Raw genomic sequence first — 50,859 nt, 5'->3', positions numbered from 1 at the left:
GCTGTTGGCGCTGAGCGCAGCGATGCCCAACATCGGCATGTCCGGAGCGGCGAGATGGCGGGGCCGGTGCGTTCGGGTTCCGGTTCGATCAGAATTCACATGGGAAGCGGTCGAAACGCCGAAACCGGGGCGCAGGCTTCGCCAGCCTTCCTCGCGTTGCCGCTTCGCTGTTGGCGCTGAGCGCAGCGATGCCCAACATCGGCATGTCCGGAGCGGCGAGATGGCGGGGCCGGTGCGTTCGGGTTCCGGTTCGATCAGAATTCACATGGGAAGCGGTCGAAACGCCGAAACCTGGGGCTCAGGCTTCGCCAGCCTTCTTCGCGCTGCCGATTCGTTGTTGGTGCTGAGCGCAGCGATGCCCAACATTGGCATGTCCGGAGCGGCGAGATGGCGGGGCCGGTGCGTTTGGGTTCCGGTTCGATCAGAATTCACATGGGAAGCGGTCGAAACGCCGAAACCGGGGGCTCAGGCTTCGCCAGCCTTCCTCGCGTTGCCGCTTCGTTGTTGGCGCTGAGCGCAGCGATGCCCAACATCGCAATGCCAAGCTCAGCGCCGCAAAGCCGCGTTGAGCGAATAGGTTCCGACCATCTCCGCTTCACCCAGCACATGACCTTCCATGGCCCGACGCAGATCGGCAAGGTCGAAACGACCTTCCAGGCCGAGCGTCGCCACGTCGATGGCGGCAACGCGAAAGTGATAGTGATGAATGCGCTGGTCATTCCACGGCGGGCAGGGACCGTCGTAGCCGTAATAGTCGCCGGCCATGTCGGCATCGCCGGCGAACCAGCCGGTGTAGTCATTGATGCCCTGCTTCGAGCCGGCTGGACCGAACGGCGTGCGCACGCCATGCGGTACCACGCCCTCGGCGCAACTGCCGGCAACGAATTCGCGGATTTCGGCAGGAATGTCGACCATCAGCCAGTGCACGAATTCACCGCGCGGCAGGTCCGAACGCACACTGCGGCCCTCCTGGTTGACGTCGTCTCCGACCGTGGGTGCATCGACGTCGATACAGGTCAGCACAAAGGATCGCGTGCCCTCGGGCACATCACTCCAAGTCAGATGCGGATTGCGGTTATCGGCGAAAACGCAGGGTTCACCACCCGGTCCGGGCTTGCCGAAGGCAAACTCGGCCGGTATCGGCTGCATGTCATGGAAACTCTTGCTGCGGATATGCATGGTGTGCTCCGAAGGAGTTCAGGATTCCCTGGCCAGTGGTCCCGGCAAGCTGCCAAACGCATCGGCCAGCGCTTCGGAATACTTCTGCCAATGCCCTTCCTCGAAATGCGTGGGCAAGCCTGCCGCGCCCTGTTCGACGCGACGACTCAATGCGCCGGGTTGCAAGCTGTCGATGCCGAGGAAACGAGCCAGCTCGGCACCAGCGCCGGCCGGGTCGGCCAGCACCGAGTCCGCGTTGACGACCAGATGCGGCAGGCCGCCCTGTTCGGCGACCAGGCGCACATGCGCTATTGCGCGGCCCAGCCAGGCCAGGCAGCTGTCGAAATCATTCAGGCCGGCGAACGGCAGCCAGCCGAATGCCAGCCAGTTGAGCAGGGCATCGCGCGGATCATTGTCGACCACGATGACGCGGGTTCCAGGCAGCACGCTGCGAGCGAAAAGCAGGTGATGCGCATCGAAACGCGGCACCCAGTCGACCAGCGGCCGGCTGAAGTCGGCCTGGCGCTCGCGCAAGGGCGCGAAATAGCCTTCGCGCTGCTCCTCGATGAATGCCGTTGGCAACTCGCCATCGGTGATCATGGCGGCTGCGGTATCGAAGCCATCCTTGCGAACGCCTTGCACGCGGTCACGCAGGACGGTCAGTCCCGGCTGGTCGGAAAGCAGGGCGGCAATACGCTCCACGCCACTTCCGGGTGTGCCGATCAACAGGACGGGAGCATTGTCACAGGGGTTTGCCTCGGGCTTGGCAATCATCGCGGCATAATTTGCCGGCAGCGATTCAAGCTTGGGCAACATGCCGGGCAAGCCGTTTTGCGCTTCACGGAAATCCGTGACCGCGTCGGTCGTATTGCCAGCACGATCATTGAGTTGTCCGGAAAGATTCCTGCAGACGCGGGCAACATCCTTGTTGGCGCTGCCGAGGTTGATCGCATCCAGCAGTTCGCGGGCGCCGGCATTGTCTCCGCGCCGCATGCACGCGCGGACCCGGATGATACCCAGCGTGGCGTCGCCTGGCGCCAGCTTGACCGCCGCTTCGGCGACTTCCGCCGCACGATCAAATTCACCATTGCCTTCCAGCGCACTCGCAAGTTGCACGGCCGCTTCGGGATTCTGCGGATCACGCTCGCTTAGCCATTTCCAGTCGGCTGCCGCATCTGCATGGCGGCCATTGGTGCCGCTGATGCGCGCGCGGGTGGCGCGCCAGCGAAGCTGCTCGGGGAATTCGGCAATGCGCTGGTTGATCAGGCTCATGACTTCCTGCCCACGACCCAGCTTGCCCAAGCACCAGATCATTGCCTCGAAGCCGGCTTCGTGGTCCGGCCTCAATACCAATGCACGCTGGTAGGCAGCGACGGCGTCTTCCAGCTTTTCCTGGATGCGCAGCGTATCCGCCAGACCCAGTTCGGCGACAAGCTCGAATCCGCGCACGCCCTGGAGCGCACGGAAATAGGGTTCTGCTTCGGCCGAACGCTTGTCCTGGATCAGTAACTGACCCAACGCATTGTTGGCATGGGGCAGGCCCGGGCGCAGGCGCAGCGCATTGCGGAAGGCCTGCTCGCCGAACGCCAGCATGCCGCGCTTCGCGAATCCTCGGCCCAGGGCATAGGCGATCGAGGCGTCATTCGGCGCCAGATCGGATGCGCGGGCAAGATACTTGAGTGCCGTTTCGGCGTCGCCTGCGTCCAACGCAAGGGTGCCGAGTCCGCTCAGCGCCTGAGGATCCTCATCGACGCGCAGAGCAGTGCGGAAGTAGTCATTGGCGAGCTTGGGGTCACCTTGCATCATCGCGATATGGCCCAGCGCCGTATGCGCGCCGGCCAGATTCGGATCCAGGGTCAAGGCACGCTCGTAGGCACTCCGGGACGCGTCAATATTGCCGGATTCGAGCTGCACGGATCCCAGCATCAGCAGCAGCTTGGGCTGGTCGGGAGCCTGGTCGTGGGCACGCGAGATCAACTCGGCGCTTTCTGCCAGGTCGCCCCGCGTGCGGCGGATCGCGCCCAGCCCGCGCAGGGCCTCGCTGTTGGTCGGATCGGCTGCGAGGGCCTCGCGATAGCCCTTCTCGGCTTCGTCCAGGCGGCCATGACGATGGTGTTCGATGGTTTCTCTGAGCATTTTCTTCAATGGTTGTGGCGCCTATCGGGGCGCTCGTGAATCCCCCATTATGCCGCATGCCGTCATGTTAGGCTTTCGCGCCTTGCATTTTTGGCCATGTTGCATGGCCGCCGGGGACCGGAGTTCAATGAGCGGCAATCAGGATCTCACCACGCTTCTACGCGCGCGAACGCCGCTTCTGGTCATCGAATCGGCCGAGGAAGGCCGTGTAATCGAAAGCTTTCGCCATGCCATTGCCCAGTCGCTGCGACCCCTGTTCACCTGGAGCATCACCGATGGCCTTCGGCGTATCGACATGGATGACGATGGCGAACAGAACATTCCGGATGCCACCCTGACCCTCACTTCGATCAAGCAGCGCACCGAAGCCGGTGTGTTCCTGTTGCTCGATTTCCAGCCCTATCTGCGCTACCCGATGACCTTGCGCCTGCTGCGCGAGATCGTGCTGCGCCAGGCATCTGCCGAGCACACGCTGGTGCTGGTCGGTTCGAAGATCGAGCTGCCGGATGATCTGGGCGAACACGCCACACGTTTCCAGATGGCTCTGCCCGACGCCCAGGCGATGGCTGCCCTGCTGCGCGAGGAAGCGTTCAGTTATTCGCGCGAAAATAGCGGTCGACGCGTCGAAGTCGATGCCGATGCCGCGCGCACGATCGTTCGCAACCTCGCGGGCCTGACTCATGCAGACGCGCGGCGCATCGTGCGCAAGCTGATCTATGCCGATGGCGCGCTGGGACCCGCCGACCTGCCCGACCTGGCCAAGGCCAAGTTCGAGTTGCTTGATCGGGACAACCTGCTGCACTTCGAGTACGAGACGGCGCGCTTCAGCGAAGTCGCTGGACTGACCCGCCTGAAGCGCTGGATCCAGCAACGGGAACCGGCCTTTGTCGGGCGCAAGCTCAAGGTCAAGCTCGATCCACCCAAGGGCATCCTGCTACTCGGCGTGCAGGGGTGTGGCAAGAGCCTCGCCGCCAAGGCCGTCGCCGGCGGATTCGGTGTGCCGTTGCTACGCCTGGATATCGGTACCCTGTACAACAAGTATCACGGTGAGACAGAGCGCAATCTACGCGCCGCGCTCAAGAATGCCGAGATGTTGTCGCCCTGCGTGCTATGGCTGGACGAAATCGAAAAGGCCTTGTCGACTGAAGGCAGCGACGATGGCGTATCGCGCCGCGTGCTGGGCTACCTGCTGACCTGGATGGCCGAACGCAAGGGCAAGGTATTCCTGGTGGCGACCGCCAATGATGTGTCGGCATTGCCTGCCGAACTGCTGCGCAAGGGTCGCTTCGATGAAATCTTCTTTGTCGACCTTCCCGATCCCGCATCGCGCGCGGAGGTCTTGCGCATCCATCTGGCCAAGCGCGAGATCGATGCCAGCGACATCGAACTGGATGTCGTCGTCGGTGCAAGCGACGGATTCTCGGGAGCCGAGATCGAGCAACTTGTCGTTGCCGCGATGTACTCGGCGGCGGCAGATGATTCCGCACTCGCTACCCGTCATCTGATTGAGGAAGCAAGCCTGACCCGACCCCTGTCGGTGATGATGGCGGATCGAGTTTCCGCCTTGCGCGAATGGGCTCGCGAGCGGACCGTTCCCGCAGACTGAAGCAGGCATCGAATGCCAGCCGGCCATCTTCAGCCGGCAGTCGGTACGGCCAGGTTGCGGTGCATGCGATCGGCGATGTAATCCTCGGTCCAGCTGCTCAACGAAAGATCGTTAATGAATCCGCAGTGGCCTCCGCCGGGTGCGATCTCCAGCTCCACGCAAGCGGGAAGTTCGAGCTTGCGGAAATCGGCGACCGGGATGATCGGATCATCCTCGGAAGTCAGCACGCTGGTCGAAACACGCATTGTCGACAGCCGGTCACCGGCAATGGAATAGCCGTCGAAGTAGTCCTCGACCGTGGCGAAGCCGGTATGGCGAAGTACCAGTGACCGGGTCATTTCACGCAAGTTGCCACGCAAGTCGCCGTCGTCGAACAGTTTTTCGCCAGGGAAGGCGCGCTGCTTGATGTCCAGCGAACGCTTCCACTTGCGCATGAAGTAGGCTTCGTAAAACCATGGCGCCTGCTCGATGGCATCCATGGCATCGCGTGGGCTGATGGCAGGGCAAACAGCCAGCGCATAGGCCAGTGGAATGCCCGCATCAGGCGCGCGCAAGGCCACGCGCAAGGCAAAGTTTCCGCCCAGCGAGAAGCCGGCGATTGCCAGCGGCAGTTGCGGAAACATGCGCGAGACAGCACCCACGGCACCCACGACCTCGTCGAGCCGGCAGGAATGGAACAGCTCGCGATTGAGATGATGGGTATCGCCGTGATCGCGAAAATTCAGGCGAAAGACGTCGTAGCCTTCCGCCAGCAGGCGGGAACCGGTGTGCAGCACGTAGCTTGATTGCACACTGCCCTCCCAGCCATGCAGCAGCACCACCATTCCGCGCGGCTTCTGCAGTGCAGTCTGGGCGGTGTGCAGGCCCTGCAGGCGCACGCCGTCGCCGCATTCGAGCAGGTGTTCGCTGGCATTGCTCTCCAGCACCGAAAGGCGGCGTCGGTTCAGCAACCGCCGCACGCCGCTGGAGGCCAGCAAGGATTGCACGTGCGGATTACGCAACAGGCGCGGTGGGCGATAGTCGGCTGCGTTCATGAGCATGGTGTCGATGTGGGGGACATGGCCGGATCAGGAAGATCAGCGCTCGCCGTAACCGAGTGCATTGACGATGCGGGCCCGACTTTCCTCGGCCATGCGCCGGCGCGCTTCGGGCGTCGCGTCGACGGGCTCGAGGAAGTGCACCTCGGCATCCATCGATCGATTGCCAAGCAGGCGCAGGAAATTGGCGGCGAAACTCTCGCCAGGTCCGAAAGGCACGCACGGATCCTGCTTGCCATCCAGTCCGTAGCGCAGGGCCACCGGTTGCACGGGAGCCTCGGCATCCAGAGCGGCCTGAAAGATGCGCGCGTGGAAGGTGCGCACCTGCTTGCCACTTCCGGTACCCCCTTCGGGGAAAATGCCCACCGGCCCACCGCTGCGAAGACGGGTGACCACGCGTCCCATCACGGTCGCCATGGAATCGGTGCTGCCACGCTGATGGTAGATCGTACCGGCACGCGTCGCCAGCCAGCCGACCAGCGGCCAGCGTGCGATTTCGCTTTTGGCGACAAAATTGATGGCGCGCTGGCTGTGCATCAGCTCGATATCCAGCCACGAGACATGGTTGGCGACATACATGACTGCGCCAGGCAGGGGTGTGCCGAACGAGCGGATACGGAATCCGAACAGGCGCACCAGGGTGCCGGACCACCAACTGATCATGAACTGGTCGAATCGCAGGTTGCCGACCGGAATCTTCGCCAGCAAGGGATTCAACGCAATCACGGCCAGAGGCAGCGCGAATATGACGTGAAGCGTGAGCAATGGCCCGCGCACGAGGTAGCGCAAGGGACGCATGGCATCCCTGAGTGGTGACTCGTCGGTTCTGTCAGCAGCGGAACTCATCGGGGTGCCATCGTACCGGAAGCGACAAGGATACTCGCTGAAATCGGTTGACCGAATGCTCTAAAGGAGAAGATCGGATGTTTGCGGCGCTGCAATGGCACTGCCGATATCCTGACGGCGCCCGCCGGAATCCCTGTCTCACCAGCGGAAAACGCGACGCTGACGCAGCGCTATCGGTTCACCAGGGCAGCAACGCGGTGACTTCGTCGTTGCTTGCGCACCAACAGGAGCTGCATTGGGCGCGCGACACTCATGGTGCCGTCAATAGCGCGCGTTTCCGCCCATCTGATCGATGGCTTCGCCGAGATCGTTGCAATGCTCCTCCCACCAGCGCGCCTCGCCGACATGGGCGAATGCCATGGGAAAGGCGGAATCATGCCAGCGCATTGCGACCCATCCGGCCCAGTGCACCTGGCGCATGATGCGCAGAGGATCGATCAGTGCGAGCTCGGTGGAGTCGAATTCCCGGAATTCGGCATAGCCTTCGAGCAGGATGTCCAGCGATGTCGGCGAGGGCGCGAGCATCCACAGATCCTGTACGGCGGGTCCCATGCGGGCATCATCCAGATCAACGAAATGCGGGCCGGCATCAGTCCACAGTACGTTGCCGCGATGGCAATCGCCATGCAGGCGGATCTGTCGGACCGGGCCGACCGCTTCGAAACGTTCCTCGAGCAAGTCACCGAGTTCCAGGGTCAGTTCGCGGTAGCGTTGGTGCAAGGTCGCGGGTAGCAGCTCCGAATCGAGTACCGCATCCGCAGGTTCGTGCACGAAGGTATCCAGGTCGATGTGCCCGCGTTCGCCGAACGCGCCTCGTGAGCCGACGCCGTGGATGCGCGCAAGCAGGCGTCCCATCCACTCCAGGTTGTCGCGTGATTCCAGCTCGGGCGAGCGGCCGCCCTGGCGCGGGTAGAGACTGAAACGGAACTCCTCGAACTCGAGCAGGGTTCGCCCATCGATGACGAGTGGTGCAACGACGGGCAATTCTGCGGCAAAGAGCTCCAGCGCAAACTGATGCTCCTCGTCGATAGCCGCGTCGCTCCATCGCCCTGGTCGATAGAACTTGACGATGAGCGGTGTCGTGTCCTCGATGCCAACCTGATAGACGCGATTCTCGTAACTGCCCATCGCGAGCATGCGTCCATCGGGTTCGTAGCCGGCATCAGCCACCGCGTCGAGGATCAGGTCGGGGCTGAGGTTGGCATACGGGGCTTCGCTGTCGATCACCGGTTCAAACCGCCTTGGGCGTGCGGCGTGGCACTACGGCCATGGTCAGCCGAGACATGCAGATCAGGTTCTGCTCCTCGTCTTCGATACGGATTTCCCAGACCTGGGTCGAACGACCAAGATGCAGCGGACGCGCAGTGCCGACCACCAGTCCGGAGGTCGCCGCCCTCACATGATTGGCATTGATATCGAGACCGACGGCCATTTCCTTGCCGGCCTCGAGGACCAGATTGGCACCCAGGCTGCCCAGTGATTCGGCCAATGCCACCGAGGCACCGCCATGCAGCAGCCCGAATGGCTGTATGGTTCGACTATCGACCGGCATGGTGCCGCGAACGAAATCCTCGCCAACTTCGGTAACCCGCATGCCCAGATACTCGACCAGGGTGTTGCTGTTCCAGGCGTTGATGCGATCGAGATCGATCGACTGCTTCCATATCGTCACGAGAAATCTCCAACGGATGCGGTGCGCGACTATACCAAGCCGGAGCTGCGACGATTCAGCGATGCCGCACGTCACCTACGGCGCTGTCCCATGACCCTGGCGGAGTTCTTGAGATGATCCGATTCTGCACACTGATTGCCTTGTCGCTGATGCTGGCAAGTCCTGCCGCGTTTGCACTGCGCTGCGGGAATCGTGTCGTCACCGAGGGTGACCGCGATTTCCAGGTGCTTGAACGCTGTGGTGATCCGTACTGGTCGGAAGCCTGGATTGGCGTCGATGTCGTGGGGCGCGACTCTCCGCTGGAAAGCCAGCGTGAGGTGGAGTGGAACGTCTGGTATTACAACTTCGGGCCGCGCGCGCTGATCCAGCGACTGGTCTTTCTGGACGGCAACCTGCAGCGAAGCGAGACGCTGGGCTACGGCGTACGCGAGATCGGCGACAGTTGCCGTGCAAACATGAATTTCACCGGCATGAGCAGTGGTGAGCTGGTCGCCAAATGTGGCCAGCCTGCCCATCGCCGGGCAGCAAGCGACGGTCTCGTCTATCGCCCCGCTCCGGGGCTCGAAAACTGGCGCCAGCAGCGTCGCGAAGAATGGACCTATGACTTTGGCCGCAGCCAGCTGTTGCGAGTCATGCGCCTGGTCAATGGCCAGGTCGAATCCGTGCAGACCCTGCCGCGCTGACGGACTGAGAAGTCGAAATCACGAGGATTTGCAGGGCGGAGCCTGGACTTCCGCGTCCGGCAGCGATTCGAAACCTGATTCTCAGGAACCGGCTTGCGGCAGTCTTGGCATGCCGTGGGCATCGCGCTCTTCGAAAATCAACGCCCGGGTATCCACGCCCGAAGGAACCTGTCCGCTCAATGCCAGCGCAGCTTCGCCACGCATGTTGAGTAGCGCGTTGCGGTAGCAGCGGTTGGCCATGCTTTCGTTGCCTGCTCCCGCATGACAATCGCCGAGGGTCTCCCAGGCGATCGGAGAAGCATTGATCTCGACTGCTCGCTCGAGATACTGGATGCCCTTGCCCCACAGTTTCTGGTCACGACAGAGCCGACCCAGAGTGGTCAACAGCCAGGTGCTGTTTGGTGCGATCTGCAACCAGGATTCTGCATGCCGGGTCCGCGTCGTCATTTCGGCCGGACCCAGATCGCTGTAGCAAAGCGCCAGTTCATCATTCCACTCGCGCCGCTGGGCAGACTCGATTTCGTCCATGGCGGCAAGGGTTTGCCCGAAACTTGCAGCCCGACGCGCAAATGCGGCGATGACCGCAGGCTGCTTTCGACGATTGCGGCCAATCCCGTTCCAGAGGCTGTTCAGGCGAGCCTGCGACGGGGCCGTAGCCAGCGCGGCCATCATCACGCGACTTTCCAGCGCCAGGAATGCATCGGAAGCCAGCGACTGAGACTTCTCCAGTGCCGGCAATGCATCCAGTGCCTGCTGTGCATCCCCTTCCGACAATGATGCTTCGATGTACATCTGCCAGCCGACTGGCGGCAGCGATCCCTTCGTCGCTCGCGGCTGGAGCAGGGCAAGTGCATCGGCATGGCGACCGCGCTCGATCAGAAACTTGGCGCGCTGGGCAAGCGCCGCTGATTCCAGGTCCAGTGCGGCTTCATCCAGGGCTTTTGAGGCTCGCTCGTCTTCGCCACGCGCATGTGCAGCCCGCGCCATGGCCAGCAGGGCCGGACCACGCAAGGCCGGCTGCTTCACTGCCTTGGCCAGGTGGCGTTCGGCCTGCTGGTAGCGACCTTCGGCGAAGGCAGCCAGGCCGTTGGCCAGGTTCTCCCGGGCGCGTCGCTTGCTGGCGCGTATCCAGGCGTGCAGCGGCCAGCGCAGCAGGCGCCAGGCCAGGCTCAGCAGTCCCCAAAGCACCAGAAGCGCAACTGCCGCAAATACGAGCGTGGTTTCGATCGAGGTGCCGCGCAAGCGGACCAGCACGTAACCGGGATCTTCGACCACCCACTGCCAACCGAACGCGGCGGCGGCGGCAATCAGCAGGAGCAGGAAGATTCCGACCCAGACTCTCACTGAAGCTCTCCATCCCGCGGTGTCGGTGCCAGCATTGGCTGGGACAGGGCGCGCGTGGTGCGCAGGTTGCGCAGTTCATTCAGTGCCGTGCCGAGTTCGGGCAGGGCAGGCGCCAACGGTAGCGTGGCAATCTGGTCGAGCCTGGCCAGCGCGTCGCTGACGCCGGGCGCATCGGAATCCAGTGCGGCCAGCATGCCGCTTCGCGCACGTGCGAGCGCTGCATCGAAGCCTTCCTGGTCGCGTGCAAAGAGGTAGGTCTCGGCAGCGCGCAAATCCACCGCGATCAGGGTGCGCAGCAGTGTCTCGTTGCGCAAATCGAAAGCGGGTCCGGCGTCGTCGTGGCTGACGCGCACGAACTGGGCCAGAATTTCGCGCCACCGCGATCGCTCGGGCGCGGCCGCGGTCGGTGTGACTTTGGGAGTGGTCTTGAGTGGCAACGTGGCGATGCTCGCGCGCAGGCCGGCCAGTGCGTCCAGGGTGGAGCGCGTCTGCATGGGTTGAGCGGCTTCCAGCGCCTGCATTTCCGCGCTGATGGTCTGGCGAACTGCCCCGAACAACGGATCCTCCGCGGCGGCCAGGGCACTGTCGGCAAGTCGGTAAGCTGCCACGGCGCCGCTGGCGTCACGGAACAGGGCAAGGCGTTCGCCGGCCAACTGAAGAATGAACTCGGCCTCGTTGAGGGCCATCGCATCGCGATTGCTGAGGCGCTGCTCGGCCAGATTGGCCACGGCATCCTCAAGAGCGCGCGAACGCTCATTGAAAGCGAGCACTTCTTCACGAATGCCGCGATTCATCGATTCGGCATCCGTCGAACGCGCGCGCAACGCATCCAGATCACGTCGCAAATCGTCGTTGGCCTTGGCGAGGGCGGCGATCTGCCCGGTCAGACGGTCTTCACGGATCGAATCCTGCTCGCGGGTTTGACGATCCCATGCCCACCAGCCCAATGCGCCAAGAGCCAGCAGCACGATGAGCAGGACGATGAGCAGGACGATGGCGCCCCCACCTCGGCGTTTGCGCGGAGGCGCGTTTGCGCCACTTTCCCTGGCCGGTTGGTCGGGAGCAGGCAGATTCGCAGCAGATTCGGTTTCCATGGGCGTCCATGCTAGCCGAAGACGCCCGCCCGCGGCAGCGATTTTTTGCGCAACGCAACAATGAGATGCGCGCGGAAAGGCGTCGTTCGGGTCATGCGACTCGACCAGCTTTGGCTTAAAGTCGGTGGCGGCCGAGCACCGAACAGGCAGAGCTCAACAAGTCGCGAGGCAGGGCAGATCCTGCTTCGTGCACATCGGTGAATCCGCGCTCCCTCGCCTGCTCCATCAGCCTTCCGCTACTTACCACCAGCGCCTCCTTGCGCCAGCGAACCGACAGATCAGCCGGAAGGGCATCAAGCAGGTTCGACAGTGCCAGGCTGCTGGAAAGCAAGGTGATCCATGGACGCTCGGCGCTGCGCAATGCGTTCAGGTAGCGCGAGCTGAGGTTTGGCGGCACGCGGCGGTAAACCGCAATGCGCTCGATCCTTGCACCGCGGTTACTCAGGGTATGGTCCAGCAGGTCCCGACCACCCGGCGCTTCGACAAGCACGATGTGTCGACCGTCAACATGCGCCAATGCAGGCTCGTCCAGCAAACCCTGGCTGTTGTGCAGGTGAGCCGGTGCAATTGACTCGATGCCATTGCGAGCGAGTGCACGAGCTGTGCCGGCACCGACCGCGCACATGCGGACATTCTTCGGAATGCCTTCCAGACCCAGCAGCGAAAGGCCGAACAATACGGCTGTCGGGCTCGTGAAGATCCAGGTGTCAGCCTTGCGTGCCTGGTCAAGCCGGGCTTGCGCAACCGCAGGTTCGTCGATCGCGCACAAGCGCATGCCGGGCAGCCGGACTACATGGGCACCGCGCACGCGGGCGCCGCGTACCAGTGCGGCAGCAGTTGCGGCGGGACGCGTGACGATGACGCTGGCGCCTGCCAGCGCGAGCGCATTGCGGGTGCTGCGGTCGGTCATGAGGTTTCACGCCTGGCGAGACTTTCGATCATACCCAAACTCCCTCTTTGCTTGAACGAAACCGCTGCAGTCGCGCACACTCGCCGCCCGTTCTGCCGTTTGAGTCGTGCATGACCCTGATTGACACTGACGCCACGCAGGCGCAGCGCTGCCGCGACACCTTGCGCCTTGCCCTGCAGAAGCAAGTCAGAATCGATATTCCGATCACCGACGCGATGCAAGTCGATATCGCCGCCTGGGACGGTGATTCGCTGCGCATGACTGCACCCCTGATCCCGAACCTGAACGACAAGGGTTGCGCATTCGGTGGCAGTCTCGCCAGCGTCATGACCCTGGCCTGCTGGTGCCTGGTCAGGCTGGCCATGGAACAGCGCGGGCTGTCCTGCGACATCTATGTACAGGACAGCTCGGTGCGCTACCTGGCCCCGGTATGGGAGGATTTTTCCGCCGAGGCGCGGCTGGCATACAGCAACACCTTTGACGAGTTCTTCAGTACGCTGGATTCGCGCGGGAAGGCACGCCTGTCCGCGCATTGCGAAGTGCGGCTTGCCGACGGCAGTATTGCCAGCAGCCTGAACGCACGTTTCGTGGCGCTCAGGCGAAGCGCTACTGTCGACCCGACCGATGGGGCACAATCGGAAACCACCGGCTGACAGTCGAGGAGATGACGGCATGAATCCGAAGAATTGGTTTGCGCATTCCCTGGCGATCAGCCTGATCGCCCTGGCATTGCTCGCGGCCGCGTTCCCGGTGTTGGCGAAATCACGCGACAAGCAACTCACCGAGACGTTGCGAACCTATGCGGCGACGATTCGCTGGGGGTCCATCGAGCAGGCGGAGAGCTTTGTTTCGCCCGAATACCGCGCTGCGCATCCGCTCACCTCGCTGGAGTTGCAGCGCTTCAAGCACGTTCGTATCACCCAGTACACCGATACGGCTCCGGTTCCGGTGAATGACGACGAGGTCCGTCAAACCGTCGAAATCGGCCTGGTCAACGTAAATACGCAGGAAGCACGCACGATTGTTGATCGGCAGATCTGGATATACGACAAGGAGAACAAGGTCTGGCTGCTCAATTCCGGTTTGCCGGACATCACCCGGCGAGACTGATCGGGTTGGGTCGCCCGCAGCGGCGCAAGCGCTGACCTGCCACGATCCGGCCGACTTCGCGGCCATGCAATGGCGGCCCGATTTGCCAGCCAGCCCCTTGCTCGCGGACAATCGGCGCCCATTTACCCACGGCGCGGCTCCTCGCGCGCCGCACCAGGCCAGCCAACGACCGTGTCCGAAATCCTCAATCGTCTTCCCGAATTCATCGGCAACCACCCCTTTCTCTCGCTCGGCTTTATTGGCGTGCTTGCTGCGCTCATTGCCAGCGAAGTGGCGCGGGTCACCCGTGGCTACAAGGCACTGACTCCCGGTGGCCTGACCCAGTTGATCAATAGAAACAACGCCTTGCTGATCGATGTATCAAGCATTCAGGACTACGAGCAAGGCCATGTAGCGGGCGCCAGGCATGTCGCCATGAGCCAGTTCGACCCCGAAAACAAGGATCTGGCCAAGGCTCGCGAACTGCCCGTGGCGATCTATTGCAAGAACGGCCAAACCTCGGCAACCGCCGCCAAGCGCCTGAAAAAGGCCGGCTTTACCGACGTCTACACACTGGACGGCGGGCTGCGCTCGTGGACCGAGGCACAATTGCCGCTGGCCAAGGGTCGAAACAACAGCAAATAGCCCAATGTCACAGTATCCGGCCTGCGTACGCAGTGATCTGGCGTGCGCCACCCCCATCGGCATGGGATAATCCGGGCCCTTTTTCCCCACGTTTTTCTGGAGCAATCGCAACATGGCAGAGAATTCACCCGCAAACGGCGCGGCCAACCCCGCCGCCGACCCGAACCAGCCGCAGCTCAACCTGCAGAAGATCTACACCAAGGACATTTCCTTTGAAGTGCCGGATGCACCCAAGGTATTCCAGCTTCAGGGCCAGCCTGGCGTCGAGCTGAACCTGAGCCAGCGCGTCAACACCCTCAGTGAGACGGTGTTCGAAGTGGTGCTCAGTGTCACCGTAACCTGCAAGATCGAAGAAAAGACTGCCTATCTGGCCGAGGTTCATCAGGCCGGTATCTTTGGCGTGGCCGGTTTCGACCAGGCGTCACAGGAAAACGTGCTGGCGACCTATTGCCCGAACGTGCTGTTCCCCTATGTGCGCCAGATTGTCTCCGACCTGGTCCAGGGCGGCGGCTTTCCACCCCTGTATCTGCAGCCGATCAATTTTGACGCGATCTACGCCGAGCAAATGCGTCGTCGCAGCGAAACGCCGGCCGAAAGTCCGACGCTCAACTCCTGAGCCAACGATCGATGAACACGCCGGTTGCAGTTCTGGGCGCCGGATCGTGGGGCACGGCCCTGGCCGTGCTGCTTGCGCGCAATGGCGTCCCCACCACGCTGTGGGGGCGTTCGCCGCAAGGCGTGGTCGACATGGCCACGGCTCGCGCGAACACGCGTTATCTCCCCGAGATGAGGTTTCCGGATGCCCTGGGCATCAGCGGCGTACTCGAAACCTGCGTGCGCGATGCGTCGGTCATTCTGATCGCCGTACCCAGCCATGCCTTCCGCGAGCTGGTCGACGAGATCGCACCGTGGGTAGCGGCCGACGCCGGAATCACGTGGGCGACCAAGGGTTTCGATCCGGGTTCGGGACGTTTCCTTCATGAGCTGGTCGAAGAGCGCCTGCCCAATCACCCGGCGGCCGTGATCACCGGCCCGTCGTTCGCCAAGGAAGTCGCTCAGGGTCTGCCCACAGCGCTGACCGTGCAGTCCAACGATGCCGGATTCGCGCAACGCATTGCGCGCTTGCTGCACGCGCCGACGTTCCGCGCGTATACCGGCACCGACATCCTCGGTGCCGAGCTCGGTGGCGCGATGAAGAACGTGCTCGCCGTCGCAACCGGCGTTGCCGATGGCATGAATCTGGGACTGAATGCTCGCGCTGCACTGATCACGCGTGGAATGAATGAAATCCTGCGCCTGGGTACCGCGTTGGGGGCCAAGCCCGAGACACTGATGGGTCTGGCAGGGCTCGGTGACCTGGTCCTGACCTGCACCGGCGACCTGTCCCGGAACCGCCGTCTCGGCCTTGCCCTCGGTCAGGGTGTTTCACTGTCCAAGGCGGTCGCCGACATTGGCCAGGTCGTCGAGAGCATCGTCACCGTCGACGAGGTCGTGCGCCTGGCACAACGGGTTGGCATCGAGCTGCCGATCGCCGAACACGTGCAGCATGTACTGCATGAAGACATGACCCCCGAGGAGGGCCTTCGCGCCCTGCTTGCACGCGAGCAGAAGCCGGAATATCCCGAGTAGATTTCGCGGCAACAACCAAGCGGCAACGCGGATGCGGTGATCGAAGCCCGCGCCATTGCTTTCACGCTGTTGCAGGGGCGGGTCTCAGACCCGCCCCTACGCAAGCGCGAACGATTCCTGTCGATCGCATGTCTCGCGCCTCAGTTTCCACCCTCGAACCCGATCTGCCGCCAGGCCTCATAAGCCACCACCGCGACTGCATTGGACAGGTTGAGGCTGCGATTCTGCGGGCGCATCGGCAAGCGTAGGCGTTGCCCGGCGGGCACCGATTCGATCAGCGCCTGCGGCAAACCACTGGTCTCGGATCCGAACACCACGGCATCATCCTCTGCGTAGCACACGCTGTCGTAGCGGGCCGTGCCACGCGTCGAAACCACGAATATCCGTCGCGGATTCACCGATGCCGAAAACGCGGCGAGATCGGCATGCACGGTCAGGCGCGCATATTCGTGGTAGTCGAGGCCGGCCCGCATCAAGCGCGCATCATCAAGCTCGAAACCCAGCGGCCCGATCAAATGAAGATGCGCACCGGTGTTCGCACAGAGACGGATCACGTTGCCGGTATTCGGGGGTATTTCAGGGCGATGCAGGACGATATTCAGCATGGCGGCATTGTGCGGCATGTCGCCATGCCGCGGCAGTCACTGCCCGCAGGTCAAGCACAACGATTAAGATGGTCGGAGCGCCCAGCCTGGCGCCCGGGCAGACATGCTGCAGCTCTCCTGTGCGGGAGCCCGAGGAGAAAACACGCCTGACAACCCAGCCAATCGCCTGACAGCCGGGTCAATCGACGCAGTCCGCTGGCTTGATCGTGATCGTGGGGAGCCGCCAATCGCCAATCTGTTTGATAACCTGCAGACCGTCGAGAATCCCGGCCAGAAACATTCCATGACGAAGGCAGTCAAGACACTACGTCCGCAAACATCCACTACCAGCAAGCTCAAGGCGGGTCTGCTGCTGCTGGTCTCGCTCATGTTCGTGGCCTGTGGCATCTGGATGTTCGCAGACAAGGCCTTGACGGGACTCTTCATCATCGCCTTCTTTGGTCTTTGCGCGCTGGTCTTCGTCATCCAGCTGATACCGGGCAGTTCGTGGTTGCGCCTTGATGATGAGGGCTTCACCTATTGCGCACTCTTCAGGAAACGGCATGTACGATGGTGCGACGTCGAGGCGCTCACGGTCACCCACATTGGCGCAATCCAGCGGATCGGCTGGAACTACGCAGTCGGTTGCAAGGACAACGCGCTTGGTCGCGATTTGAATCGTGCGCTGGCCGGGGTCGATGCGGCACTGCCAGACAACTACGGCAAAAGTGCGAGCGTCCTCGCAGAACTCATGGGCTCATACCTCTGTGAATCCAGATGACCAGCTTGCGGACTCAGCTACCAGCCGCCACCACCACCGCCACCACCACCGCCACCCGAGGAACCCCCCGAACCGCCAGAGCCTGAGCCCGGTGCGGTCGAGGCCGAGGAAATCGAGCTGCCCAGGCTGCTGGTCAGTCCGCTGGTGAACGTAGTGAGTCCCGCCGCACCCAGCGCGCCGCTGCCGTGGTACCAGCGCGGTTGCGCCTTCTCGAGTTGATCGGCGGACAACGCGTCGGCGAAACGCCGGGCCCAGGCCTGTTCCACATCGAGTGCGAACGCGTACGGAAGGAAGGCGCTGAATTGCTCGGGATGGTCCTCAGGGCGATAGCGCGAGTCGAGCTCGTCCTTCTCGGCGACACCGAGATACCAGCGAAAACCTTCAATGCGATCCAGCAGCTTTGCTCCATCCTGGGTCGGTGCCTTCATCCAGTGGTAGAACGCGATGTTGGTGCCAATCACAGCGATGAAGACGAACATCAACCCGAGGCCGCCAATCTGCGCCATTGCGATCAGTCCGAAGATCTCTCCGGCGATGAAAGGCAAGGCGAATACCCAGAGAAAGACCGCGCCGAACCGACCGAAGAAGCCGCGCGCACCTCGCCAACCTGCAACGGCGCGTGACACCAGCGCGTAAACCCCAAAGCTCCAGCCACTCAACCAGACACACATGAACAATACGGCGAACTTGGCTTCGCCTGGCATCGAAATCGCCGCTGCCAAAAGGCAGGCAATCGAAAACAGCACCGCCGGAATCAATTTGTGTCGATGGGTGAGAAAGTATTTCTTCTCGTAGTCCGCAGCCAATGCCGTCTTGTGTGCGTCCTTGGCGGCGCTCATCTTGCCGGCCGTCGAGGCGCTGCTTTTCAGGGTGATCGAACTGGTGCCCGCGAACAGCTTGCTCATCAGCGCAGCTTCGCCGGGGGCGAAATCGACGGTGGACTTGCCCTTGTCCAGAGTCAGTATGCCCTTCTTGTTCTGGATGCTGAGCGCACCCTTTGCGGCCAGTCCGAGCACGGCCGCGGCAAAGCAGGAGCGGTCGTAGCCCATGCGACGAATGTAGCGCAGGGAAGCGGGAGAATAGCCGTTCGGCGGCTCGTACTGTGGAATGACGACACCACGTTCCGGATCGCGACCGTAGCGATGCCACATCAGGCCATAGTAGAGCCAGAGAAGAAGCAGGCCTGCCGTGCCGATCAGCAGTTGCCGGTTGTCTTCTAGTAGCCAGCGAACCTTCTGCTCACGCGTCGGTTCGGTCACGATGCCTTTGGGGAATTCGAGCACGATGCTGAGTCCCTCCTGGGCGCCCAGCGACCGGGTGGTGTGAAAGCGTGCGCCTCCGTCCATGACAGTCGCATCGAGATCGGCCTCGGTCGAGCCCTGCGGCCCGGTGTATCCGAACGCCTTGAGTCGACCCGCGGCGACCGGCTCGGGCAGGCGCACGCTGGCACTGGCCGCCTCGATCGGAAACGCCCAGCCGTTGCCGGTGACGTTCCAGTACAGCTCGTCGTGATCCTCGAAAAATCCCAGCTGCCGCGACGTCCGGTACTCAATGACATAGGTGTATTCGCCGGGCTCCAGAGTCCTGTCCTTGCTGCCAAGATAAACGCGTACGCCATTGCCCTGGGTTTCGCTGTGCCAGGCTTCATTCGCGCCATCGCGCGTGGCACTGATGAATTCGAAACCGGTAACGTAGCGCTGGCCCTGTGGGTCACGGTAGGTTGTTGGAAAATCGCGATAGATGCCGCGATTGATCTTGTTGCCTTCGGCGCGCACCCGAATCGATTCACGCACCACCATCGTCGCATCGGCGGCAATCGTGATATCGCTGTCGTAGCCAAGAATGGTTTCGCTGGCGGAAGCCGCGACGGAAAGTGACAGCACCGCTACCACGAGCGCGGCTGCAGCCCAACGGCGCATCACAGGTTCACCTGTGGAGCCGCGGTCGCGGCATCCGGTGCATCGAAGAACTCCGCCTCACGGAATCCGAAACTGCGTGCAACAAGCACATGCGGGAACACCTGGATGCGATCATTGAACTGGCGAACCGAGCCGTTATAGAAGCGTCGGGCGTACTGCAGGTGATCCTCCACCTTGACCAGTTCGGTATTCAGCTGGGAAAAATTCTGGCTGGCCTTGAGATCGGGGTAGGCTTCTGCCAACGCGACAAGACGACTCAGGTCCTGTCCAAGCGCGCGCTCGATCTCGCCCCTGGATTCGATGCCATGGGTGCCGCGACTCTGGGTACGCTCGCGGGTTACCCGCTCCAGCAGCTCGCGTTCGTGACTGGCATAACCGCGCAGGATTTCCACCAGCGGTGGAATCAGGTCGTGGCGCTTTTGCAACTGGACATCGATATCGCTCCATGCGGCAGCGACCTGATTGCGGTCGCGAACCAGGCGATTGAAAATCCAGATCACGGTGACGAGCAACGTCGTGATCAACAATCCTGCCAACAGGCCTGCAGACATGTGCCCACTCCAGCTTTCGAGGGATGCATTCTGCCCGCATTCTGCCAGTGAACGAAATGTGGATTGCCAGCGGGTCAGGTTGTGGCTGTCGAAGGCGTCCGCACTGCATGCCCGCAATGCAACGGGTAGACCGTCTGTTGGCAAGCTGCACGCGCCTGCTGATACCGTACGCTTGCCAGACCGGAGCTTCTGGTGGAACCTGTGAACGAAGAAAGCGCCTGAGCACGACACGCGTCGAAGGACTGTTGTCCTGCTCACTCGCAAGTATTTGATGCATGCACCCAATACCCTTCCCGGATCGAACGCGGCTCGGTGTCGTGCCGGGCCAGGTTCGGTCAATACTTTCCAATCAGGACAAGACGCATGAAAACAATCAATGCCCTGTCGGGCTGGTGTAGCCACGCAGCAATTCGTTCGCGCTTGTTGGCGATGACAGCGATGAGTGTCATCACGGTAGCGGCGCCGGTGTTCGCAAACGACCCCGCCGAGGCCTACTTCGAGACATTGCGGCAGCTTTGCGGCGCGCGTTTCGAAGGCGAGATGACGTTTCCTGCCGAAGGCCAGGATGCTTTCGCCGGCAAACTGCTGGTAGCGGAATTCAAGTCCTGCACGCCCGACGAGGTCCGCATTCCGTTCGCCGTAGGCGAGGATACGTCGCGAACCTGGATCATAAGCCGCACCGCCGACGGACTGCACTTGCAGCATGATCACAGGCACCCGGACGGGACCGAGGATGACGTCAACATGTATGGCGGGCTCTCCGACACCGGAGGCAGTGCAAGCAGTCAATCCTTCAAGGCCGATGCGCATACAAGGCAATTGATTCCCGAGGCCGCCACCAACGTCTGGACCATCAGCTTGACGGACAACGGAGACGGACTAGTCTACGCATTGCAACGTCATGAAAAACCGCGATTCGAAGCGCAACTGAAACGCGTTGCAACTGCGGACCCCGATCCCCGGCACTGAATCATCGATGGCGCGCTCCGGTTTGCATTCCGCGCGCATGGCAATCCTTGCGGAGCTGTCCATTGACCACATTTGTTTCGCTGCTGCTTGTCCTGCACATCGGAGCCGGCTTTATCGCCCTGGGGGCGGGCCTGGTTGCGGCAGGAAACAAGATCTTCAATCGCGCGCATCGTTGGCACGTGCGTAGCGGACGGGTATTTTTCGTGGCCATGTGCATGGTTTTCATCACGGCACTTCCACTTTCGATTCTGCGCAACAATGTTTTCCTGCTGCTGATAGCGATCTTCAGCTTCTACCTTGCGCTCTCCGGCTGGTGCCATGCCAGGAACAGGGAAGGAACACCGCAACGTATCGACTGGATTCGTGCCATCGCAATGCTGCTATGTTCAGCACTGATGGCGTCATACGGAATGCTGTTGCTGTCAGCGGGTAACAACGGAGGCACGATCATGCTGGCGTTCGGAATCATCGGCGCCCTGCTCGGTTTCGGTGACGTTCGTATCATTCGCGCCGGTGGCCTGCGTGGGCCGGAGCGGATAGCGCGACACCTGACCATGATGCTGGCGGCAACGATTGCCACGATCACCGCATTTCTCGTCGTGAACTTTGTTTTCAACCCTGCGCTGGTGCTCTGGCTCGCGCCAACCGTGGTCATTGTTCCGCTCATCGTGGTGATGAGTCGGCGCGTCAGACATCCGGCATGAGTCGGCAAGACCTTGCCCCGAGGAATTCCATGCAATGAACAACGATCCACTCGCCACATGGCATGAACTGGTTCAAGCGCGGAATGTCGGCGCGCTGGATGCGCTGCTTGCCGATGACGTCATCTTCCATTCGCCGGTCGTGCATACCGCGCAAGTCGGCAAGGCGCTGACCACGCAATACCTGGCAGCGGCATTGAAGGTGTTTTTCAACGAATCTTTTGCCTACATCCGCGAGCTCAGATCCGATCACGATGCAGTGCTGGAGTTTCGTGTCGTGATTGACGACATCGAGGTCAATGGCGTCGACATGATCCGTTGGGATGCCAATGGACGCATCACGGAGTTCAAGGTCATGCTTCGACCGCTCAAGGCGATCAACCTGATCCACCAGAAGATGGGTGCGATGTTGCAGCGCCGTTGACCGACGCCATTGACGGCAGGGCGATTTGCGCAAGCATGCGGCGAGACAACCCGGTTGCCCGGAGCAGGCGCCGGATGAAACCCGTGGCGCTCAGGATTACCCTGTCGCCCAAGGCAGTGCCCGATTCACTGCCACCAGGAGGAAGTCGATGTCGATTCGCAGAATGATTCTTGCCGGTGTGCTCGCCCTTGTGCTCTCTGCCTGCGGGGTTGCCGTTCCTGCCGACAAGGTCGATTACGTCGGTGAATGGAAGGCAGACGCCATGTCGCTGCTGATCACCCGGGATGGCAGCGTCGTCTATGAGCGCATGAAAAAAGGTGCAAAGACTTCCATCGATGCCCCGCTGAAGGGTTTCGAGGGTGATGACTTCAAGGTGGGCATCGGTCCCATGGAAACCACGTTCAAGGTGACTGCACCGCCGCACCAGGTTGGCGATCGCTGGTTGATGACTGTCGACGGTGTCGAGCTGACACGCCAGTGAACCCTGTTGCCATGGATCTCAGCCTGGCTCGGCTTGCGGCAAGCCAACTGTCCAGTGTCGCCTCCCGGAGGATGACGGGCTGATGTTGCGAAGCCTGATGTTCTGGAGTGCATTGCCTCTTGTGGCTATGCAGGCATTGCGCGTGCGACGCAATGCACTGCGCCTGGCACCGGCAAAAGGCCCGACCTCGGGTCGAGTTGGCCGTGGACCACCGCTTCGGCTGATCGCCATTGGCGACTCGATCATCGCCGGCGTCGGCGCTTCAACGCTGGACAGGGCACTGGTTGGGCGTACGGCTGAATCGCTGGCTGCTTCACTGGGACGCGAAGTGGAATGGCTGGCCATCGGCCGCAGCGGCATCGATTCCGCCGGCGTGCTCAGCGAGCTGGTGCCGAAATTGCCGAACGACCGGGTCGATGTCTTTCTCGTGTCGGTCGGAGTGAACGATGTCACTGCGCTGACGCGGACTTCGAAATGGAAAGGGAATCTTGACGGATTGCTGTCCGCACTGACTCGACATTCGCCGGGCGCGGTCATCGCTGTTGCCGGCATTCCGCCACTCCGCGGATTTCCGCTTCTACCCCAGCCGCTTCGTAGCGTGATCGGATTTCGCGGCGAGAGTCTGGATCGTCTGTCGAGAAAACTGCTTGAAGCGCATCCGCAAGCCCTGCATGTGCCCGTCGATTTCGAGACCCATGCCGAACGCTTCTGCGCGGATGGCTTTCACCCTTCGGAAGCCAGCTATGTCGAGTTTGGCCGGGCGATGTCCGAGAAGCTGGTCCCGCGAATCGATTCCGGCGTCTGACGCGCGGGGTTGTGTTCCTTGCACGGAATCACGGATAGCAGGTCAGCCCGATCCACTTCAGCTGCGACGCTGCCAGACCACGCAGCGGTTGTTCGCCGGAAGTTCGTGATCCGCGACCCGCAGTAGCCCGGCGCGCGCTGCGAGCGCGTCGACATCAGCGAGGTCGCGAATGCCCATGTGCTCACCTCGTTCCTTCAGCCAGCGATCGAAGGCGGCATTGCTGTCGCTGGTGTAGTCGCCATTGATATTGAAGGGTCCATAGACAGCGAGCGTTGCATCCTCGGTCATCACGTCCGCAAGCCGGGCGAACAATTGCTCGACCTCGGGCCAGGCCATGATGTGCAGGGTGTTGGCGCTGAACACGGCGTCGAAACGCTGGTCAGGCCAGCTGGCCTGGCCCACATCCAGTTCGATCGGTGGAGGCGTATTGGCAAGTCCGGCTTCCGCGAGCCAGAGTTCTATGCCCTGCAGGTTTTCTGCTCGCTCGCTGGTCTGCCATGCGAGATGTGGCAGGGCTGCGGCGAAATACACGGCATGCTGGCCGGTGCCGCTGCCGATCTCGAGCACACGCCTGCGATCGGCAAAGACCGTTTGCAGGACCGCAAGAATCGGTTCGCGATTTCGCTCGCAGGACGGCGCGCACGGCTTGCCCGTAGTGTCAGTCACTTGCGATCCTCGACATCCGCCATTGCCGGCAACTCGCCTGAACTTGGCAGGCCGGCTTCCGCATGCGCGGCTGGCTCGGGCGTCATCGGGTGCAGATCGACGGTGGCTCGCCAGCCCAGGATAAAGCCGAATGCGAGCAGCATCGCCGACAGGATGAAGGCGGCGCCGGGCAAGTGCAGCGGTGCGCTGGGGCCGATGAAGAAGGCGAAGATCTGGCTGAAGACGAAGGGCCCGAACACCGTGGCCAGGCTGCCAAGGCTGGTGATGGCACCCTGCAGACGACCTTGTTCGCCGGGATCTACCTGGCGGGTGATGATCGATTGCGTGGTCGGTCCACCCAGGCCAGCCAGCGCCAGCAATGGAATGCCGAGCAGAAACAGCGTGCTGGTCGCGGCGAATCCCAGGGTGAGAAATCCGCAGACGCCGAATACCAGTCCGGCCAGCATGACGCGGCGTTCGCCAAACTTCGGCACAAGCCTGCGCACCAGGCCGGCCTGGACCACGGCACTGCAGAGCCCGACCAGGGCCAGCGTGTAGCCGACTTCCTGCGGCCCCCATGAAAAGCGGTAGTCGCTGTAGAGCACGAAGGTGGAGTTGAGGGAAAACTGGGCCAGCGCGGCGAGGAAGAACACGATCGACAAAGCGAAGACCTGCGGGTATCGACGCAACATGCGCAATGCGCCCAGCGGATTGGCCTCCCTGAAATCGAAGCGGGCGCTGCGACGTTCCCTGGGCAGCGATTCAGGCAAGATGAAATAGCCGTAGACGAAGTTGGCCAGGGCCAGTCCGGCCGCTACCCAGAAAGGCGCACGTACCGACCAGCCGCCAAGGAAGCCGCCCAGCGCCGGGCCGAAGATGAAGCCGATGCCGAACGCCGCGCCCATCAGGCCGTAGGCGGCGGCTCGCTTGTCCTTGGGGGTGACATCGGCGATGTAGGCATTGGCGGTCGAGATGCTCGCGCTCGCGACGCCCGAAATGATGCGTCCGATGAACAGGATCGGAAGGGTCTCGGCCACGGCCATGAGGATAAAATCCAGGCCCAGCGCGAGATTCGAGGCGAGGATCACCGGGCGCCTGCCGAAGCGGTCGGAGAGCGCACCCTGCACCGGCGAGAACACGAACTGCATGAGGCCGAACATCGCGCCCATGATGCCGGTCCAGCGCACGGCAGTACTGATCTCGCCGCCGGTCATGACCTGCACGAGATGCGGGAATACCGGGATGATAATGCCGAAGGCCAGCATGTCGAGCACCACCGTGATGAACACGAAGATGATCGCAGCGCGGCGCGGCGGCTTGTGGTCGGCCTCGGAAGTCATGCGGGAAGGATCACGGAAGGACTGCGCAGCGCACGATACAGGAATTGCCCGGGCGCCTGCGCCTGCTGAAAGTCGCGGGGGCCAATCCCCTTACGACTTCGAATTGATATCGATGAAGCGCAGGAACTCGGCACGCGTGCGCGCATCCTCGCGAAAGTCGCCAAGCATCTGGCTGGTGATCATCGACACGCCTCGCTTGTGCACGCCACGAGTGGTCATGCATTGATGCACGGCATCGATGACGACCCCGACTCCGCGCGGCTTGAGCACGTCCTCGATGCAGTGGGCGACCTGAGCGGTCAGTTTTTCCTGGACCTGGAAGCGTCGTGAGTAGGCATCCACGACGCGAGCCAGCTTGCTGATGCCAACCACCTTGTCGGTGGGCAGATAGCCAATGTGCGCGCGACCGATGATCGGCGCCATGTGATGTTCGCAGTAGGATTCGAATTCGATGTCACGCAGCACGATCATTTCATCGTAGCCGGCGACTTCCTCGAAGGTGCGACGCAGGTATTCGGCGGGATCGAGTGCGTATCCTGAGAACCAGTCGCGATAGGCATTGACGACACGCTTGGGCGTATCCAGCAGGCCTTCGCGCTGCGGGTCCTCGCCGGCCCAACGCAGCAGGGTGCGCACGGCCTCTTCCGCCTGGGCCACGCTGACCGTGGGTGCAATGGTGGTTTTCTTGCCGTGCCGCGCCATTCTGATTCCCGTTTGTGAAGCTGTTCGGAATTCTATCAGTCAAACCATTTCGCGCTCAGGACGGCCGATCGACTGGAAACCGAACGGCGGCGCGTGGTGTCTTCGCGCCACCAGGCTCAATCCACGCGACAGAATACCGCCTTCAGATAGCGACTTTCCGGGACGTGGGCCAGCCACGGATGATCGGCACCAGCGCCAGTCACCTTGAGCACCTGGGCGGTTCGTCCGGCGTAGAACGCGGCGCGGCGAAGCATGTCGAGGAACTGATCCTCGCTGACCAGGCCGGTGCAGGAGCAGGTCAGCAGGATGCCGCCGGGCTTGAGTGCGCCCATCGCCAGCTTGTTCATGTCGAGGTATTTTTTCAGCGCCGGGATCACCTGCTCGCGATCGCGTGTCATCTTGGCCGGATCCAGGATCACGACATCAAATTTTTCGGCCTTGTTGTTCGGGAAATCGCGCAACCAGTGGAAGATATCGGCCTGGACGAAGCGCACCTTGGCCTTGTTGAGATAGGCATTCTTCTCGGCTATTTCGAGGATGCTCTCGTCGAGGTCGATGCCAACCACTTCGCTGGCGCCACCGATTGTCATGGCGGCAATGCCGAAACCACCGGAATTGCAGCACAGGTCGAGTACGCGCTTGTCCTGGCAGAATTCGGCCAGCGCCTTGCGGTTGTCACGCTGGTCCACGAAGAAACCGGTCTTGTGCTTGCTACCGGGTGCAGCGTGGTATTTCACGCCATGTTCGTGGATGACCGTCGGTTCCGGCATTGCCGGAACGGCACAGTCGAAGCTCTCCTGCTTCTGGACATGCTGCTCGGCATACGCGTAGACCGCGCTGCCCGGAAAATGCTCAAGCAGGCAGTTGCGGATCAGTTCGCGCTGCTTGTACATGCCCGCCGAGAAAAACTCTATGACGAGGGTGCCGGCGAATCGGTCCACGACCAGCCCGGACAGGCCATCGCCTTCGGAATGGATCAGCCGATAGGCGTCGGTGACGGCGTCGAGTTTCAGCAATTCACGCCGAAGCACCACGGCCGCATGGATCTTGCGCGCGAAGAAGGCCTCATCTACCTGTTCTTCCACGTCGCTTGTGAGCACGCGCAGGCTGATGCGCGAATGACCGTTGTAGAAACCGCGGCCGGCGTATTCGCCGTTTCGGTCGACGATTTCGACGATGCTGCCGGGCTTGGGCTTCGGCTCGGGGCGCTCGACCATCTTCTGGTAGATCCAGGGGTGGTTTGAACGGCGTTCGATTTTCAGCTGTACAACGGGCAGCGGTCCCGGCGGATGGATACTCATCGGTGAATGATAAGCGAAGGTGACACCGGAAGTTTTCCGCGATTGCGCATTGCATCGCGAGGGATGCCGCATTTCGGCATCTCTGCGCAGCGCCGGGCATGCCTGTTCTTGCGGCGCTCGGGTTCGCTTGCATTCACCTCACCTGCGAGAGCCGGCGTGGGCCAGCCTATCCCATCCCCGCCCCCGACCGTGGAGGGCTGGTCATCCGGTCACTCTTTGTCACCGCGAACACCCATGACTTTTGGCAGGCATTCGGATAAAGTCGTGCGCGTAATCGAAGGGGAGTAGCTCTCCCGTTGCCGTGATCGTCAGCACGGACCGCCCCGCCGGTCCCGGTCCGGCAGGCAGTTTCCGATGTTCTGCATCGAATCCTGCGAGCAAGACCTTCGCCGTACGACGGCGAAGCTGTGCCCGGTACTTACCGAGGCCCTGCCTGCCGTCACCGGCGCGGGGCCTTTTTTGCATCTGGAGTCGACGCAATGCACACGATCGGAACCCCCGGCCTATGGTCAGTCTTCGGACTCCTGGTCGTCGTCGCACTGATCATCGATTTCGTCGTGCTGCGCGCCGGCGGCGCGCACAAGGTCTCGTTTAAGGAAGCCGCGCTCTGGAGCATTGCCTGGATCGTGCTGGCCATGCTGTTCAACCTGGGGCTCTGGTACTGGTTGAGCGGGCATGTCAGCCAGGAAGTTGCCGACGAGACCGCGCTGCAGTTCCTGACCGGCTACGTGGTCGAAAAGGCCCTGGCGATCGACAACATCTTCGTGTTCCTGCTGATCTTCTCGCGATTCGGCGTCAGCGCCGAACTGCAGCAGCGCGCCCTCATGGTTGGCATCCTGGGCGCCATCGTGCTGCGAGCGATCCTGATCTTCATCGGCGCGGCCCTGATCGCGCGCTATCACTGGATCCTGTATCTGTTCGGTGCGTTCCTGGTCTATACCGGCATCAAGATGGTCCAGGCACCGAATGACGAAGCCGACTTCGAAGCCAACCCGATGATGCGCTGGATGCGCGGCCACTTGCGCATGACAACCGAATATCACGGCACCGCGATGACCGTTGTAAAGGATGGGGTGCGCTGGTTCACGCCGATGTTCGCGGTGATCGCATTGCTCGCGGTGACCGATGTGATCTTTGCGGTGGATTCCATTCCGGCGATATTCGCCATCACCGAAGATCCGTTTATCGTTCTCACCTCGAATGTGTTTGCGGTGCTTGGCCTGCGCGCGCTGTTCTTTCTGATTGCGGGCATGGCGGACCGCTTTCATCTGCTCAACTACGGGCTGGCAGCGGTACTGGTCTTTATCGGGGCCAAGATGCTCATCGTCGATATCTGGAAAGTGCCGATCGGACTCTCGTTGGGCATGGTGGCCCTGTTGATCGGCAGCTCGCTGGTGGCCAGCCGCTTGCTGCCCCGGTCTCAGTAGGACTCGGAGGAGGCTTCCGGCTGCCCTTGCCGCAGCCCGCCCTGAACCTTTTCCAGGCTTGATGCCGCTGCGACCCGATTGCGGCCGCCGCGCTTGGCTGAATACATTGCGCGATCGGTTTCACGCATCAGGGTTTCCAGATCGCTGATGGTTGGCCCCAGCGAGCCGACGCCGATTGACGCCCGCAATGGAACGGGCCAGCCGCTGATCGAGAAATTGCTCGCGGCCAGCTCCTCACGCAGGCGCTCGGCCAGCACGAAGGCCGATGCTTCATCCGTATCCGGCAGGATCGCTACGAATTCTTCACCGCCCAGCCGTGCAGTCAGATCCGATTCGCGCAGCGTGCTGCGCATGATCTCGACCACGCGACACAACGCGAGGTCGCCCGCCTCGTGGCCGAATTCATCGTTGATGCGCTTGAAGTGGTCGATATCGAGGATCAGCAGCGAAAGCGCGCGGCCGTGGCGCTTGCTCGCCGTAATGGCCTTGCCGGCCAGCTCGGTCAAAGTACGGCGGTTGTAGACGCCGGTCAGCGAATCGATGGTGGCCAGGCGTGAGAGGTCTTCGTTCATGCGCTCGCCACACATGAGCAGGAATCCCGAAGTCGCGATCACCGGCAGCAAGGATCCGTAGGTGAACACGATGCCTTGCATCGGCGATGAAGTGGTCAGCTCGATGAGCCCAGCGTCGGGCGCGTACAAGATCCGCACCATCATGATGACGATGCCGACCAGCAGCATGGTCGCGACCATGTGCTCGGGACGCGTGATGCGATGCTGGCCTCGGTAGATGGCGTCGACTCCGATCCCGGCCAGCACGGCAAGCACAAGCGATATCAGCGTGATTCGACCCAGCAGGGTCGGCCAGACATAGGTCAGCAGAATCACGCCGACGATGGTGATTCCGAAAATAGCGAACATGAGGGCGTTCAATTGCGACTTTCGGTTGTAGGCCCGCAACGCCTGGCTGACATGGGCAAAGGCTATGATCAGCAAGATGTTGCCAACAATGATCGAGAGCCAGTCCGGTATCTGCCCGCGCAGGGAAAACAGGACGAACGAGAAGGGCTGGATCAGCAAGCCGCGAACCCACAAGCGCATCGGCTTGCGCAGCGACTTCGGATAGCCGGTAACGGTCACTGCCAGTGCGAGGCCGATGAGCGTGCTCATCGTCGCTGTCAGTTGCATTGCTGTTGGAATGTGAAAAATCATGGCGGCTCAAGGGGTTGGTTACCAAACTTCAGCAAATTTCGAGCCAACCCCGGTGAGGCGCGACCGTTTGCCACTCGGTCCAGCCATGGCATGGACCAGGGAAACCAGCCCTCACCAGAGCAGCAAACCCAGCACAACCAACGCCTGGTGTGCATGCAACGCCCGTCAGCCCAGGCCCGCCGAACTCGGCCCAGGCTCGCCGAACGGGGAAACCCTGCGCCTCCCACCCCGAGTTTCACGCTTGCGCCGAGACAAGAAGTTAAATGAGGCCGGATCGTGCTCGCGCGAGAGCTCGTGATTCGAGCGTCCGCGCGTCATTTCCGGGTGGAAGAACTGCCGCCAGAACTCCAATCAGCGCGCATCCGACATTCACGCCGCCCGGTGATGCGATACGGCTGCCATTTGACGGAGCCACTTGCCCGCCACCGCGTCAGCCACCCTTGCAGCGGCCGGGGGCGACCCAACGTCTTGCCCATGGACATTGCACCCCCGACACCAGATCCCGGCAGCGCAGCAGTCAAATTCGACCGGGAGCGGATCAACTACGCCGTATTCAGCGCAGCGATTCTGCTTGCCGGCATCTGGCTGGTCTGGATTGGCGGCTGGTTGCTGGGGTGGTCGATGAGCGATCTCGGTATCGAACCACGACGTCTGCGCGGGCTGGTCGGCATTCTCAGCGCGCCACTGGCGCATGCCTCGTTCTCGCACCTGATGTCGAACACGTTGCCGCTGGCCCTGCTTGCCACGCTGACCTTGTACGCCTATCCGTTGGCGGCGCGATTCGCATTGCCGACGATCTGGCTGCTTGCCGGGATCGGTGTCTGGCTGTTCGCTCGCGATTCCAGCCATGTGGGCATGAGCGGCATCAACCATGGCCTGATGTTCTTCCTGTTCCTGACCGGGCTGCTGCGTCGCGATCGCCTTGGGGTCGCCATTTCACTCGTCGTGTTCTTCTTCTATGGCGGCATGTTGCTGACCGTGCTGCCGCGCGAGGAACAGGTTTCCTTTGAATACCATCTGGCTGGCGCAATCAGCGGCGTGATTGCCGCGATCCTGTTGTTTCGACTCGATCCCAAGCCGGTCCGCAAGCGCTATAGCTGGGAAGACGAAGATGACGAAGACGGCTCCCTGCTTGATGCGGAACTCGAGATGCCGCGCCCCGATGACGTACCGGTCTTGTGGAAGCGCGATGCGAATGCCGAAGATGACTCCCGAATCCTTGCCTTTCCCCGGCGCAGGCGCGACGAGGATGGCAACTCGCAAACCCTGCACTAGCCCATTGTCGGCAGGAACGATTCTGACTAACCGCGCTGCAAGTGCTCCAGCGGCAATTCGCGGGTTTGCTTGACGGTACGCAGGACCAGGCTGGAATTGACATCCGCAACGCCGGGTCCGTTGAGAAGCTTGTCGAGCAGGAATCGCGAGAAGTGTTCGAGGTCGCTGACCGCGATATGCAGCAGGTAGTCCATTTCGCCGGTCAGCGCGTGGCAGGCCATCACTTCGTCCCAGCTCTGCACGCTTTCCACGAAGTTTTGCACTTGCGGGGTCCCGTGCTTTTCAAGCTGGACACGGACGAATGCTTGCAGGCCGAGACCCACGGCCTGCGGGTTGACCAGGGCGGCATAGCCGGCAATGACCCCGTCAGCCTCCAGGCGCTGAATGCGCCGCAGGCAGGCCGATGCAGACAGGTTCACTGCCTCGGCTAGTTCCGTGTTGGTCGCTCGGCCGCTGCGCTGCAGGAGGGCGAGTATGCGGAGGTCGGTGCGATCCAGTGCTGAAACGCTTGATTCGCTCATTTATTGCGCAATTTGATTAAACGACGCTCGAAATATGCGCCATCAGGCCGTCAAGAGGCAAATACGCAAGCCTGTTGCGCGCCCGAGCCTCTAGCATGGAGGGCTCGTCCATCTGCCTTGAACGCCATGTCCAGCGAACCCCGCCGCGTCGAAAACCTGCTCACTGACAAAGGCTATGTGCCCGTCTACACCACGGCCGTCGTCGACCAGCCCTGGGACAGCTACACGGCGGAGGATCACGCAACCTGGGCCACCCTGTTTCGTCGCCAGCGAGAAATCCTCAAGGGCCGTGCCTGCAACGAGTTCATTGAAAACCAGAAACGCTTCCGCATGACGCCGGATCAGATACCGCGCTTCGAGGAACTCAATGAGGTGCTGGCAAAGACCACGGGCTGGCAACTGATTGGTGTCGAAGGCTTGCTGCCGGAACTGACATTTTTCGAACACCTGGCCAACCGCCGCTTTCCGGTGACCTGGTGGATCCGCCGCCCCGACCAGATCGACTACATCGCCGAGCCCGACATGTTCCATGACCTGTTCGGACATGTGCCGTTGTTGCTCAATCCCGTTTTCGCCGACTATATGGCCGCCTACGGTCGTGGTGGAGTCAAGGCGCACGCCGTTAGTGCCGAAGCGCTGGTCAACCTGACGCGACTGTACTGGTACACGGTGGAGTTTGGCCTGATCCGCCAGGATGACGGCTTGCGCATCTATGGTTCGGGCATCGTGTCTTCCAAGGGCGAGTCGATTCACAGCCTGGAGTCGGCATCTCCGAATCGTATCGGCTTCGATTTGAAGCGCATCATGCGCACTCGCTATCGGATCGACACATTCCAGAAAACCTACTTCGTCATCGACAGCTTCGAGCAGCTGATGGATGCAACGCGACCGGACTTCCTGCCGATCTATCAAGAGCTGGCCCCGATGGAGTCCCTGCCTGCAGGTTCGGTGCAGGATGAGGACAAGGTCTATCAACGCGGCAGCGGTGAAGGCTGGGCCACTGACGCCGACGCCTGAGGAATCGCGCTCGCGCCGGCGTGAACTCGCTCTGCCCTGGCCTGTCTGAAAGCCATCGTCCATCGAAGTGAGTGGCTCTGGCCCGCATGACCGCGAATGTCGATACTGCGACAGGATCGGCCCACCCATCGCTCGACCTCGGAGTCCACCGATGAAATCCGCTGCACTCGCTTTGCTGGCTTTCGCGCTGGCGACGAACCCGGCCAGCGCCGAGGTCAGGCAGATGGCTGCCGATCACTTCCAGCTTGCGTTCCAGGGCACGATCACCTCGCCACCGGCCAAGGTATACGCGTCGATCATCCACGTGGCTGGGTGGTGGAATTCCGAGCACACCTGGTCGGGCAAGGCGGAGAACCTGAGTCTCGAGGCGACGGCCGGTGGCTGCTTCTGCGAACGCTGGGCGCATGGCAGCGTCGAGCACGGTCGCGTGATCATGGCGTTGAAGAATCAGACCCTGCGTCTTCATTCGGCGCTGGGTCCGTTGCAGGAATACGCCTTGGCCGGCGTGCTGAATTTCCACCTGAATGAACTGGAAGACGCGACCACCGAATTGCTGGTCGACTATCGCGTCAATGGATCGAGCGCGAGTGGACTGGATCAACTTGCCGCGCCAGTAGACCAGGTCCTTGGCATGCAACTGGAGCGTCTGCTGCGCTACATCGATACGGGCGACCCTGAAGCCCCTGTTGTCGAGTCGCCAGAAGCAGACCCAACCAGGAACGAGGCGCGCGTGGAATTGATCGAAGAGTGGGCCGAAGAGGTGGCCAGGGATATTGAGCCGCCGTCGAAGAAGGATTGATTCGAGGCTGGGTGGCTGGCCGCACAGGAACCTGGCCTCACGTGCGCGGGGTGGACCTCAGGCCTGCCTTCTTCCTCCATGTCGTGAACTGCCCGACAATGCATCGTCCTTGAGAGGGTCTGCTGCACGAATACCGACGGCGACGCGTTCTGCGGTCACTGTTCTCGCGTTGCCGCTTCGCCGTTGATCTTCTCTCGTTTCGCGTCCGCTGCGGCCTTGCTCGTGGCTATGAATTGCCGAATCTGTTCGTCCAGCACCGGCAGGGGCACCGATCCCTGGGCGAGCACGGCATCGTGGAACGCGCGGATGTCAAAATCCTCGCCAAGCTCCTGCTCGGCTTCCGCTCGCAGTGCGACGATGCGAATCTCGCCGAGCTTGTAGCTCAGCGCCTGGGCGGGCCAGGAAATATAGCGGTCGACCTCGGTCGTGACCTCATGTTCGCTGAGCGCCGTGTGCTCGCGCAAATAAGCCAGCGCCTGCTCGCGACTCCAGCCCTTGTGGTGTACGCCGGTGTCGATGACCAGGCGGCAGGCTCGCCACATCTCGTAGGTCAGGCGACCGAAATTTTCATACGGGGTGGTGTAGATGCCCATCTCGATGCCGAGCTTTTCGACATACAGTCCCCAGCCCTCGCCGTAAGCGGAAATGTAGCCATTGCGACGAAATGCCGGCTGGCCAGTCTGTTCGTCTGCCAATGAAAGCTGAAAGGAATGGCCTGGCGCAGATTCGTGCACGGTCAGGGCGGGCAGGTTGTACAACGGTCGCGAGGGAAGGTCGTAGGTGTTCAGCCAGTACGTCGTTTGGCCACCACGTCCGGCCGTCCAGAATGGCGCGATATCGGCCGGGACCGGCTCGATGCTGAAGCGCGCACGCGGCAGCAAGCCGAAGAACTGCGCGAGCCTGGCGTCGACCTGTTTGGAAATCCAGGCGGCGCGCATCAGCAGTTCTTCCCCGCTCTTCGGATAGAACTGTGGATCGGTACGCAGGAAAACGAGGAACTCCTCGAAGCTGCCTTCGAACCCGGATTCCGCCATTGTCTCGAGCATCTGAGCCTGGATTCTTGCCACCTCGCTGAGCCCGATGGCATGGATTTGTTCGGGGTCGAGATCGAGCGTGGTGTACTCGCGGATCTGCTGACGGTACCAGGCCTTGCCATCCGGCATCGACTCGGCGGCCAGAGTCTTGCGCGCCTTGGCCATGTATTCGGAGCGAAAGAACTTGAGCAGGTTTGCGTAGGCGGGAATGACCTGGTCGCGAATGGCTGCAAGCGCTTCGGCCTGCAGGCGTTCACGGGTGGCAGCATCCATGCTCGACGGCAGATTCTTCAGCGGGCTGTAGAACTCGCTTTGTGCCGGATCGGTCAGCTCGGCAACGACTGCGATCGAGACATCGCGACCGGGCAGAACGGCACGCGGTACGCTGAAGCCACGCTTGAGGCCCGCCCGCATGTTGACGATCTGTTCGTCGAAATAGCGCGGAATATCCCGCAGCTGGGAGATGTAATCTTCGGCTGATGCGGCCGTGCGCAGGGGCTTTCGGGTCAGGAAGCCAAGGTTGGACCAGAACGAGGAGTCCGAATTGAACGGCATCTGATAGGCGCCGAATTCGATCTCGGCGACCAGGTTTTCGATCTGCGGCCGGTAGATGGCGTAGTTGATGCGTTCAGTGGCTGACAGACTGTCCACTGGCAGGGCATCAAGCTCGACAAGGACGCCATTCCAGACACGCAAGCGTTCCCGACGCGAGGCGGCGTTGACGGATGGGAGCTTGTTGACCCGTAGCGAACCGTTCTTGTCCTCGTCCAGGCCTGGAAACTGCTGCTTGCGCCATTCCCATTCCTTTTCGTAGATGCCCTTGAAGGTTTCGTCAGCATTGGGGCCTGCGCCTGCCTGCGCGGCCGCAGGAGCGGTCCAGGCCAGCGCCACTGCCAACACGATTCCTGAAATGATTTTCATCGCTGCACCCACGAACTGAACCGTTGCATGATCGCATTGATCGCGATGGCACGGCAGGGCACAACCGGCATTCCGCAACACTCGCTTCCGCCCAAGCACTCAGCGCGCATGGATCAGCCAAGATCGCTGATCGATCCCGCACCGACGGATCGCAGATAGGCGTCGAATCCGCACTCTGCATCATCGCTGAAGCGCTCATTGCGCAACGCCAGGCTGACGATGCGATCGGGCCGGAAAGTGCGAAAATCCCTGCGCATGCGACACCATGCCCCGAGCGTCCAGCTGCCACCCCAGAAGGCCAGGCACAGCGGTTCCACATCACGCGCGCTGGCCTCGCCTGACTCGTTGCGGTAATCGAGGCCAATGACCCGGCGCTGGTCGATGGCCTCGTTGAGCTGATCGATCATCGGTGCCGGAGTCTGCCAGCCGCCGGGAGCGAAGATTCGCGATCGCTGCGCACGCGCGCGCAAGTCATCCGGCAATACTGCTTCTATCTTGATCAGGGCCGAACGTGCTCCCTCGGCCAGTCGCGTACCGGCAAACGCCCGCACGAAGCGCGTGCCAACCACGAGTGCCTCGAGTTCTTCGGTGTTGAACATCAGTGGAGGAATGTCCGAACCCTTGCGCAACACATAGCCAACTCCCGCCTCTCCTTCGATCGGCACGCCGGAAAGTTGCAGGTCGGCGATATCCCGATAGACGGTGCGCAAGGATACGGCCAGCGTTTCAGCGAGCTGCCGCGCGGGCAACGCCGTGCGACGCCCGCGCAGGGAATGGATGATGAGAAAAAGTCGATCGGCTCTGCGCATGCTCTCATCATCACCCGTCAACCGTTCAACGCCAATGCATGGTCAGCATCGGCGTTCCGGGCGAACGCTGCTACGCGGCCGACCAGAGGCCAACCCGGTTTCCCTCGCTGTCGATGAACTGGGCGAAAAAGCCCATCTCCCCCGGCAAGGCCGTGCACGGCACGATCGTGTCACCGCCAGCGGCGACGGCGCGCTCCAGCACCGGGCGCAGATCGACCACGCTCAGATAGACGATGCAGCCTTGCACCGACGGCTCGCTGTCTTCGGCATGGATCAGCGCACCGCTGCTGTTCGGGCTGCCGCCGTATGGAAAAATGGCCAGCTTCGACCCGCCCATTTCTTCCCGTTGCAGTTTTACGTCGAGTACGTGTTCATAGAAACGCTGGGCGCGATCCAGATCGGTCGTGGAGATCTCGAACCAGGCTGGAACATTCGGATTCAACATGTTGGCTTCCTTCGCAGGTGTGCGTGATTGCACGGCCTGGACGATAGACGGGGGCTGCTGACAGCGTCATGTCAGCAGGCTGGTGCGAGTGATCCGGAGTCGGGACAATCGAGGTCTTCCTGTCGGTGTCCGAATGCAGTGCAACAGCCTGACCAACAGCCGCACCGTTGCCGCAGCATGAAACTGTCCCTGCAGGTGGCGCGGGCGGTTTCGATTCTGGGTCACCCCATGCTGGTCATGTCTCTGGCTGCCGGGCTCGCCATTCGCTCCAGTGGTTCCTCCACACGCTCCAGCATCGTCGCAATGACGGGCATCATCCTGCTCGGCGCCATCGTGCTTGGGTACTCAGCGTTGCAAGTCCGGCTTGGCCGCTGGCGGCATGTGGATGCCAGTGTCCACAGCGAGCGGACCTCCTTGAACGTATTGCTGCTGCTCCTCCTTTCAACGATTGCTGCCCTGGCCTGGCTCAGTCAGGGCATGTCTCCCCTGACGGCGGCGATGGCCCTGTCCGCAGCAATCGTCCTTCTTGCCCTGATGCTCTCCAAAGGCTGCAAATTGTCCTTGCACGTGGCCTTCATTGTCTTCGCCGCATTTGTTCCGGGGACGATCGTTGCAGGCCTTGCCTTTGGCGCGCTCGGCGCTGGCGTGGCCTGGTCGCGCCTCAGGCTCGGCCGCCACACGCCGATCGACCTGGTTGCCGGATTGCTTGCCGGTGTCGCGGCTGGCATTGTCTGGCTAACGAACTGAAGGTGTTTTCAGTGGAGCAAGCGCATGGCAGGTGATTTCATCGAGGTCTACATGGATGCTCTCAGCGAGCACGATTGCCGTGCGCTGATCCAGCAGTACGAGGCCAGTGGCAAGGCCGTGCGCGGACAGACCGGTGGTGGCGTCAACACGCGGCTGAAGGACAGCTGGGATATCTGTATCAGTGACTATCGCGACTGGGCGCCTGCATCGAACCTGCTCAACTCGGCAATGATGCGCTCGCTCATGGCTTATGTGCGCCAGTACCCGCAGACCGCAATCGCCCCGTTGTCACTGCAGATGCCGCACCCGCAAACAGGTGAGCTGATGGCTCTGGATGCCGAAGCGATTCGGGCGATGCCCGACGAACGCCTGCAGCAACTGCTGGTCAAGGTGTTCCGGCCGGGCACGATCAACGTGCAGAAATACCTCGCCGACCAGGGCGGGTATCCGTACTGGCATTGCGAGTTGTATCCGAAGATTGGCGATCACAACGGCGAGACCCTGCACCGCGTACTGCTCTGGTCGGTCTATCTGAATGATGCTTTTGCCGAGGGGGAAACGGAATTTCTGCACCAGCAGCGCAAGATCGTGCCACAGACCGGATCACTGCTGATCGCGCCGGCCGGCTTCACCCATACACACCGCGGCAACATGCCGAAAGGTGGCAACAAGTACATCGCAACATCCTGGATCCTTTTCCAGCGTGCGGAACAGTTGTTTGCCGTTCCGGGTGGCAAGCGCTGAATGACGTCAGCGCTTTTTGCCGGATGCGCAAGCATCCAGTTCCTCGCGGACGCTGCGCAGGAGCAACTGGACGGAAACGGGCTTTTGCACGAAGCGCATGTGCTCGAGCGGAGGCAAGCCCTCGCGATCAATCGGATGTGAAGGATTGACCAGAAGCACCAGCGGCCCCGAATAGTCACGATCAAGCAGCGCAGAAATGGTCTCGACGCCACTCATCAGATTGAGGTCGGCATCCATGACGACGATATCTGGTGCGCCGAGCGCGGCAATCTTCTGCAGGGCGTGCGAGCCACTGCCGGCGGTCGTCACCTCGTAGCCATTCAGTTCGAGCGTGTCTGTCAGCATCGTCTGCTTGCCGAGTCGCTCGACGACAACCAGGACGCGCTCACCATTCCCGCCGGGTACCGGAGCCGACTCGACGTCGCCCGCATCTGCAGCCTCGAGAGGCAGATAGATCTCGAATGTCGTGCCCTTGCCCTGCTCACTGAGTACACGCAGATAGCCGCGGTGGTTGGTCACGATGCGCTTGCAGGAAATCAGGCCAAGCCCGGTGCCCGATTCCTTGGTCGTGAAAAATGGTCGGAACAGGCTGGAACGGACTTCATCGTCCATTCCGATTCCGGTGTCGGTGACAAGCAGCTTGACGTAGGCACCCGGAGATTGCAGCTCGTCGTCGTCGAAAAACTGGCCGTCGATTTCGGAGGCTTCCGCAGACATCACCAGGCGTCCGCCCTTCGGCATGGCCTGCAGCGCATTCAGACACAGATTCAGCAGGCATTGCTGCAACTCGGTCTGGTTGCCCTCGATGGCAACATCTTCCTGTGGCTTCCTGAACTCGACTTCGATGTTTCCGGGCACGCTGCCGCGCAGCAGCATCGCCAGCGCGTCGAACAGTACGCCGAGTTGGACGCGCTCGACCTCGACCTTGGCCCCGCGAGCAAACGAAAGCATCGAGGCGACCATTTGCAGCCCGCGTTGCGCGCAATCACCGACCAGGGCACCGTGCTTGCGCAACTCCTGATCGTTGCTTTCGTTCAATGTCGAGGCAGTCAGCAACAGAGGCTGCAGGATGTTGCGCAGATCATGGCTGAGCCCGCCGGCGAGCATGGCCAGGCTCTCGAATCGCTGAGCCCGCAGCAACTCCACTTCAGTGCGCTCCCGCGCTTTCGATTCGCGCGCCTGTTGTACGGAGCGCCGCACTGCAGATGCCAGTCGGGCAAGCTTGCCCTTGAGCAGGTAATCGGTGGCTCCGCTCTTGAGTGCCTTCACGGCGGCCTCCTCGCCAATCGTTCCGGAGACGAAGATGAATGGCATCAGCCTGTCCCGCTCTCGCAGGATTTCAAGCGCGCGGTAGCCGCCGAACCCGGGCATGCTCAGGTCGGAGATGATGGCATCGGCATCAAAGGTGTCGAGGGCGTCACGAAATCCGGCTTCGTCGTCGACCAGACGCGTATCGATGGTCAGACCATCATTGTGCAACTCATCGATGATCAGCTCGGCGTCTAGCGGCTCGTCCTCGACCAGCAGTACGCGCAACTTCGTGACGTTCTGTTCCGTAACCGGCATCGAGTTCAGCCTTCCAGCGGCGATTCGTTGAGCAAGGCCCAGAACTGGCCGAGCACTTGCACGGCGCCGAAGAACTGGCTGACGTCCACCGGTTTGACCACGTAGGCATTGACGCCGAGATTCCAGCTTTCCGCCAGATCGCGTTCCTCGCGCGACGACGAAAGAATGACTACCGGCACGCGCTTGAGCCGCTCATTTTCGCGCATCTGCTTGAGCACTTCGAGGCCGTCCAGTCGCGGCATCTTGATGTCGAGCAGGACAACCGCAGGATTACCCTTGCCGCGACCGGCGAAGGCCCCGCGGCACAGCAGGTAGTCCAGTGCCTCCACGCCGTCCTCGACGTGTACGACGGGATTGGCCAGCTTGGCTTCGCGCAAGGCATCAATCGCCATTTCGGCATCGGCCGAGCTGTCTTCGGCAATCAGGATGGTATGGATTTCACGATTCATCACGACTCTCTTTCGGTATCACGGCGCCAGCCAGGGCCGGCAATGAAAAATGGAAGGTGGCACCCTTGTCCGGCTCGGATTCCGCCCAGACCCGGCCGCCATGGCGGCCCACGATGCGGCGCACATTGGCCAGACCTATTCCGGTACCCGGAAATTCGGAAGCCTTGTGCAAGCGCTGGAACACGCCGAACAACTTCCCCGAGTAGGCCATGTCGAAGCCTGTGCCGTTGTCGCGCACAGAATAGACGACTTCGTCTGAACGAGACGAATCGGCGCTGATCTCGATGTGCGTCGTGGCTCGCCCGGACGTGTACTTGAGCGCATTTCCAATCAGATTCTGCCAGACCTGCCGCAGCATGCTCTCATCACCCATCGCAGCAGGCAGGTCGCCAATCTGCCACTCGATCTCGCGATTCGACTCATCGGCAAGCAACATTCCGCGCACTTCGCCGACCAGATCGTCCATGTCGACCGGCATGATTCGCAGCGAATTTCTGCCCAGCCTGGAGTATTCCAGCAGATTTTCGATGAGGGTCGACATGCGCCGCGCCGCGTCGCCGATCACCTGCAGGTAGTGGCGCGCCTTCTCGTCCGCGGTGTCGTCAATATGGGAACCAAGCTTGTCGGTAAACCCGGCGATGTGGCGCAACGGTGCGCGAAGGTCATGCGAGACCGAATAGCTGAACGACTCGAGTTCGCGGTTGACCTCCGATACCTGCGCGACCTGGGCTTCGAGATTTTCGTTGAGTTCGTAGATTCGCTCTTCGCTGCGCTTGCGAGCGGTCACGTCGCTGACGGTAAGCAGGATGGTGCGTTCGGCGCCATGCGCAGAGTCGTCAGACAGGTCCATGCGACGGGCATTCACGAGCACCGTGCGTTCCACGTTGTCGGCACTGCACTGCTCAAGCTCGTAGTCCCAGATCTCGCGCCCGCGCGCCCCGACTTCGGTGAGGCGTTGCAGCAGATCGGGATCATCCCAGCTGCCCTTGCCCACTTCCGCAAGACTGATGTCGCCGATGTCGTCGGCAGGGCCGCCATAGATTTCGCGGAAAGCTTCATTGGTCATCAGCACGCGCAACGCAGGATCAAGCACCACAATGGGCTCACGCATTGTCTGCACGATCAGGCGTGAGCGCTCGATCGCCTTGAGCACGGCTGCTTCGGCGGAACGGCGGTGATAGGCCTGACGCTCGGACACGAAGACGACTGAGCCAAGCAGCAGCAGCTGCGCAATCAGTGCACCCGCGATGGCCCAGCGCGAAGCGCTCTTGGTCTCGGCCATCTTCTCGTTGCGCTCCTTGAACAGCGCCTCTTCCGCGCTGACGATCTGCCACGAGATTTCACGCGATCCGAACACCTTCGCGCCTTCGTTCAAGGTGCTCATGGCCGCATCGTAATTCTTGTTTCGGGCCTCCTGGAGTGCGATGTCGAGCATGTCCAGGCGACCATCCAAAAGGACTCGCAGTGAGCCGATTCGTCCGTGCTGTTCGATGTTGTCGCGCGTGAGGGCGTCGAGCCTGTCAAACAGCGGCTTGATGCGGGCTCGCACTTTCTCGTATGAGGGTCTGTTCTTGCCCGGGTAGATGTCCATGATCTCGCCGAGGACCAGGCTCTCGAGTTCACTCATCTGAAAACCGAGCTCGAACAGCGTTTCTCTTACATTCGCCGAATGCACGACCCATTCCGACGCCAGCAGCATGCGGTCGGCGCTGGATCGTATGATCCCGTACGGCAAGGCGACGCTGGCGAGGACAGCGACCACGAGCAGGACTATTCTCAGGCGGGTTTCCAGTCCCGGCGTCAATTTTGGCCAGCGCATTCGTTGTCCTAGTAGGATGACCCTGTTGCGTTCGGCATTCAGGACCAGCACATCGTCCATACCCTTCGCATCGGGTGCAAGACAAACAGGATAGGCTACTCAAACCCAATGGTGCCTTTATGGAATCCTCGCAACGCGTCCTGATCACAGGAGCCGGTAGCGGCCTGGGCCGGGCACTGGCATTTCGCTACGCCGAATCGGGCTGGCGAGTGGCCTGCGCCGATATCCGCCTGGATCGCGCGCAGGAGACGGTCGAACTGATTACCGGGTTTGGCATCGGTGCAATGGCCTTGCAGGTCGATGTCGGCAACGACGAATCCTTCGAGGATCTTCGTGACCAGGTTCTTGCAGCCTGGGAGGGAGTCGACCTGGTCATCAACAATGCAGGAGTTTCCGGCGGCGGATCCGTGCTGACCGCATCGCTTTCCGATTGGCACTGGATGCTGAACATCAATCTGCTGGGCGTGGTTCGCGGCTGTCGACTGTTTGGCCCGATCCTGCTGGAGCAGGGCGCCGGTCAGATCGTCAATATCGCTTCGTTCGCGGCCTTGGCTGGCGGCCCAAACATGGCCTCGTACGCCGCGGCCAAGGCGGGGGTGGTCACCGTGTCGGAAGGCTTGCGCGCCGATCTGCATGGAAGTGGCGTGAAGGTTTCCGTGGTCTGCCCGAGCTTCTTCCAGACCAATCTGCTGGAGGGGTTCCGCGCGCCGGATCCGAGTTCACTGAACATGGCGAAAAAACTCATGCGCTCAGCGTCCGAATCGCCTGCCGATATAGCGGAAGCCATATTCCGTGGCGTCGCCCGCGGCGAGTTCCTGATCCTGCCGACCTCCCAGGTACGCAATGCCTGGCGGTTCAAGCGCTGGTTCCCGGACCTGTATTTCCGCAAGCTCATGCAACTGGTGCGGGCGAAGGAGTCCAGATAATGCATCCGGTCCTCATTTACGGCGCCAATGGTTATACCGGCAAGCTGATTGCTGCCGAAGCGTGCAAGCGCGGGCTCAAGCCTGTTCTTGCCGGTCGCAACCGGGATGCGCTGGACAAGTTGGCCGAGCCCCTCAAGCTGACCCGTCGCGTGTTCGAGCTGGGCGACCCGGCAGAGATCGACCGAAATCTCGATGGCATTCGCATCGTGCTCAATTGCGCGGGTCCATTTTCCAGGACCTGCGAGCCGCTGCTGGAAGCCTGCCTGCGCAAGCAGATCCACTATCTCGATATCACCGGCGAGATCGAAGTATTCGAACTCTGCCATCACGCCCACAAGCGCGCGCAACACGAAGGGATCGTCGTATTTCCCGGCACCGGTTTCGACGTCGTTCCAACCGATTGTCTGGCTGCCATGCTCAAGCAGCGAATGCCCGATGCGACCCATCTCATCCTCGGATTCGAGGCGGCCGGCGGGCCCAGCCCTGGCACGGCCAGAACCAGCGTGGCGGGTCTGGCCATGGGTGGACGGGCGCGCGTCAACGGCGAGGTGGTGGAAGTTCCGCTGGCGTGGAAGTCACGCCAGTTCACGCGCGAGGATGGCAGCCAGCGAACCGCTGTTACCATTCCCTGGGGTGATGTCTATACCGCTTTCGTCTCGACCGGTATCGCGAACGTCGAGACCTACATGACCATGCCCGAGAAGACGATCACGAACATGCGCCGACTGCGCTACCTGCGCTGGATGCTGTCGCTGGCACCGATACAGAAGTTTCTGCAAGGCCGGGCCGGGCAGACCGCCGGGCCGGATGAAAGGCGTCGGCAGCGCAGTGGCAGCCAGGTCTGGGGCGAAGTGAGAAACGCCGCAGGAAGGGAAGCCTCGCTGTCGCTGGCTACACCGAACGGCTATTCGCTCACGGTCGCGGCCAGTCTGGGTATCGTCGAGCACCTGCTCGCGAATACGCCGGCGGGCGGCTACTACACGCCGTCCTTGCTGATGGGCGAGGACTATGTGCTCGGATTGCCAGGGGTTCGCTTGTTGGGCTAGCGGACCTGATCCGCCAAAGCGGCAGGGCGCATCACCAAACAACCTGCAGCCTGTCGGCAGAACCCGATATCTGGAGCGGATTTCGGCCACCGTCCGCGCGCTGCCACCCTGATTCTGCATCAACCGCCATCGCGGCTTGCTTGCTAGAATTCGCCCCCTTGTCCATTACCGAGTCTGCGCATGTCGCCAGTCAAACCGCCGCTGAGCTTCTTCCCGGCCCTGATCTTCTCCTCGCGCTGGTTGCAGCTGCCACTGTATCTCGGCCTGATCGTCGCGCAGGGCGTCTACGTGGTGCTGTTCGTCAAGGAATTGTTCCATCTGATCATGCACTCGACCTCGTTCGGCGAGCAGCAGATCATGCTGATCGTGCTCGGGCTGATCGACGTCGTCATGATCTCGAACCTGCTGATCATGGTCATCGTCGGTGGCTACGAGACCTTCGTCTCGCGACTCGGGCTTCAGGGGCACCCGGATCAGCCGGAATGGCTCAGTCACGTCAATGCTTCGGTGCTCAAGGTCAAACTGGCGATGGCGATCATCGGCATTTCCTCGATCCACCTGCTGAAGACCTTTATCGCCGCCGGTTCTATCGGCAGCCTGCCGAACTGCTCGCCCGAGGAGCTGGCCAACGCGGCGACTGCCGTGGTCAACGGCACGATCCAGACCTGCACGACCATGACCGAGGCCGGCGTCATGTGGCAGACCATCATCCATTGCGTCTTCATTCTTTCGGCCATCGGCATCGCCTACACTGACCGGCTCATGCACGCGATTCCGCGCAGCAAGCCGTCCGGAGCTCACTAGGCGGCCGGGGCGAAGCTGAACGGCGCATGCGTCGAGAAGCGCAAGCGTATTGCCTAATTCCCGCCTGCTTGTCACGCTGGCTGTCGGTCAACGGAAGAGTGGGGATATCAGCATGCGTATGGGAATGATCATTGCGGGCATATTGTTCGTCGTCGTCGGTGCCGCGGCATTCACCGGCAACCTCGATTTCACCCAGGACAAGGAAGTACTGAAGATTGGCGACCTTTCGGCAACCGTACAGCAAGAGAAAACCGTGCCCCAGTGGGCTGGTGGCGCCAGTGTGCTCATCGGCCTCGGCCTGCTTGTCGCCGGAGCGATGCGCAAGCGCTGAGTTGATTCAATAGATTCCAGACACGTCAGTTCCGCAAAGCGGGCGGCCCGGCTTCGACGCCGGGCCTTTACAATGGCGGCATGGATGTTTCCCACCTGCTTGATGATCTGAACCCTGCCCAGCGCGAAGCGGTCAGCGCCGCGCCAGGGCATTCCCTCGTACTTGCCGGCGCCGGCTCGGGCAAGACCCGTGTCCTGACCCACCGCATTGGCTGGTTGCTGGAGGTCGAGCGTGCGTCGCCATGGTCGATCCTTGCGGTCACCTTTACCAACAAGGCTGCCGCCGAGATGCGCGCGCGCACACAGTCCCTTGTGGGCGAAGGGACCCGCGGGCTCACGATTGGCACGTTCCACGGTATTGCCCATCGACTATTGCGTAGACACTGGCGTGAAGCCCGCCTGCCAGAGACGTTCCAGATTCTCGATTCCGATGATCAGCAGCGTCTGATCAAGCGCACCATCCAGGGTCTTGGCATTGATGAAGCGCGTTTCCCGCCGCGTCAGGCAGCGTGGTTCATCAATTCAGCCAAGGACGAAGGCAAGCGCCCCGACGCCATCGACGCAGCCGGCAATCCGATGGCCAGCACCATGGTCGAAATCTATGTGGCCTACGAGCGCGCCTGCCAGCGCGCCGGCCTGGTTGATTTCGCCGAGCTGTTGCTGCGCTCGCACGAATTGTGGCTGCATGACGATGCCTTGCTCGCCCATTATCGCGAGCGTTATCGGCACCTGCTGATCGATGAATTCCAGGACACCAACACGCTGCAGTACGCGTGGATTCGCGTACTGGCTGGCACCACCGGGAACGTGTTCGTGGTCGGCGACGATGACCAGGCCATCTACGGATGGCGCGGCGCGCGCGTTGAAAACGTGCAGCACTTTCTGCGCGATTTCCCGACCGCCAGCACGATCCGTCTTGAGCAGAATTATCGATCAACGGCGAATATCCTCGGTGCCGCCAATGCGGTCATCGCGCACAACCCGAGCCGTCTGGGCAAGCAGTTGTGGACGGCGGATGGCGATGGCGATCCGATCGAAGTCTATGCGGCCTACAACGAACAGGACGAAGCACGTTTCGTCATCGAGCGAATCCGTGAATACCTGCGCGAAGGCCACCGCGCCAACGACGTCGCAATCCTGTATCGCTCGAACGCGCAATCGCGCAACTTTGAAGAGCAGCTGATCCAGCACGATATTGCCTATCGTGTGTACGGCGGGCAACGCTTCTTCGATCGCGCCGAAATCAAGGACGCGCTGGGCTATTTGCGCCTGCTCGGCAATCGCCACGACGACGCGGCATTCGAGCGCGTCGTGAACACGCCGCCACGCGGCATCGGCGATCGCACCATCGACTTGCTGCGCGCACGCGCACGCCGCGAAGACACCTCGATGTGGGAGGCCGTGCTCGCCGAGTTGACCGACAGCACGTTGACAGGACGAGCCAGGAGCGCCCTTCGCGCCTTTCTTGAGCTGATTGATGGATTGGCGCGTGATTGCCTCGCACCCGGCCATGCGCAGGCGGGCGAGGATTTCGACGACGCAGATACGCCTGACGAGCCTTTGCCGTTGTCCGAACAGATGGACCATGCCATCGTGCGTTCGGGTATCCGTGACTACCACGAGCGCGACAAGACCAGCGCCGAGTCGCGACTGGAGAATCTCGACGAACTGGTCAATGTCGCCAGTCGTTTCGAACGCACTCCCGAGGATCACGAAGCAGGCCTGTCCGAGTTGGCCGCTTTTCTTTCCCACGCGGCGCTGGAATCCGGTGAAGCCCAGGGTGAGGCGTGGCAGGAGTGCGTCCAGTTGATGACCCTGCACTCGGCGAAAGGGCTGGAGTTTCCGTTGGTGTTCCTGGTCGGCCTGGAAGACGGCCTGTTTCCCAGCCACAAGTCGGTCGAGGAACCCGGGCGACTTGAAGAAGAACGTCGCCTTGCCTACGTTGGCATCACGCGTGCGCGCGAGCATCTCTTGCTCTGCTACGCGGAAACGCGACGCATGCATGGCATGGAAATGTACGGTCGGCCTTCGCGGTTCCTGGGCGAGATTCCGGCCGCATTGCTCAAGGAGATCCGGCCACGCGTGCAGGTAAGCCGGTCGATGCCGGCGGCGTCACATGCCTCGCTTGGCGAACAGAATCACGGACTGAAGTTGGGACAACGCGTCAGCCATTCCAACTTTGGCGAAGGCGTCGTCGTTGACTACGAAGGTACCGGTGCGCACACCCGCGTGCAGGTCAACTTCGAATCTGCCGGCCAGAAGTGGCTGGTGTTGGCCTATGCGAACTTGTCTGCTGTCTGAGTGCGGGCAGGCTGAAAACTTGTGCAAATCAGTGATGAAAGCGATGACCAGCCGTTCGGCTGTTGTGAAGCGATTCCCGCTTGCGCGGGAATGACGGCTCGGCTTGTCATTCCCGCACAGGCGGGTGCGTACACTTCCGCACCTCCTAGCGTCATTCCCGCGCAGGCGGGTGTACACTTCCGCACCTCCTAGCGTCATTCCCGCGCAGGCGGGAATCGATCCTCATCGCAAACAACAACGCAAGAAAAAAGCGGACCGAAGTCCGCTTTTTTCGTCATGCCTCTTGGTCTCAGCCGCGACCACTCCGCGAGCGGAACTCGGCCAGGTTCCTGTCGACGTCGTCGAGCAGGGGCTCAACCGCTTCCTGGGCTTTCTCGGTTGCATTCAAGGTGCTGAAATTCACCTGCGACTTGCCGCTGCTCCATAGCGTGCTGCCGTCGGACACACGGTAAGCCTTGACCCCAAGCTGGACCGTGTACAGCGTCGATGCCTGACCGTAGTAGAAGATTTCCTGCGAGCCCACCGGCTTGGCCTGGACAAAGACAACCGCATCGGCACGACCCGACAGACGCCCCATGTCCGGGCTGTTGCCCTGGACCTGGCCCGCCTCGATCACGCGGAAACCGCGTCGCTGCAACAGGCTCACGATGGCGTCGCGTGCAGGTTCGGCAATGACGTCATCACCACTGAAGACGACGGCAACGGTCGGCACGCTCGGCCTGGCCGGCTTCGATGGTGCTTTCTTCGGCACCATGGCAACCGCATCTTCGGCACGTGGCGCAGGCACGTTGCCCTGCGATTCCTCTGCTGCTCGGGCTGCCGGCAGGTCACGCAATGCGGCGACATCCGCCTGCGACGCGCGCGGCCCAGGGCCATCCGGTCCGTCGTCGGCCATCGCAACGGCGCTATCCACATCAGCATCTGTCCGGGTCTGGTCCGATGGCGTGGTGGTTGAGTCCTCGCTCGTACTTGCAGGATTGATGGCCGAATCGTTGGCGATCGTGATCGGGTTGCTGTCTGCAGTCGCGACGGCATTGGACGACTGCTCGACCATCGCCACCCGATCAGACTCGATAGAGCTCAGGCCCGGGATCTTGTCGCGGAACGCCCATGCGCCGCCAACCAGTCCGAGAACAAGAATGGCGGCTATGGCCAATGGCATGACCGAACTGCGCTTCTCGCCCTTGCCGCCCTGGCTCTCGAATGCCTGGCCCGACACGCCCGGTGCGGTTGCAGCTGCATCCTGTGACGGATAGGCCGGCGGCATCGGCTGCGACGACGGGGTGATCCGTGTATTGGCAGCACCCGAGTTCGAGACCGGCGTCTTCGGCAAGGCACTCTGGCCCGAGAACGGAGTCTTCTGGCCCACCATGGTGGCCGCTGCAGCCGACAGCTTGGGCACGATGGTGATCGGCCCGGCCTTGGACACCAGCGGATGAGCGGCAAGATCCTCGGCCAGCTCATGGCAACTCTGATAACGATCTTCCGGCTCCTTGGCGATCATTTTCGAAAGGATCCAGGCGATTTGCTCGTCGACGTCCTCGTTCAGTTCGCGTACGTCCGGAATCTCGGCGCGGACAACCTCAAGCATCAGGCCGAGCGGTGATTCATCGGTAAACGGCATGCGGCCGGCCAGCATCTCGAACAGCACGATGCCGAGCGAGAAAATGTCCGAACGCTGGTCGACCTGCTTTCCAAGGCAGACTTCCGGCGACAGATAGCCCGGCGTGCCGACGAATTCGCCGGTCGAGGTCAGCTTGTTGGACAAGTCCTGGTTCGACAGGGCGATGCCGAAATCGGCGATCTTGATCGAGCCGCGGCTCGACACCATCAGGTTGCCCGGCTTGATGTCGCGGTGGATCACGCCCTTGTCATGTGCCGTAGCGAGGCCGAGTGCCGTCTGGTAGATGATCTTGGCGGCGGGGCCCGCGGGTACCGTGTGCTCGCGCTTGAGCAGGGTGCCAAGTGATTCGCCTTCGACGAACTCCATGACGAAGAACGTCTGGCCCTCGTCGTCGCCGATATAGTAGATCTGAATGATGTGCGGGTCGTTGAGCGCCGCCATGCTGCGTGCTTCGCGCAGGAAGCGCTCCTTGACGCCCTCGTCATGGGCCAGGGAATCGGCAAGGACCTTGATTGCGACGTAGCGGTTGAGCGAGGTCTCGTGTCCCTTGTAGACCACGCCCATGCCTCCACGACCCAATTCAGCAACGATGTCGTAGTGCCCCAATCGCGTTTTCATGCTGTCTCTCCCAGGCGCCTTGCGCCAGTTGTGATGCTGCGGGATCAAATGCTAGCACCCGGAAGTCGTGCCGGTTCGTCCATTGCTTCGCATTGAAATGCGGACTGAGGACACACCAGGAATGCCTACCGGGTCACACTTTGTTGACGTTAGCACAGCAGCCGCAGGCATGAATCTGCTGGCTGGGGCGGCAATCCTGTTGCGTCGCACAATGGTGTCGCGGCTTTCGCCACCGCCCATGCAGACAGGTGAGCAGGCGCTCAGACCTGGATTCCGTCGATCTCGATGCGCAGGTCGCTACGGCAGATATCGCCGAACAGGATGATGCTGTCGATCAGTTTCGGGCAGCGCGCGTGCATGTGCTGTTCCAGCGCCTTGGCCTCGGCCGGATCGCGCAGGTAGACCTTGAGCAGGGTCGCGGCCAGTCCGCGGTTGGCGATACCGCTACCTGCCGCATCGAGCAGGCTTTCCAGATTGAGCAGCGTTTCCTCGAGCTGGGCAAAGGTGTCGTCCGCATGCACGCTGGCGTGGCCGACCACCGCCGCGGTTCCGGAAACCAGAAGCTGATCGGCAGGCGTACGCGTGGCGCGCGCAAAGGTTGGCGCTACCGGCCCGTACTGCCTCGGATAGGACCAGGCACTGACCTGGCGAGGGTTTTCTACCGCAATTCCGGACTCGCGTGCTGCCAGGCCGTAAACCTGCAGGACGCGTACGCCATCACGACGACCGATCGCCGTGGCAGCCGAATAGCCATTGCGCGTAGCCGGCGTGATGCCACGTGCACGACCCGAGCAGAAGTGGCGATAGCGTTCGTCGTCACCCTCTCCTTCATTGATTGCGTCCATGTAGTTCCACAGGCGCAGGATATGGGGCCGGGTGCCATCCTCGAAGCGGCGCTGCTCAAGCAGGCTGCACACTTCCGCGTAGGCCAGTTCACCTGCCGCGTCGATGCCGCCGACCGTGTCTTCGTCAATCTCGATGGCGAAAAAAAGATAAGTGTCGTCGCTGCTCCAACGTGCGTTTCCCTCGATTCCGGACCGGACCGGTCCCACGCCGCGCCAGACTTCATAGCGATTGCTGCCGGCCTGCTCCAGGCCGATATGCAGGAAGCGTGGATCCTTGCTGTCCTCGGAAGACGGTCCGAATCCGATCACGGCCAGCACGTCGGGCTCGGCAAGCAAATCCGCGAGGCGGCCTGTGTCGTAGCTCGCCTGGAGTGGCGGCATCGAGGCCCTGTTCGCAGTAGATGTTGGCTCGGGGAAATTCACGTCAGAGAGAGTTCTTGGGCCTGTTTTCGGCGCAGGGTAGGCGGTCGCGGATGATACACTGCGCAGCACCGAACCATCGATAAACTGAACAGGCAGGCCCTATTGT

50 protein-coding genes are annotated in these 50,859 nt (G+C 61.8%); 24 read left to right on the top strand and 26 right to left on the bottom strand.

Annotated features, from left to right (window positions below):
* Positions 1–546: 546 nt before the first annotated feature.
* Positions 547–1,179 (bottom strand): YbhB/YbcL family Raf kinase inhibitor-like protein, encoded by a 633-nt coding sequence (locus WBP53_RS04260; protein ID WP_423926275.1) that lies wholly within the window; start codon positions 1,177–1,179, stop codon positions 547–549.
* A gap of 18 nt (positions 1,180–1,197) precedes the next feature.
* Positions 1,198–3,294, bottom strand: coding sequence for a tetratricopeptide repeat protein (locus WBP53_RS04255; protein ID WP_423926273.1), 2,097 nt, complete (start codon positions 3,292–3,294; stop codon positions 1,198–1,200).
* A 127-nt stretch (positions 3,295–3,421) separates the two neighbouring features.
* Between WBP53_RS04255 and WBP53_RS04250 the strand changes: the two genes are divergently transcribed.
* Positions 3,422–4,900: an AAA family ATPase gene (locus tag WBP53_RS04250; protein ID WP_423926271.1), complete on the top strand. Its 1,479-nt coding sequence runs from the start codon at positions 3,422–3,424 to the stop codon at positions 4,898–4,900.
* Between the two features lie 29 nt (positions 4,901–4,929).
* Here the strand turns inward: WBP53_RS04250 and WBP53_RS04245 are convergent, their stop codons facing one another.
* The 4 genes from WBP53_RS04245 to WBP53_RS04230 all read right to left on the bottom strand — a co-directional run bounded on the left by WBP53_RS04245 (position 4,930) and on the right by WBP53_RS04230 (position 8,455).
* Positions 4,930–5,940 (bottom strand): YheT family hydrolase, encoded by a 1,011-nt coding sequence (locus tag WBP53_RS04245; protein WP_423926269.1) that lies wholly within the window; start codon positions 5,938–5,940, stop codon positions 4,930–4,932.
* A 36-nt stretch (positions 5,941–5,976) separates the two neighbouring features.
* Positions 5,977–6,783 carry a lysophospholipid acyltransferase family protein gene (locus tag WBP53_RS04240; RefSeq protein WP_423926267.1) on the bottom strand — a complete coding sequence of 269 codons (807 nt, stop codon included), beginning with the start codon at positions 6,781–6,783 and terminating at the stop codon, positions 5,977–5,979.
* A gap of 261 nt (positions 6,784–7,044) precedes the next feature.
* The gene (locus WBP53_RS04235; RefSeq protein ID WP_423926277.1) at positions 7,045–8,007 is read right to left on the bottom strand and encodes a serine/threonine protein kinase; all 963 of its coding nucleotides are present in this window, start codon (positions 8,005–8,007) and stop codon (positions 7,045–7,047) included.
* Between the two features lie 7 nt (positions 8,008–8,014).
* Positions 8,015–8,455 (bottom strand): hotdog fold thioesterase, encoded by a 441-nt coding sequence (locus WBP53_RS04230; protein WP_423926265.1) that lies wholly within the window; start codon positions 8,453–8,455, stop codon positions 8,015–8,017.
* Positions 8,456–8,568: 113 nt separating this feature from the next.
* On the opposite strand from WBP53_RS04230, the gene WBP53_RS04225 reads away from it, so the two are divergent.
* The gene (locus WBP53_RS04225) at positions 8,569–9,138 is read left to right on the top strand and encodes a DUF2845 domain-containing protein (protein ID WP_423926263.1); all 570 of its coding nucleotides are present in this window, start codon (positions 8,569–8,571) and stop codon (positions 9,136–9,138) included.
* A gap of 81 nt (positions 9,139–9,219) precedes the next feature.
* Here WBP53_RS04225 and WBP53_RS04220 read toward each other — a convergent pair whose 3' ends face one another.
* The 3 genes from WBP53_RS04220 to WBP53_RS04210 form a co-directional block, all read right to left on the bottom strand.
* On the bottom strand, positions 9,220–10,482 hold the full coding sequence (locus tag WBP53_RS04220) for a heme biosynthesis HemY N-terminal domain-containing protein (RefSeq protein WP_423926261.1): 1,263 nt from the start codon (positions 10,480–10,482) through the stop codon (positions 9,220–9,222).
* Entirely contained in the window at positions 10,479–11,576 is a 1,098-nt protein-coding gene (locus tag WBP53_RS04215) for a uroporphyrinogen-III C-methyltransferase (protein WP_423926259.1), read from the bottom strand. Before WBP53_RS04215 ends, WBP53_RS04220 begins: the two co-directional genes overlap by 4 nt.
* 115 nt (positions 11,577–11,691) lie before the next feature.
* Positions 11,692–12,486: a uroporphyrinogen-III synthase gene (locus tag WBP53_RS04210; RefSeq protein ID WP_423926257.1), complete on the bottom strand. Its 795-nt coding sequence runs from the start codon at positions 12,484–12,486 to the stop codon at positions 11,692–11,694.
* A 110-nt stretch (positions 12,487–12,596) separates the two neighbouring features.
* On the opposite strand from WBP53_RS04210, the gene WBP53_RS04205 reads away from it, so the two are divergent.
* The 5 genes from WBP53_RS04205 to WBP53_RS04185 all read left to right on the top strand — a co-directional run bounded on the left by WBP53_RS04205 (position 12,597) and on the right by WBP53_RS04185 (position 15,849).
* On the top strand, positions 12,597–13,139 hold the full coding sequence (locus tag WBP53_RS04205; protein WP_423926255.1) for a YiiD C-terminal domain-containing protein: 543 nt from the start codon (positions 12,597–12,599) through the stop codon (positions 13,137–13,139).
* Positions 13,140–13,158: 19 nt separating this feature from the next.
* Positions 13,159–13,596 (top strand): hypothetical protein, encoded by a 438-nt coding sequence (locus WBP53_RS04200; RefSeq protein WP_423926253.1) that lies wholly within the window; start codon positions 13,159–13,161, stop codon positions 13,594–13,596.
* A 171-nt stretch (positions 13,597–13,767) separates the two neighbouring features.
* Positions 13,768–14,220: a rhodanese-like domain-containing protein gene (locus WBP53_RS04195; protein WP_423926251.1), complete on the top strand. Its 453-nt coding sequence runs from the start codon at positions 13,768–13,770 to the stop codon at positions 14,218–14,220.
* A gap of 112 nt (positions 14,221–14,332) precedes the next feature.
* Positions 14,333–14,836, top strand: coding sequence for a protein-export chaperone SecB (gene secB, locus WBP53_RS04190; protein WP_423926249.1), 504 nt, complete (start codon positions 14,333–14,335; stop codon positions 14,834–14,836).
* Between the two features lie 11 nt (positions 14,837–14,847).
* Entirely contained in the window at positions 14,848–15,849 is a 1,002-nt protein-coding gene (locus tag WBP53_RS04185; protein WP_423926247.1) for an NAD(P)H-dependent glycerol-3-phosphate dehydrogenase, read from the top strand.
* Positions 15,850–15,989: 140 nt separating this feature from the next.
* Here the strand turns inward: WBP53_RS04185 and WBP53_RS04180 are convergent, their stop codons facing one another.
* Positions 15,990–16,472 (bottom strand): tRNA (cytidine(34)-2'-O)-methyltransferase, encoded by a 483-nt coding sequence (locus WBP53_RS04180; RefSeq protein WP_423926245.1) that lies wholly within the window; start codon positions 16,470–16,472, stop codon positions 15,990–15,992.
* Positions 16,473–16,557: 85 nt separating this feature from the next.
* Here WBP53_RS04180 and WBP53_RS04175 point away from each other — a divergent pair, with 85 nt between their 5' ends.
* Positions 16,558–17,214, top strand: a complete 657-nt coding sequence (locus WBP53_RS04175; RefSeq protein WP_423926243.1) for an STM3941 family protein — start codon at positions 16,558–16,560, stop codon at positions 17,212–17,214.
* Positions 17,215–17,231: 17 nt separating this feature from the next.
* On the opposite strand, the gene WBP53_RS04170 is transcribed toward WBP53_RS04175, so the two are convergent.
* Both WBP53_RS04170 and WBP53_RS04165 read right to left on the bottom strand, forming a co-directional pair.
* Positions 17,232–19,133, bottom strand: coding sequence for a DUF2207 domain-containing protein (locus WBP53_RS04170; RefSeq protein WP_423926241.1), 1,902 nt, complete (start codon positions 19,131–19,133; stop codon positions 17,232–17,234).
* Positions 19,133–19,684, bottom strand: coding sequence for a LemA family protein (locus WBP53_RS04165; protein WP_423926239.1), 552 nt, complete (start codon positions 19,682–19,684; stop codon positions 19,133–19,135). Before WBP53_RS04165 ends, WBP53_RS04170 begins: the two co-directional genes overlap by 1 nt.
* 363 nt (positions 19,685–20,047) lie before the next feature.
* On the opposite strand from WBP53_RS04165, the gene WBP53_RS04160 reads away from it, so the two are divergent.
* The 5 genes from WBP53_RS04160 to WBP53_RS04140 all read left to right on the top strand — a co-directional run bounded on the left by WBP53_RS04160 (position 20,048) and on the right by WBP53_RS04140 (position 23,064).
* Entirely contained in the window at positions 20,048–20,653 is a 606-nt protein-coding gene (locus WBP53_RS04160; protein ID WP_423926237.1) for a hypothetical protein, read from the top strand.
* A 62-nt stretch (positions 20,654–20,715) separates the two neighbouring features.
* The gene (locus WBP53_RS04155) at positions 20,716–21,357 is read left to right on the top strand and encodes a hypothetical protein (protein ID WP_423926236.1); all 642 of its coding nucleotides are present in this window, start codon (positions 20,716–20,718) and stop codon (positions 21,355–21,357) included.
* 34 nt (positions 21,358–21,391) lie between these two features.
* Positions 21,392–21,778 carry a nuclear transport factor 2 family protein gene (locus WBP53_RS04150; RefSeq protein WP_423926234.1) on the top strand — a complete coding sequence of 129 codons (387 nt, stop codon included), beginning with the start codon at positions 21,392–21,394 and terminating at the stop codon, positions 21,776–21,778.
* Positions 21,779–21,926: 148 nt separating this feature from the next.
* Positions 21,927–22,259 (top strand): hypothetical protein, encoded by a 333-nt coding sequence (locus WBP53_RS04145; RefSeq protein ID WP_423926232.1) that lies wholly within the window; start codon positions 21,927–21,929, stop codon positions 22,257–22,259.
* A gap of 82 nt (positions 22,260–22,341) precedes the next feature.
* Positions 22,342–23,064, top strand: coding sequence for an SGNH/GDSL hydrolase family protein (locus tag WBP53_RS04140; RefSeq protein WP_423926230.1), 723 nt, complete (start codon positions 22,342–22,344; stop codon positions 23,062–23,064).
* Between the two features lie 57 nt (positions 23,065–23,121).
* Here the strand turns inward: WBP53_RS04140 and WBP53_RS04135 are convergent, their stop codons facing one another.
* The 4 genes from WBP53_RS04135 to WBP53_RS04120 form a co-directional block, all read right to left on the bottom strand.
* Positions 23,122–23,730: a DUF938 domain-containing protein gene (locus tag WBP53_RS04135; RefSeq protein WP_423926228.1), complete on the bottom strand. Its 609-nt coding sequence runs from the start codon at positions 23,728–23,730 to the stop codon at positions 23,122–23,124.
* Positions 23,727–25,049 (bottom strand): TCR/Tet family MFS transporter, encoded by a 1,323-nt coding sequence (locus WBP53_RS04130; protein WP_423926227.1) that lies wholly within the window; start codon positions 25,047–25,049, stop codon positions 23,727–23,729. Before WBP53_RS04130 ends, WBP53_RS04135 begins: the two co-directional genes overlap by 4 nt.
* 90 nt (positions 25,050–25,139) lie before the next feature.
* Positions 25,140–25,751, bottom strand: coding sequence for a GTP cyclohydrolase I FolE (gene folE, locus WBP53_RS04125; protein ID WP_423926225.1), 612 nt, complete (start codon positions 25,749–25,751; stop codon positions 25,140–25,142).
* Between the two features lie 116 nt (positions 25,752–25,867).
* Positions 25,868–27,052, bottom strand: coding sequence for a class I SAM-dependent rRNA methyltransferase (locus WBP53_RS04120; RefSeq protein WP_423926223.1), 1,185 nt, complete (start codon positions 27,050–27,052; stop codon positions 25,868–25,870).
* 479 nt (positions 27,053–27,531) lie between these two features.
* Here WBP53_RS04120 and WBP53_RS04115 point away from each other — a divergent pair, with 479 nt between their 5' ends.
* A complete protein-coding gene (locus WBP53_RS04115) occupies positions 27,532–28,479 on the top strand; it encodes a TerC family protein (protein WP_423926221.1) in 948 nt (315 codons plus the stop codon).
* On the opposite strand, the gene WBP53_RS04110 is transcribed toward WBP53_RS04115, so the two are convergent.
* Positions 28,473–29,648 (bottom strand): GGDEF domain-containing protein, encoded by a 1,176-nt coding sequence (locus tag WBP53_RS04110; RefSeq protein ID WP_423926219.1) that lies wholly within the window; start codon positions 29,646–29,648, stop codon positions 28,473–28,475. The genes WBP53_RS04115 and WBP53_RS04110 overlap by 7 nt on opposite strands.
* A 516-nt stretch (positions 29,649–30,164) precedes the next feature.
* Between WBP53_RS04110 and WBP53_RS04105 the strand changes: the two genes are divergently transcribed.
* Positions 30,165–30,965 (top strand): rhomboid family intramembrane serine protease, encoded by an 801-nt coding sequence (locus tag WBP53_RS04105; protein WP_423926217.1) that lies wholly within the window; start codon positions 30,165–30,167, stop codon positions 30,963–30,965.
* A gap of 26 nt (positions 30,966–30,991) precedes the next feature.
* Here the strand turns inward: WBP53_RS04105 and WBP53_RS04100 are convergent, their stop codons facing one another.
* A complete protein-coding gene (locus WBP53_RS04100; protein ID WP_423926215.1) occupies positions 30,992–31,486 on the bottom strand; it encodes an Lrp/AsnC family transcriptional regulator in 495 nt (164 codons plus the stop codon).
* Positions 31,487–31,612: 126 nt separating this feature from the next.
* Between WBP53_RS04100 and phhA the strand changes: the two genes are divergently transcribed.
* Both phhA and WBP53_RS04090 read left to right on the top strand, forming a co-directional pair.
* Positions 31,613–32,503, top strand: coding sequence for a phenylalanine 4-monooxygenase (phhA, locus tag WBP53_RS04095; protein WP_423926213.1), 891 nt, complete (start codon positions 31,613–31,615; stop codon positions 32,501–32,503).
* Positions 32,504–32,654: 151 nt separating this feature from the next.
* Positions 32,655–33,302, top strand: coding sequence for a hypothetical protein (locus tag WBP53_RS04090; protein ID WP_423926211.1), 648 nt, complete (start codon positions 32,655–32,657; stop codon positions 33,300–33,302).
* Between the two features lie 155 nt (positions 33,303–33,457).
* Here WBP53_RS04090 and WBP53_RS04085 read toward each other — a convergent pair whose 3' ends face one another.
* The 3 genes from WBP53_RS04085 to WBP53_RS04075 all read right to left on the bottom strand — a co-directional run bounded on the left by WBP53_RS04085 (position 33,458) and on the right by WBP53_RS04075 (position 36,511).
* Positions 33,458–35,257 carry a DUF885 domain-containing protein gene (locus tag WBP53_RS04085; RefSeq protein ID WP_423926209.1) on the bottom strand — a complete coding sequence of 600 codons (1,800 nt, stop codon included), beginning with the start codon at positions 35,255–35,257 and terminating at the stop codon, positions 33,458–33,460.
* Positions 35,258–35,370: 113 nt separating this feature from the next.
* A complete protein-coding gene (locus WBP53_RS04080) occupies positions 35,371–36,066 on the bottom strand; it encodes a helix-turn-helix transcriptional regulator (protein WP_423926207.1) in 696 nt (231 codons plus the stop codon).
* A gap of 70 nt (positions 36,067–36,136) precedes the next feature.
* Positions 36,137–36,511, bottom strand: a complete 375-nt coding sequence (locus WBP53_RS04075; protein WP_423926205.1) for a VOC family protein — start codon at positions 36,509–36,511, stop codon at positions 36,137–36,139.
* Positions 36,512–36,688: 177 nt separating this feature from the next.
* On the opposite strand from WBP53_RS04075, the gene WBP53_RS04070 reads away from it, so the two are divergent.
* Both WBP53_RS04070 and WBP53_RS04065 read left to right on the top strand, forming a co-directional pair.
* Entirely contained in the window at positions 36,689–37,258 is a 570-nt protein-coding gene (locus WBP53_RS04070) for a hypothetical protein (RefSeq protein WP_423926203.1), read from the top strand.
* Positions 37,259–37,282: 24 nt separating this feature from the next.
* A complete protein-coding gene (locus tag WBP53_RS04065) occupies positions 37,283–38,002 on the top strand; it encodes a 2OG-Fe(II) oxygenase (protein ID WP_423926201.1) in 720 nt (239 codons plus the stop codon).
* A gap of 6 nt (positions 38,003–38,008) precedes the next feature.
* Here the strand turns inward: WBP53_RS04065 and WBP53_RS04060 are convergent, their stop codons facing one another.
* The 3 genes from WBP53_RS04060 to WBP53_RS04050 are packed head-to-tail and all read right to left on the bottom strand — an operon-like array spanning position 38,009 to position 41,836.
* Positions 38,009–39,568 carry a response regulator gene (locus WBP53_RS04060; protein WP_423926199.1) on the bottom strand — a complete coding sequence of 520 codons (1,560 nt, stop codon included), beginning with the start codon at positions 39,566–39,568 and terminating at the stop codon, positions 38,009–38,011.
* 5 nt (positions 39,569–39,573) lie between these two features.
* A complete protein-coding gene (locus WBP53_RS04055) occupies positions 39,574–40,017 on the bottom strand; it encodes a response regulator (protein WP_423926197.1) in 444 nt (147 codons plus the stop codon).
* Positions 40,007–41,836, bottom strand: a complete 1,830-nt coding sequence (locus tag WBP53_RS04050) for a sensor histidine kinase (protein ID WP_423926195.1) — start codon at positions 41,834–41,836, stop codon at positions 40,007–40,009. The genes WBP53_RS04055 and WBP53_RS04050 overlap by 11 nt, the downstream gene beginning before the upstream one ends.
* Positions 41,837–41,955: 119 nt before the next feature.
* On the opposite strand from WBP53_RS04050, the gene WBP53_RS04045 reads away from it, so the two are divergent.
* The 5 genes from WBP53_RS04045 to uvrD all read left to right on the top strand — a co-directional run bounded on the left by WBP53_RS04045 (position 41,956) and on the right by uvrD (position 47,243).
* Entirely contained in the window at positions 41,956–42,762 is an 807-nt protein-coding gene (locus WBP53_RS04045) for an SDR family oxidoreductase (RefSeq protein WP_423926193.1), read from the top strand.
* The gene (locus tag WBP53_RS04040) at positions 42,762–43,808 is read left to right on the top strand and encodes a saccharopine dehydrogenase family protein (RefSeq protein WP_423926191.1); all 1,047 of its coding nucleotides are present in this window, start codon (positions 42,762–42,764) and stop codon (positions 43,806–43,808) included. The genes WBP53_RS04045 and WBP53_RS04040 overlap by 1 nt, the downstream gene beginning before the upstream one ends.
* 180 nt (positions 43,809–43,988) lie before the next feature.
* On the top strand, positions 43,989–44,612 hold the full coding sequence (locus WBP53_RS04035; RefSeq protein ID WP_423926189.1) for a TIGR00645 family protein: 624 nt from the start codon (positions 43,989–43,991) through the stop codon (positions 44,610–44,612).
* Positions 44,613–44,724: 112 nt separating this feature from the next.
* Positions 44,725–44,943, top strand: coding sequence for a hypothetical protein (locus WBP53_RS04030; protein WP_423926187.1), 219 nt, complete (start codon positions 44,725–44,727; stop codon positions 44,941–44,943).
* An 80-nt stretch (positions 44,944–45,023) separates the two neighbouring features.
* Positions 45,024–47,243 (top strand): DNA helicase II, encoded by a 2,220-nt coding sequence (uvrD, locus tag WBP53_RS04025; RefSeq protein ID WP_423926185.1) that lies wholly within the window; start codon positions 45,024–45,026, stop codon positions 47,241–47,243.
* Positions 47,244–47,532: 289 nt separating this feature from the next.
* Here uvrD and WBP53_RS04020 read toward each other — a convergent pair whose 3' ends face one another.
* Positions 47,533–49,485: a protein kinase domain-containing protein gene (locus WBP53_RS04020; RefSeq protein WP_423926183.1), complete on the bottom strand. Its 1,953-nt coding sequence runs from the start codon at positions 49,483–49,485 to the stop codon at positions 47,533–47,535.
* 260 nt (positions 49,486–49,745) lie between these two features.
* Positions 49,746–50,711 (bottom strand): pteridine-dependent deoxygenase, encoded by a 966-nt coding sequence (locus WBP53_RS04015; protein WP_423926181.1) that lies wholly within the window; start codon positions 50,709–50,711, stop codon positions 49,746–49,748.
* Between the last annotated feature and the right edge of the window lie 148 nt (positions 50,712–50,859).

The sequence above is a fragment of the Dokdonella sp. genome (assembly GCF_049593775.1).
GTDB lineage: Bacteria > Pseudomonadota > Gammaproteobacteria > Xanthomonadales > Rhodanobacteraceae > Dokdonella.
The sequence above is the reverse complement of the archived record's forward strand: the minus strand, read 5'-3'. Positions and strand labels throughout refer to the sequence as shown.

Excerpts from the sequence above, each read along its gene's own strand:
- WBP53_RS04050 (WP_423926195.1), bottom strand. The coding sequence starts at position 41,836 with ATGCGCTGGCCAAAATTGACGCCGGGACTGGAAACCCGCCTGAGAATA.
- WBP53_RS04030 (WP_423926187.1), top strand. The coding sequence starts at position 44,725 with ATGCGTATGGGAATGATCATTGCGGGCATATTGTTCGTCGTCGTCGGT.
- uvrD (WP_423926185.1), top strand. The coding sequence starts at position 45,024 with ATGGATGTTTCCCACCTGCTTGATGATCTGAACCCTGCCCAGCGCGAA.
- WBP53_RS04210 (WP_423926257.1), bottom strand. The coding sequence starts at position 12,486 with ATGACCGACCGCAGCACCCGCAATGCGCTCGCGCTGGCAGGCGCCAGC.
- WBP53_RS04200 (WP_423926253.1), top strand. The coding sequence starts at position 13,159 with ATGAATCCGAAGAATTGGTTTGCGCATTCCCTGGCGATCAGCCTGATC.
- WBP53_RS04240 (WP_423926267.1), bottom strand. The coding sequence starts at position 6,783 with ATGAGTTCCGCTGCTGACAGAACCGACGAGTCACCACTCAGGGATGCC.
- phhA (WP_423926213.1), top strand. The coding sequence starts at position 31,613 with ATGTCCAGCGAACCCCGCCGCGTCGAAAACCTGCTCACTGACAAAGGC.
- WBP53_RS04255 (WP_423926273.1), bottom strand. The coding sequence starts at position 3,294 with ATGCTCAGAGAAACCATCGAACACCATCGTCATGGCCGCCTGGACGAA.
- WBP53_RS04160 (WP_423926237.1), top strand. The coding sequence starts at position 20,048 with ATGAAAACAATCAATGCCCTGTCGGGCTGGTGTAGCCACGCAGCAATT.
- WBP53_RS04045 (WP_423926193.1), top strand. The coding sequence starts at position 41,956 with ATGGAATCCTCGCAACGCGTCCTGATCACAGGAGCCGGTAGCGGCCTG.
- secB (WP_423926249.1), top strand. The coding sequence starts at position 14,333 with ATGGCAGAGAATTCACCCGCAAACGGCGCGGCCAACCCCGCCGCCGAC.
- WBP53_RS04130 (WP_423926227.1), bottom strand. The coding sequence starts at position 25,049 with ATGACTTCCGAGGCCGACCACAAGCCGCCGCGCCGCGCTGCGATCATC.
- WBP53_RS04020 (WP_423926183.1), bottom strand. The coding sequence starts at position 49,485 with ATGAAAACGCGATTGGGGCACTACGACATCGTTGCTGAATTGGGTCGT.
- WBP53_RS04140 (WP_423926230.1), top strand. The coding sequence starts at position 22,342 with ATGTTGCGAAGCCTGATGTTCTGGAGTGCATTGCCTCTTGTGGCTATG.
- WBP53_RS04085 (WP_423926209.1), bottom strand. The coding sequence starts at position 35,257 with ATGAAAATCATTTCAGGAATCGTGTTGGCAGTGGCGCTGGCCTGGACC.
- WBP53_RS04215 (WP_423926259.1), bottom strand. The coding sequence starts at position 11,576 with ATGGAAACCGAATCTGCTGCGAATCTGCCTGCTCCCGACCAACCGGCC.
- WBP53_RS04105 (WP_423926217.1), top strand. The coding sequence starts at position 30,165 with ATGGACATTGCACCCCCGACACCAGATCCCGGCAGCGCAGCAGTCAAA.
- WBP53_RS04180 (WP_423926245.1), bottom strand. The coding sequence starts at position 16,472 with ATGCCGCACAATGCCGCCATGCTGAATATCGTCCTGCATCGCCCTGAA.
- WBP53_RS04065 (WP_423926201.1), top strand. The coding sequence starts at position 37,283 with ATGGCAGGTGATTTCATCGAGGTCTACATGGATGCTCTCAGCGAGCAC.
- WBP53_RS04225 (WP_423926263.1), top strand. The coding sequence starts at position 8,569 with ATGATCCGATTCTGCACACTGATTGCCTTGTCGCTGATGCTGGCAAGT.
- WBP53_RS04250 (WP_423926271.1), top strand. The coding sequence starts at position 3,422 with ATGAGCGGCAATCAGGATCTCACCACGCTTCTACGCGCGCGAACGCCG.
- WBP53_RS04145 (WP_423926232.1), top strand. The coding sequence starts at position 21,927 with ATGTCGATTCGCAGAATGATTCTTGCCGGTGTGCTCGCCCTTGTGCTC.
- WBP53_RS04120 (WP_423926223.1), bottom strand. The coding sequence starts at position 27,052 with ATGAGTATCCATCCGCCGGGACCGCTGCCCGTTGTACAGCTGAAAATC.
- WBP53_RS04245 (WP_423926269.1), bottom strand. The coding sequence starts at position 5,940 with ATGCTCATGAACGCAGCCGACTATCGCCCACCGCGCCTGTTGCGTAAT.
- WBP53_RS04080 (WP_423926207.1), bottom strand. The coding sequence starts at position 36,066 with ATGCGCAGAGCCGATCGACTTTTTCTCATCATCCATTCCCTGCGCGGG.
- WBP53_RS04205 (WP_423926255.1), top strand. The coding sequence starts at position 12,597 with ATGACCCTGATTGACACTGACGCCACGCAGGCGCAGCGCTGCCGCGAC.
- WBP53_RS04260 (WP_423926275.1), bottom strand. The coding sequence starts at position 1,179 with ATGCATATCCGCAGCAAGAGTTTCCATGACATGCAGCCGATACCGGCC.
- WBP53_RS04115 (WP_423926221.1), top strand. The coding sequence starts at position 27,532 with ATGCACACGATCGGAACCCCCGGCCTATGGTCAGTCTTCGGACTCCTG.
- WBP53_RS04150 (WP_423926234.1), top strand. The coding sequence starts at position 21,392 with ATGAACAACGATCCACTCGCCACATGGCATGAACTGGTTCAAGCGCGG.
- WBP53_RS04070 (WP_423926203.1), top strand. The coding sequence starts at position 36,689 with ATGAAACTGTCCCTGCAGGTGGCGCGGGCGGTTTCGATTCTGGGTCAC.
- WBP53_RS04060 (WP_423926199.1), bottom strand. The coding sequence starts at position 39,568 with ATGCCGGTTACGGAACAGAACGTCACGAAGTTGCGCGTACTGCTGGTC.
- WBP53_RS04090 (WP_423926211.1), top strand. The coding sequence starts at position 32,655 with ATGAAATCCGCTGCACTCGCTTTGCTGGCTTTCGCGCTGGCGACGAAC.
- WBP53_RS04075 (WP_423926205.1), bottom strand. The coding sequence starts at position 36,511 with ATGTTGAATCCGAATGTTCCAGCCTGGTTCGAGATCTCCACGACCGAT.
- folE (WP_423926225.1), bottom strand. The coding sequence starts at position 25,751 with ATGGCGCGGCACGGCAAGAAAACCACCATTGCACCCACGGTCAGCGTG.
- WBP53_RS04040 (WP_423926191.1), top strand. The coding sequence starts at position 42,762 with ATGCATCCGGTCCTCATTTACGGCGCCAATGGTTATACCGGCAAGCTG.
- WBP53_RS04175 (WP_423926243.1), top strand. The coding sequence starts at position 16,558 with ATGCTGCAGCTCTCCTGTGCGGGAGCCCGAGGAGAAAACACGCCTGAC.
- WBP53_RS04165 (WP_423926239.1), bottom strand. The coding sequence starts at position 19,684 with ATGTCTGCAGGCCTGTTGGCAGGATTGTTGATCACGACGTTGCTCGTC.
- WBP53_RS04035 (WP_423926189.1), top strand. The coding sequence starts at position 43,989 with ATGTCGCCAGTCAAACCGCCGCTGAGCTTCTTCCCGGCCCTGATCTTC.
- WBP53_RS04100 (WP_423926215.1), bottom strand. The coding sequence starts at position 31,486 with ATGAGCGAATCAAGCGTTTCAGCACTGGATCGCACCGACCTCCGCATA.
- WBP53_RS04015 (WP_423926181.1), bottom strand. The coding sequence starts at position 50,711 with ATGCCGCCACTCCAGGCGAGCTACGACACAGGCCGCCTCGCGGATTTG.
- WBP53_RS04055 (WP_423926197.1), bottom strand. The coding sequence starts at position 40,017 with ATGAATCGTGAAATCCATACCATCCTGATTGCCGAAGACAGCTCGGCC.
- WBP53_RS04170 (WP_423926241.1), bottom strand. The coding sequence starts at position 19,133 with ATGCGCCGTTGGGCTGCAGCCGCGCTCGTGGTAGCGGTGCTGTCACTT.
- WBP53_RS04185 (WP_423926247.1), top strand. The coding sequence starts at position 14,848 with ATGAACACGCCGGTTGCAGTTCTGGGCGCCGGATCGTGGGGCACGGCC.
- WBP53_RS04110 (WP_423926219.1), bottom strand. The coding sequence starts at position 29,648 with ATGAGCACGCTCATCGGCCTCGCACTGGCAGTGACCGTTACCGGCTAT.